55 protein-coding genes (2 of these 55 running past the window's edge) are annotated in these 56597 nt (G+C 60.0%); 37 read left to right on the forward strand and 18 right to left on the reverse strand.

Annotation, left to right across the window (positions count from 1 at the left end; translation table 11 throughout):
* From ribBA to KO536_RS18630, 7 genes are all read left to right on the forward strand, one after another.
* Positions 1-502, forward strand: partial view of a bifunctional 3,4-dihydroxy-2-butanone-4-phosphate synthase/GTP cyclohydrolase II gene (gene ribBA, locus KO536_RS18600; protein WP_133077064.1) — the end only. The gene continues 590 nt to the left of window position 1, outside the view; 502 of the gene's 1092 nt are visible here — the last part of the coding sequence; the start codon falls outside the window, past its left edge; it ends in the stop codon at positions 500-502.
* A gap of 92 nt (positions 503-594) precedes the next feature.
* Positions 595-1071 carry a 6,7-dimethyl-8-ribityllumazine synthase gene (gene ribE / locus KO536_RS18605; protein ID WP_003444275.1) on the forward strand — a complete coding sequence of 159 codons (477 nt, stop codon included), beginning with the start codon at positions 595-597 and terminating at the stop codon, positions 1069-1071.
* Entirely contained in the window at positions 1068-1568 is a 501-nt protein-coding gene (gene nusB / locus KO536_RS18610; RefSeq protein ID WP_133077063.1) for a transcription antitermination factor NusB, read from the forward strand. The genes ribE and nusB overlap by 4 nt, the downstream gene beginning before the upstream one ends.
* Positions 1569-1583: 15 nt before the next feature.
* The gene (gene thiL, locus KO536_RS18615; RefSeq protein ID WP_133077062.1) at positions 1584-2543 is read left to right on the forward strand and encodes a thiamine-phosphate kinase; all 960 of its coding nucleotides are present in this window, start codon (positions 1584-1586) and stop codon (positions 2541-2543) included.
* Between the two features lie 225 nt (positions 2544-2768).
* A complete protein-coding gene (gene ribA / locus KO536_RS18620; RefSeq protein WP_219262620.1) occupies positions 2769-3386 on the forward strand; it encodes a GTP cyclohydrolase II in 618 nt (205 codons plus the stop codon).
* The gene (locus tag KO536_RS18625; RefSeq protein ID WP_133077060.1) at positions 3383-3802 is read left to right on the forward strand and encodes an MFS transporter; all 420 of its coding nucleotides are present in this window, start codon (positions 3383-3385) and stop codon (positions 3800-3802) included. The genes ribA and KO536_RS18625 overlap by 4 nt, the downstream gene beginning before the upstream one ends.
* A complete protein-coding gene (locus tag KO536_RS18630) occupies positions 3802-4599 on the forward strand; it encodes a cobalamin-binding protein (RefSeq protein WP_219262621.1) in 798 nt (265 codons plus the stop codon). Before KO536_RS18625 ends, KO536_RS18630 begins: the two co-directional genes overlap by 1 nt.
* Before the next feature lie 15 nt (positions 4600-4614).
* Here KO536_RS18630 and KO536_RS18635 read toward each other — a convergent pair whose 3' ends face one another.
* The 6 genes from KO536_RS18635 to KO536_RS18660 form a co-directional block, all read right to left on the reverse strand.
* Complete coding sequence (locus KO536_RS18635; RefSeq protein WP_219262622.1) at positions 4615-6486, reverse strand: TonB-dependent receptor domain-containing protein; 1872 nt, start codon at positions 6484-6486, stop codon at positions 4615-4617.
* 130 nt (positions 6487-6616) lie between these two features.
* Positions 6617-8515, reverse strand: a complete 1899-nt coding sequence (dxs, locus tag KO536_RS18640; RefSeq protein WP_219262623.1) for a 1-deoxy-D-xylulose-5-phosphate synthase — start codon at positions 8513-8515, stop codon at positions 6617-6619.
* A 131-nt stretch (positions 8516-8646) separates the two neighbouring features.
* Positions 8647-9534 (reverse strand): (2E,6E)-farnesyl diphosphate synthase, encoded by an 888-nt coding sequence (gene ispA / locus KO536_RS18645; RefSeq protein WP_133077056.1) that lies wholly within the window; start codon positions 9532-9534, stop codon positions 8647-8649.
* The gene (locus tag KO536_RS18650; RefSeq protein WP_133077055.1) at positions 9531-9773 is read right to left on the reverse strand and encodes an exodeoxyribonuclease VII small subunit; all 243 of its coding nucleotides are present in this window, start codon (positions 9771-9773) and stop codon (positions 9531-9533) included. Before KO536_RS18650 ends, ispA begins: the two co-directional genes overlap by 4 nt.
* A gap of 128 nt (positions 9774-9901) precedes the next feature.
* Positions 9902-10684 (reverse strand): SDR family NAD(P)-dependent oxidoreductase, encoded by a 783-nt coding sequence (locus tag KO536_RS18655; protein ID WP_219262624.1) that lies wholly within the window; start codon positions 10682-10684, stop codon positions 9902-9904.
* 99 nt (positions 10685-10783) lie between these two features.
* Positions 10784-11854 carry a sigma-54-dependent Fis family transcriptional regulator gene (locus KO536_RS18660; protein ID WP_133077053.1) on the reverse strand — a complete coding sequence of 357 codons (1071 nt, stop codon included), beginning with the start codon at positions 11852-11854 and terminating at the stop codon, positions 10784-10786.
* Positions 11855-12006: 152 nt separating this feature from the next.
* On the opposite strand from KO536_RS18660, the gene KO536_RS18665 reads away from it, so the two are divergent.
* The 10 genes from KO536_RS18665 (at position 12007) to dld (ending at position 24158) form a co-directional block, all read left to right on the forward strand.
* Positions 12007-12915 (forward strand): LysR family transcriptional regulator, encoded by a 909-nt coding sequence (locus KO536_RS18665; RefSeq protein ID WP_133077052.1) that lies wholly within the window; start codon positions 12007-12009, stop codon positions 12913-12915.
* Between the two features lie 236 nt (positions 12916-13151).
* The gene (locus KO536_RS18670) at positions 13152-14321 is read left to right on the forward strand and encodes an acetyl-CoA acetyltransferase (protein WP_219262625.1); all 1170 of its coding nucleotides are present in this window, start codon (positions 13152-13154) and stop codon (positions 14319-14321) included.
* A complete protein-coding gene (locus KO536_RS18675; protein WP_133077050.1) occupies positions 14318-15895 on the forward strand; it encodes an acyl-CoA synthetase in 1578 nt (525 codons plus the stop codon). Before KO536_RS18670 ends, KO536_RS18675 begins: the two co-directional genes overlap by 4 nt.
* Positions 15895-16446, forward strand: a complete 552-nt coding sequence (locus KO536_RS18680) for a hypothetical protein (protein ID WP_133077049.1) — start codon at positions 15895-15897, stop codon at positions 16444-16446. The genes KO536_RS18675 and KO536_RS18680 overlap by 1 nt, the downstream gene beginning before the upstream one ends.
* Positions 16443-16838, forward strand: a complete 396-nt coding sequence (locus KO536_RS18685) for a PPC domain-containing DNA-binding protein (protein WP_133077048.1) — start codon at positions 16443-16445, stop codon at positions 16836-16838. The genes KO536_RS18680 and KO536_RS18685 overlap by 4 nt, the downstream gene beginning before the upstream one ends.
* A gap of 109 nt (positions 16839-16947) precedes the next feature.
* Complete coding sequence (locus KO536_RS18690) at positions 16948-18276, forward strand: OprD family porin (protein ID WP_133077047.1); 1329 nt, start codon at positions 16948-16950, stop codon at positions 18274-18276.
* Positions 18277-18604: 328 nt separating this feature from the next.
* Positions 18605-19636: a TRAP transporter substrate-binding protein gene (locus tag KO536_RS18695; RefSeq protein ID WP_133077046.1), complete on the forward strand. Its 1032-nt coding sequence runs from the start codon at positions 18605-18607 to the stop codon at positions 19634-19636.
* A complete protein-coding gene (locus tag KO536_RS18700; RefSeq protein WP_133077045.1) occupies positions 19633-21516 on the forward strand; it encodes a TRAP transporter large permease subunit in 1884 nt (627 codons plus the stop codon). The genes KO536_RS18695 and KO536_RS18700 overlap by 4 nt, the downstream gene beginning before the upstream one ends.
* A gap of 13 nt (positions 21517-21529) precedes the next feature.
* Entirely contained in the window at positions 21530-22324 is a 795-nt protein-coding gene (locus KO536_RS18705; protein ID WP_133077044.1) for an SDR family NAD(P)-dependent oxidoreductase, read from the forward strand.
* 109 nt (positions 22325-22433) lie between these two features.
* Positions 22434-24158: a D-lactate dehydrogenase gene (gene dld, locus KO536_RS18710; protein ID WP_219262626.1), complete on the forward strand. Its 1725-nt coding sequence runs from the start codon at positions 22434-22436 to the stop codon at positions 24156-24158.
* Positions 24159-24415: 257 nt separating this feature from the next.
* On the opposite strand, the gene KO536_RS18715 is transcribed toward dld, so the two are convergent.
* From KO536_RS18715 to KO536_RS18750, 8 genes are all read right to left on the reverse strand, one after another.
* Positions 24416-25153 carry an XRE family transcriptional regulator gene (locus KO536_RS18715; RefSeq protein ID WP_219262627.1) on the reverse strand — a complete coding sequence of 246 codons (738 nt, stop codon included), beginning with the start codon at positions 25151-25153 and terminating at the stop codon, positions 24416-24418.
* A gap of 207 nt (positions 25154-25360) precedes the next feature.
* Entirely contained in the window at positions 25361-25888 is a 528-nt protein-coding gene (gene ppa / locus KO536_RS18720) for an inorganic diphosphatase (RefSeq protein WP_016779241.1), read from the reverse strand.
* A gap of 101 nt (positions 25889-25989) precedes the next feature.
* Positions 25990-26802, reverse strand: a complete 813-nt coding sequence (locus KO536_RS18725; protein WP_133077041.1) for a zinc-dependent peptidase — start codon at positions 26800-26802, stop codon at positions 25990-25992.
* A gap of 16 nt (positions 26803-26818) precedes the next feature.
* On the reverse strand, positions 26819-27472 hold the full coding sequence (locus KO536_RS18730; protein ID WP_133077040.1) for a DedA family protein: 654 nt from the start codon (positions 27470-27472) through the stop codon (positions 26819-26821).
* 300 nt (positions 27473-27772) lie between these two features.
* Positions 27773-28582: an ethanolamine ammonia-lyase subunit EutC gene (gene eutC / locus KO536_RS18735; RefSeq protein ID WP_219262628.1), complete on the reverse strand. Its 810-nt coding sequence runs from the start codon at positions 28580-28582 to the stop codon at positions 27773-27775.
* A gap of 2 nt (positions 28583-28584) precedes the next feature.
* A complete protein-coding gene (locus KO536_RS18740; protein WP_133077038.1) occupies positions 28585-29985 on the reverse strand; it encodes an ethanolamine ammonia-lyase subunit EutB in 1401 nt (466 codons plus the stop codon).
* A gap of 52 nt (positions 29986-30037) precedes the next feature.
* Positions 30038-31483, reverse strand: coding sequence for an ethanolamine permease (gene eat, locus KO536_RS18745; RefSeq protein WP_219262629.1), 1446 nt, complete (start codon positions 31481-31483; stop codon positions 30038-30040).
* A gap of 187 nt (positions 31484-31670) precedes the next feature.
* Entirely contained in the window at positions 31671-33191 is a 1521-nt protein-coding gene (locus KO536_RS18750) for an aldehyde dehydrogenase family protein (protein WP_133077036.1), read from the reverse strand.
* A gap of 346 nt (positions 33192-33537) precedes the next feature.
* On the opposite strand from KO536_RS18750, the gene KO536_RS18755 reads away from it, so the two are divergent.
* The 4 genes from KO536_RS18755 (at position 33538) to KO536_RS18770 (ending at position 37827) form a co-directional block, all read left to right on the forward strand.
* On the forward strand, positions 33538-35424 hold the full coding sequence (locus KO536_RS18755; RefSeq protein ID WP_219262630.1) for a sigma-54-dependent Fis family transcriptional regulator: 1887 nt from the start codon (positions 33538-33540) through the stop codon (positions 35422-35424).
* A gap of 147 nt (positions 35425-35571) precedes the next feature.
* Entirely contained in the window at positions 35572-36921 is a 1350-nt protein-coding gene (gene mpl, locus KO536_RS18760; RefSeq protein WP_133077034.1) for a UDP-N-acetylmuramate:L-alanyl-gamma-D-glutamyl-meso-diaminopimelate ligase, read from the forward strand.
* Positions 36918-37547 (forward strand): flavin prenyltransferase UbiX, encoded by a 630-nt coding sequence (gene ubiX, locus KO536_RS18765; RefSeq protein WP_133077033.1) that lies wholly within the window; start codon positions 36918-36920, stop codon positions 37545-37547. The genes mpl and ubiX overlap by 4 nt, the downstream gene beginning before the upstream one ends.
* A complete protein-coding gene (locus KO536_RS18770) occupies positions 37540-37827 on the forward strand; it encodes a YceK/YidQ family lipoprotein (protein WP_133077032.1) in 288 nt (95 codons plus the stop codon). The genes ubiX and KO536_RS18770 overlap by 8 nt, the downstream gene beginning before the upstream one ends.
* Before the next feature lie 15 nt (positions 37828-37842).
* Here KO536_RS18770 and KO536_RS18775 read toward each other — a convergent pair whose 3' ends face one another.
* Together KO536_RS18775 and KO536_RS18780 are read right to left on the reverse strand one after the other, a co-directional pair.
* Positions 37843-38484, reverse strand: coding sequence for an oxidoreductase (locus KO536_RS18775; RefSeq protein WP_133077031.1), 642 nt, complete (start codon positions 38482-38484; stop codon positions 37843-37845).
* 49 nt (positions 38485-38533) lie between these two features.
* Positions 38534-40216, reverse strand: a complete 1683-nt coding sequence (locus KO536_RS18780) for a C13 family peptidase (protein WP_219262631.1) — start codon at positions 40214-40216, stop codon at positions 38534-38536.
* Positions 40217-40382: 166 nt separating this feature from the next.
* Between KO536_RS18780 and KO536_RS18785 the strand changes: the two genes are divergently transcribed.
* The 3 genes from KO536_RS18785 to KO536_RS18795 are packed head-to-tail and all read left to right on the forward strand — an operon-like array spanning position 40383 to position 42062.
* Positions 40383-40745, forward strand: coding sequence for a CidA/LrgA family protein (locus KO536_RS18785; protein WP_133077029.1), 363 nt, complete (start codon positions 40383-40385; stop codon positions 40743-40745).
* Positions 40742-41458, forward strand: coding sequence for an LrgB family protein (locus tag KO536_RS18790; protein ID WP_133077028.1), 717 nt, complete (start codon positions 40742-40744; stop codon positions 41456-41458). The genes KO536_RS18785 and KO536_RS18790 overlap by 4 nt, the downstream gene beginning before the upstream one ends.
* Before the next feature lie 10 nt (positions 41459-41468).
* Positions 41469-42062, forward strand: coding sequence for an LON peptidase substrate-binding domain-containing protein (locus KO536_RS18795; RefSeq protein WP_219262632.1), 594 nt, complete (start codon positions 41469-41471; stop codon positions 42060-42062).
* Between the two features lie 31 nt (positions 42063-42093).
* On the opposite strand, the gene KO536_RS18800 is transcribed toward KO536_RS18795, so the two are convergent.
* Positions 42094-43410, reverse strand: a complete 1317-nt coding sequence (locus KO536_RS18800; RefSeq protein WP_219262633.1) for a bifunctional DedA family/phosphatase PAP2 family protein — start codon at positions 43408-43410, stop codon at positions 42094-42096.
* Positions 43411-43535: 125 nt separating this feature from the next.
* The gene (locus tag KO536_RS18805) at positions 43536-44204 is read right to left on the reverse strand and encodes a DNA-3-methyladenine glycosylase (RefSeq protein WP_133077086.1); all 669 of its coding nucleotides are present in this window, start codon (positions 44202-44204) and stop codon (positions 43536-43538) included.
* A gap of 176 nt (positions 44205-44380) precedes the next feature.
* Here KO536_RS18805 and KO536_RS18810 point away from each other — a divergent pair, with 176 nt between their 5' ends.
* The 13 genes from KO536_RS18810 to KO536_RS18870 form a co-directional block, all read left to right on the forward strand.
* Positions 44381-45652 (forward strand): glutamate-5-semialdehyde dehydrogenase, encoded by a 1272-nt coding sequence (locus tag KO536_RS18810; protein ID WP_219262634.1) that lies wholly within the window; start codon positions 44381-44383, stop codon positions 45650-45652.
* A complete protein-coding gene (nadD, locus tag KO536_RS18815) occupies positions 45621-46343 on the forward strand; it encodes a nicotinate-nucleotide adenylyltransferase (RefSeq protein ID WP_257623002.1) in 723 nt (240 codons plus the stop codon). The genes KO536_RS18810 and nadD overlap by 32 nt, the downstream gene beginning before the upstream one ends.
* Positions 46344-46414: 71 nt before the next feature.
* Positions 46415-46909, forward strand: a complete 495-nt coding sequence (gene rsfS / locus KO536_RS18820) for a ribosome silencing factor (protein WP_219262635.1) — start codon at positions 46415-46417, stop codon at positions 46907-46909.
* A gap of 9 nt (positions 46910-46918) precedes the next feature.
* A complete protein-coding gene (gene rlmH / locus KO536_RS18825; protein WP_003444191.1) occupies positions 46919-47386 on the forward strand; it encodes a 23S rRNA (pseudouridine(1915)-N(3))-methyltransferase RlmH in 468 nt (155 codons plus the stop codon).
* 13 nt (positions 47387-47399) lie between these two features.
* Positions 47400-49295 carry a penicillin-binding protein 2 gene (gene mrdA / locus KO536_RS18830; RefSeq protein ID WP_219262636.1) on the forward strand — a complete coding sequence of 632 codons (1896 nt, stop codon included), beginning with the start codon at positions 47400-47402 and terminating at the stop codon, positions 49293-49295.
* Between the two features lie 31 nt (positions 49296-49326).
* On the forward strand, positions 49327-50430 hold the full coding sequence (gene rodA / locus KO536_RS18835) for a rod shape-determining protein RodA (RefSeq protein ID WP_219262646.1): 1104 nt from the start codon (positions 49327-49329) through the stop codon (positions 50428-50430).
* A 17-nt stretch (positions 50431-50447) separates the two neighbouring features.
* A complete protein-coding gene (mltB, locus tag KO536_RS18840; RefSeq protein ID WP_133077020.1) occupies positions 50448-51458 on the forward strand; it encodes a lytic murein transglycosylase B in 1011 nt (336 codons plus the stop codon).
* On the forward strand, positions 51458-52447 hold the full coding sequence (locus tag KO536_RS18845) for a septal ring lytic transglycosylase RlpA family protein (protein ID WP_219262637.1): 990 nt from the start codon (positions 51458-51460) through the stop codon (positions 52445-52447). Before mltB ends, KO536_RS18845 begins: the two co-directional genes overlap by 1 nt.
* Before the next feature lie 175 nt (positions 52448-52622).
* The gene (locus KO536_RS18850; protein ID WP_133077018.1) at positions 52623-53780 is read left to right on the forward strand and encodes a D-alanyl-D-alanine carboxypeptidase family protein; all 1158 of its coding nucleotides are present in this window, start codon (positions 52623-52625) and stop codon (positions 53778-53780) included.
* 79 nt (positions 53781-53859) lie between these two features.
* The gene (locus KO536_RS18855; RefSeq protein ID WP_019824211.1) at positions 53860-54135 is read left to right on the forward strand and encodes a DUF493 domain-containing protein; all 276 of its coding nucleotides are present in this window, start codon (positions 53860-53862) and stop codon (positions 54133-54135) included.
* Complete coding sequence (gene lipB / locus KO536_RS18860) at positions 54135-54788, forward strand: lipoyl(octanoyl) transferase LipB (RefSeq protein WP_133077017.1); 654 nt, start codon at positions 54135-54137, stop codon at positions 54786-54788. The genes KO536_RS18855 and lipB overlap by 1 nt, the downstream gene beginning before the upstream one ends.
* Position 54789: 1 nt before the next feature.
* Positions 54790-55830, forward strand: coding sequence for a lipoyl synthase (lipA, locus tag KO536_RS18865; RefSeq protein WP_133077016.1), 1041 nt, complete (start codon positions 54790-54792; stop codon positions 55828-55830).
* A 4-nt stretch (positions 55831-55834) separates the two neighbouring features.
* Positions 55835-56597: the 5' portion of an LD-carboxypeptidase gene (locus tag KO536_RS18870; RefSeq protein WP_133077015.1), read on the forward strand. 191 nt of this gene lie beyond the right edge of the window; 763 of the gene's 954 nt are visible here — the first part of the coding sequence; the start codon lies at positions 55835-55837; its stop codon lies beyond the right edge, outside the window.

The following is a 56597-nucleotide window of genomic DNA, read 5'->3' on the forward strand; positions in this document are numbered from 1 at the left end:
CTACCGGATGATCCATGAACGTACCGTTCAGCGGATTGCCGAGCAGCCACTGGACAGCGAACTGGGCCAATTCAATTTGGTGACCTATCGTGATTCAGTCGAAGGCGATGTGCACATGGCCCTGACTCTGGGCAAGATTTGCGCCGAAGAACCGACCCTGGTTCGGGTGCATAACATGGACCCGCTGCGTGACCTGCTGATGGTCAAACAGCCGGGCCGCTGGAGCTTGCGCGCCGCCATGACCGCGGTAGCAGAGGCGGGCAGCGGTGTGGTGCTGTTGTTGGGGCATCCGCTGGACGGCGACGTATTGCTGGCCAATATTCGCGAAACCGCGGACCACGCGCCGGTGAAAAAACAGACCACCTACAGCATCGTCGGTGCCGGTTCGCAGATCCTTCGTGACCTGGGCGTGCGCAAAATGCGCCTCATGAGTTCACCAATGAAGTTCAATGCCATATCCGGTTTCGATCTGGAAGTTGTAGAATACGTGCCCTCCGAATAAAGACCGGTCGTGTCCTGTCTGAAATTCGTGGCCCAATATCCTTAAAGAACGCACGCGAGTGCGTTCTGGCTCTTTAATACGAGACATACCGAATGACCCTGAAGACCATCGAAGGTACCTTCATCGCCCCCAAAGGGCGCTACGCTCTGGTAGTTGGCCGTTTCAACAGCTTTGTTGTCGAAAGCCTGGTGAGTGGTGCCGTTGATGCCCTGGTTCGCCACGGTGTGAACGAAAGCGACATCACCATCATTCGTGCGCCGGGTGCGTTCGAAATCCCGCTGGTTGCGCAAAAAGTTGCCCAGCGCAACGAGTTCGCCGCCATCATCGCCCTGGGCGCCGTGATTCGTGGCGGTACTCCGCACTTCGAATACGTTGCTGGCGAATGCACCAAGGGCTTGTCCCAGGTGTCCATGCAGTTCGGCGTACCGGTAGCATTCGGTGTACTGACTGTTGATTCGATCGAGCAAGCCATCGAGCGTTCCGGCACCAAAGCCGGCAACAAAGGCGCTGAAGCTGCCTTGTCCGCCCTTGAAATGGTCAGCCTGTTGGCACAGTTGGAGGCCAAGTGATTTCCGACGAAAGCGATCGTTTCAACCCGCGCGATCCAAAACCTGCGGACGCTGGCAAACCCTCCAAGAGCGCCAAGCGCCGTGAAGCGCGTCAACTCGCGACTCAGGCCCTGTACCAATGGCACATGGCCAAGCAGTCGTTGAACGAGATCGAAGCGCAGTTTCGCGTCGATAACGACTTCACCGACGTTGACGCCGCTTACTTCCGTGAAATCCTGCACGGCGTACCTGCGCACAAAGGCGAGATCGATGCTGCGCTGATTCCGTGCCTGGACATCACCATCGAAGAACTCGACCCGGTTGAGCTGTCCGTTCTGCGCCTGTCCACCTGGGAGCTGATCAAGCGTGTCGATGTGCCTTACCGCGTTGTGATCAACGAAGGTATCGAGCTGGCTAAAGTGTTCGGTTCCACCGACGGCCACAAGTTCGTCAACGGTGTGCTCGACAAACTGGCGCCACGCTTGCGTGAAGCTGAAGTAAAGGCTTACAAGCGCTAAACGGCGCTGTCGGCCATGGGCGAGTTTGAGCTGATCCGCAACTTCTTCGCTGCCGCGCCCTGTGCGCAGCGCGGCGAGGGTGTTGCCCTGGGGATTGGCGACGACTGCGCCCTGCTGGATGTTCCCTTCGGGGAACAGCTGGCAATTTCCACCGACACCCTGGTAGCCGGGGTGCACTTCGCAGATCCTTGCGACCCTTTCTTGCTCGGTCAGCGTTCGCTGGCGGTGGCGGCCAGCGATTTGGCGGCCATGGGCGCAACACCCCTCGCCTTTACCCTTGCCCTGACCTTGCCGACGGTTGAAGCCGATTGGTTAGAGGCGTATGCCCGCGGATTAAACATGATGGCCCAAGCCTGTGGCCTGCGCCTGATTGGCGGCGACACCACGCGCGGCCCGTTATGCCTGACGCTCACGGTGTTCGGCCGGGTACCCAACGGCCAGGCCCTGACCCGCAGCGGTGCCCGACCCGGCGACCTGTTGTGTGTGGGCGGTGAGCTGGGCAATGGGGCTGGCGCGTTGCCGCTGGTGTTGGGGCAGCGTACCGCCGAGCCGATCATCAGCGAACCGTTGCTGGCCCATTACTGGTCGCCGCAGCCGCAGCTGGCGCTGGGTCAGGCATTGCGCGGCAAAGCCACTTCGGCATTGGACATCTCCGATGGCCTGCTCGCCGACTGTGGCCATATTGCCTTGGCGTCACAGGCGGGTCTGGTGATTGAGCTGGACCGGGTGCCCGTGTCATTGGCGCTGGAAGAGTTCCTGGGCGATGGCGGTGCGCAGCAAGCGGCGTTGAGCGGGGGTGACGATTATGTTCTGGCGTTCACCTTGCCCGCGCTTGAACTGCCGACGTTGCTGGCCGATGGCTGGCCGATCCATGTGATTGGTCGCGTGGTCGAAGGGCAGGGCGTGACTCTGCTGGATACGGATGGCTCAGACATCACCCCTGCAGTGCGCGGATATCAGCATTTTCATGCTTGACTCTGTGGGAGCGGGCTTGCCCGCGATGACATCGCCACGTTCAGCCTGATACACCCCATCGCCTGTTTCGCGAGCAAATCCGCTCCCACAGGTACTGTGTGTGCCACAAGTCATCAAACTTTTAGATATTTATCCTCGGTAATTCAGCCTAAGCGTCTGTTGGAACCTCCTGTTACAATGCCGCCTCTGCGAATTTCCAGTCCTCAAACTGATCAGGAGCACACGGTGCCCGTCGTTTTCGTTGCCGCTTGCAAGTTGCCTACCCCCTTTGCCGAATTCACCATGCATGGCTTCCTTGAGAAAACCACGGGCCGTGAACACGTTGTGCTCAGTTTGGGCGACGTGGCCGATGGTGCTCCGGTGTTGGGGCGGGTTCATTCTGAATGCCTGACGGGTGATGCCCTGTTCAGCCAGCGCTGTGACTGCGGTTCTCAGCTCGAAGCGGCCTTGCAGGCCATTGCCCGCGAAGGGCGTGGAGTGCTGTTGTACCTGCGCCAGGAAGGCCGTGGCATTGGTTTGTTGAATAAAATCCGTGCCTACGAGCTGCAAGATGGAGGCGCCGATACCGTTGAAGCCAACGAGCGTCTTGGCTTTGCTGCCGACCAGCGCGATTACGCCATCTGCCTGCCGATGCTTGAGCATGTAGGTGTGCAGTCGTTGCGTTTGATGACCAACAATCCGCGCAAGGTCAAAGCCTTGACCGATATGGGTATCACCGTGGCAGAGCGTGTTCCGCTGCACACGGGGCACAACCCGCACAACAAACTGTACCTGGCGACCAAGGCCAACAAGCTCGGTCACATGATGGGCAACCAGCATCAAAACGAGGCTGACCCGGCGTGACCCGCGGTCAGCGCCGTCGGCGCCTGAGCTTCAGCTGGTGGCAACAGTTGATACTGACCCTGCTCCCGCTGGTGCTGGCCAACTGGTTTTTTGGCGACTCCGAGCCGCTGTTGCCTGATCTGACGATGCCGTTCTTTATTGCTGGCGTGGCATCCATGTTCGCGACCCTGCGCACGTTCGGGCCATACAAACATGGCCTGATCAACCTGCAAAAAGCCCTCGACACCCCGCAAGAACCGGCGGCCTGGGATGAGCTGGCCCGTGTGCGTCATCGTGCCTTGCTGGCAGCGGGGTTGCCCACCTGGATCGCCGCCCTGGCAGTGTTTGTCGGGCTTGAAGGTGTGCCCCTGTTGCTGCTGGCCTTGTCGACGCTGGTCCTGTTTTACCTTTACCGCATTCCCCGCCAGGTCGGCTGATGCGCGTCTTGCTGGCGGCTCTGCTGCTGAGCGCCAGCATGCTTTCTCTGGCCACCCTCCGTGTGGTCAGCCTTTCACCTTCCTTGTCTGAAATGGTTGTCGAACTGGGCGCTGCCGATGTGCTGGTGGGGCGTCTGGATGCGGGCGAGCCATTACCGGAGCTGGTCAGCGTGCCCTCGGTGGGCCGCTACGGGCAATTGGACATGGAGCGCCTGCTCAGCCTTCAACCCGACCTGCTGTTGCTCTGGCCGGGCAGTGTGGGCATCGCACAGCGCGAACAGCTGCGTAACCTGAAGATTCCGACCTACATTGCTGAGCCCGGTAGCCTCGAACAATTGGCGGATCAGCTTGAAGCCCTGGCCACTGCCCTCGGGCGCCCGGCACGGGGACACCAGTTGGCTGGCCAGTTGCGTCAACGTCTTGCCGGGTTACGGGCGCAGTATCAGAGCGACAAGCCGGTGCGAGTGTTCTATCAGGTGTGGGATCAGCCTCTGTACACCATCGGTGGTGGGCAAATCATCAGTGATGCGCTGGCCGTGTGCGGGGCGAAAAATGTGTTTGACGACCTCAAGCTGCCTGCGCCGCAAGTCAGTATTGAATCCGTTCTGCAGCGCAATCCCGAGGTGATCATTGCCAGCACCCAGGCGCAGCTGGATGCCTGGAAAGCCTGGCCGCAAATTGATGCGGTCAAGCATGGGCGTTTGCTGTTGTTGGCCGACAAAGGCCTGGAACGCCCAAGCGGGCAGATGCTGGAAGCGACCGCCAGATTGTGTGAGCAGTTGATCAAGGCTCTGTAGTCGCTGCCGCAGGTGTCATAACTCGGGGGTCCAGGTGATGGCCAACTGCAAGCTGCGCCGTTCTTCCCGATAGCCGTAGTAGTTGCCGTCATAGCTGTAGAGCGCGCGGGTGAAGCGCTTGTCCAGCAGGTTGTCGACCTTCACATCGAACCGCACTTCTGAACTGGCCTGCCAGTTGCCGCGCAGTCCCAGCACGCCATACCCGCCAATGGGTTGCTTGTTGTCTTCATCGTTGAAGCTGCTACTCACCGCTTGCCAACTGGCGCCGACACCCATCTTGTCGAATTGCCGATCCAGATCCAGGCTTAACGTCCGGCGTGCGCGACGGCCCAACGTGTGGCCGGTGCCTTTATCGCGAGGGTCGATGATCGCGATGCCCAGACTGCTCTGCCAGCCGAACCACTCCTGCTGCAAGGCACTTTCGAAACCGGTGATGTGTGCTGCGCCGATGTTCTGCTGGATGAAGTCGGCATCGGCCACAATCGCGTCACGAATCTCGGTACGGTACAGCGAGGTTTCCAGGCGGCTGGTTTCACTCAGTTGGCTGCGCCACTGCAGTTCGTAGCTCTTGGAATGTTCCGGTTTGAGATTCGGGTTGCCGAATTGTGGGTAGTACAAATCATTGAACGTAGGTGCGCGAAACCCTTCGCTGTAAGACAGCAGCACATCATTGTCGGCGTTGAGCGGTACAGTCAGGCTGGCGCTCCAGGTGTTGTGGCTGCCGAATTGCTGGTTCTGGTCGTGACGCAGGCCCAGCTCGGTCGAAAAGTAATCACCGTGGAAGCGGTGCTGGATAAAGGCGGCGCGGTTCCAGCGACTGTCCTCGTCGAAAACAGTACTGCTGCGCACGCGGTCTTCATAGGTGTCTGCGCCCAGGATCAGGGTGTTTTGATCGTCCAGCGTCAGGTTGTTTTGCCAGTTCAGCGAGTCGCGATAGGTATTGAAGCTGTAGAGGTCCGGGCTGAGCTTGTCCCGGGTTTTTTCACGGTTCTCGCTGTGGCCCAGCTCCAGGCGTGAATTCCAGCGCTCGGCGAGTTGGGCGTCGATAAAACTGGCGACGCTGCTGATATCGAAGTCGCTGTAAAGTTGCTGGCCGCTGACTGTCATGGTGCTCGGGTCCCAGCGCCCGAACGAGTTGTCGAGTTCGGTCTTGCCGATGTTCTTCATCGCCGTCAATCCGACCTCAAGGTCTTCGCTCAGGTAGTGGCTCAGATTCAGGCTGAGTGACTTGTTGCGATAAGCATCATGGTCGTTGTCGCTGGGGAAGGACTCGTGAGTACGGTTGATCCCCGCGGTCTGTTCGAGACTGGCGCTCAAGTTGTAGCGTGTTTGCGCATCACCACCGGATATCCCGACGCTGTTGTCTGAGCTGCCATAGCTGCCCATCGCGCTGCGGACTCGAAGCTGCGGGGCCTGATTGGCGCCACGGCGAGTGAAAATCTGAATCACCCCGCCGATCGCATCACTGCCGTAGATCACTGATCGCGATCCGCGCAGCACTTCCACGCGTTCGATCTGATCGATATTCAGGTACTGCAAGTTGCTGTCGGCCGAAGTGGCATTGGCCATGCGTTGGCCGTCCACCAGCACCAGGCTTTGTGCCGACTTGGTGCCGCGAATATAAATCCCCGGCAAACCGCCGCGCCCGCCGCTGCGCGCCACTTGAACACCCGGTACCCGGCCCAGCAGGTCGGTCAGGCTGGTGGGTTGCAGGCGGTCGATATCTTCACGGGTGAACACGCTGTTGGCGCTGCTGCTGTCGGAGCGCGCTTCAACCTGACGATTGCCGGTGATCAGTGTTTGCGGGAGTTTGAGCGCGTCTTCGCGCTCGGCGGCGTTGGCCAGCAACGGGCTGCTGAGGATTAAAACCAGACGAAGGTGTTTCATGGGCTCTCGGTATCAAACCTGTAGCCGCTGCCGCAGGCTGCGATAAGGTCCGCAGGACCTTCGCTATGTAAAGCGCGATCCCTTCGGGCTCGATCGCAGCCCGAAGGCAGCTGCTACAGGTACAGGTTGGTCAGAGACCCAGCAATGCCATGCGCTGGCGCACCGAGGCTTCAATGCCTGGCGCATCCAGGCCGCACTCGGCCAGCATCTGGCTCGGTTTGGCGTGCTCAACATAGATGTCCGGCAGGCCCAGGTGCAGGACTGACTTGAGCACGTTTTCACGGGCCAGGAACTCGCTGACACCCGCACCGGCGCCACCCATGATGGCGTTTTCTTCGATGGTCACCAGCAGCTCATGGCTAGCAGCCATTTCGCGTACCAGTGCTTCATCCATCGGTTTGACGAAGCGCATATCGACCACGGTGGCGTCGATTTTTTCTGCCACGAGCAAGGCTTCGGCCAGTTGCACGCCAAAAACCAGCATGGCGACCTTGGAGCCCTGGCGACGAATCACGCCTTTGCCGATTTCCAGCGGCTCAAGGTTTTTTTCGATGGGTGCGTTCGGGCCGGTCCCGCGCGGGTAGCGCACGGCCGCCGGGCCGTTGTACAGATGGCCGGTGGTGAGCATTTTGCGCAGTTCGTTCTCGTCGCTCGGGGTCATGATGACCATGCCCGGGATACAACGCAGGAACGACAGGTCGAAGCTGCCTGCGTGGGTCGGGCCGTCTTCGCCCACCAGACCTGCACGGTCGATGGCGAACAGTACGTCCAGATTCTGTACGGCGACGTCATGCACCAACTGGTCGTAACCGCGCTGCAGGAATGTCGAATAAATAGCCACGACAGGCTTGGCGCCTTCGCAGGCCATGCCGGCAGCGAACGTCACGGCGTGCTGTTCGGCAATCGCCACGTCGAAATAACGCTTGGGGAAACGTTCGCTGAAAGCGATCAGGTCCGAGCCTTCTTTCATGGCCGGAGTGATGCCCATCAAGCGTTCATCGGCGGCGGCCATGTCGCACAGCCACTCGCCAAAGACGGCCGAGTACTTCGGCCCGCTCGCCACTTTTGGCGCCGCTTTCGGGGCGTTCAGCGGTTCAAGCTTGGTGATGGCGTGATAGCCGATCGGGTCAGCTTCGGCGGGAGCAAAACCTTTGCCTTTCTTGGTGACGATATGCAGGAACTGCGGACCTTTGAGGTCGCGCATATTGCGCAGCGTCGCGATCAGGGTCGGCAGGTCGTGGCCATCGATAGGGCCGATGTAGTTCCAGCCCAGCTCTTCAAACAGCGTGCCGGGTACCAACATGCCCTTGGCATATTCTTCGGTACGGCGAGCGATTTCCCACGCGCCAGGCAGACGCGAGAGCACCTTTTTGCTGCCTTCGCGCATGCTGGCGTAAGTGCGGCTCGACAGGATCTTGGCCAGGTAGTTGGACAACCCCCCCACATTGCGCGAAATCGACATGTCGTTGTCGTTGAGGATCACCAACATGTTGGCATCCACTTCCGGCGCGTGGTTCAGGGCTTCAAAGGCCATGCCGGCGGTCAGCGCTCCGTCACCGATCACGGCGATCGCCTTGCGGTCGCTGTTCTGCAGGCGGGCGGCAATGGCCATGCCCAGCGCTGCGCTGATCGAGGTGCTGGAGTGGCCAACGCCAAAAGTGTCGTACTCGCTCTCGGAGCGACGCGGGAAAGCGGCTACGCCGTCTTTCTGGCGCAAGGACGCCATTTGCTCGCGACGGCCCGTGAGGATTTTGTGCGGATACGCCTGATGACCCACATCCCACACCAGTCGGTCGTCCGGGGTGTCGAACACGTAGTGCAACGCAATGGTCAGCTCAATGACACCCAGGCCGGCACCGAAATGCCCGCCCGTCTGGCCGACGGTATAGAGCAATTCCAGGCGCAACTCATCGGCCAGGGTTTCCAGCTCGGCTTCGGCCAGGCGGCGCAGGCCCGCAGGCGTGCCTGCCCGGTCGAGCAGGGGCGTAGTCGGACGGTTGCGGGGAATCTCTTGAAACGTCGTTGGCATCAGGCGAATCGTTATAGGTATAAGAAGAGGCGGCAGTTTACCTTAAGGAACGTAAGCTGCCCACGCAGTCTGGCACTCGTTAGTAAGACCTTGGCATTAGAGCTGTCAGAAATAATTACCGAGTGTGACGATTAATGGCGGCGCTCAACGATATATCGCGCCAGTTCACGCAGCGGTTCGGCGCCTGCATCAAAATGCCGCAGGGCGTTGAGTGCCTGGTCGCGCAGATCCAGTGCATAGCCTTTGGCCTGCTCCAGACCCATCAGCGCCGGGTAGGTCGGTTTGTCGCGTGCAATATCGGCGCCCTGGCGTTTGCCCAACGTCGCGGTATCGCTTTCAACATCCAGAATGTCGTCCTGAACCTGAAACGCCAGACCAATGGCTCGCGAGTAAATGTTCAGTGCCTGAAGATTTTCGGCAGTCGCGTTGCTGCTGGCCAGGGCGCCCAGTTGCACACTGGCTTCGATCAGGGCCCCGGTCTTGTGCCGATGCATGTTTTCCAGCGCCGCCTGATCGAGCTTCATGCCTACAGAACCGAGGTCAATGGCTTGGCCGCCGACCATGCCTGCCGGGCCTGCAGCCTGTGCGAGGGCAGTCACCATGCGCAAGCGCGTTTCAGCATCCAGGGTGTTGAGTCGGGGGTCGAGCAGGGCGCTGAACGCAAGGCTTTGCAAACCGTCGCCGGCCAGAATGGCGCAGGCTTCATCGAAGGCCTTGTGGGTGGTGGGCTGGCCGCGTCGCAGATCGTCATCATCCATTGCGGGCAAATCATCATGCACCAGCGAATAGGCGTGGATCAGTTCGACGGCACACGCCGCGCCATTGGCTTGCTCGGGGGCGCTGCCCAGGGCCTGGCAAGCGGCATAGGCCAGTAGCGGGCGAACGCGCTTGCCGCCATTCATGACGCTGTAGCGCATGGCCTCGTAAAGACGGGCCAGCTCAGGAGCCGGAGCAACAAGCAAACATTCAAGCGCCGCATTGACGCGGGCCTGGCTGCTGATCTGGTAAGCATCAATCATTCGGACTGTTCCGCATCAAAAGGCTCTTGTGCCAACTCACCATCACGCTCAAGCAGGATCTGGACTTTCTGCTCGGCCTGGGCCAATGCGCCCTGGCAGTCACGGGTCAGGCGGATGCCTTGTTCGAAGGCAGTCAGAGAATCTTCCAGCGACAGCTCGCCATTTTCCAGACGCTCGACCAGTGTTTGCAGGTCAGAGAGCGACTGTTCGAAATCCGGTGAAGCTTTTTTGCGGGCCATGGCGGCATTCTCGGTAGGCGTTAAAACCGGCCGACACTAGCAGACAGCGGGTTTTGGGGCAAATCGGGGGCGGCTTGCCCCCGGTTCAATTTGACCGATAAAACCCGGAAAACCGGCATGGCGACCCATTAGTCGCGCATGTACCCACCGTCCACGTCCATGATTTCGCCGCTCACAAAACTGGCCGCATCCGACGCCAGGAAACACACTGCTGCGGCAATGTCCCGCGGTGTTCCGGCACGCCCCAGGGGCATGTCTGCCAGCACCCTGGCCCGTGCTTCAGGGCTCAGTGCACTGGTCATGTCGGTATCGGTCAAGGCCGGGGAAACGGCATTGGCGGTGATATTGAACGGCCCGGCTTCACGTGCCAGGCCTTTGGTCAGTGCAATCACGCCTCCTTTGGCGGCGGCGTAGCAGCTGTTGCCCAGCAGCCCGCCACCACGTTTTCCGGCGACAGAGGCTATGTTGATGATTCGTCCCGACCGCCGGGCCATCATGCCTGGCAATACCGCCTTGGCGCAGTAGAAAACACTGTTCAGGTCGATAGCCATGACCCGTTTCCACTCGGCTGCACTCACCTGCAGCAGGGGCAAGGTCGAGACGATCCCGGCATTGTTGACCAGGATATCGACGCTGCCCAAGACCCGTTCAACCTGGCTGACCATTGCCTCCACCTGCTGTTCGTCGGCCACGTCGACCCCCAGCCCGATGGCATGGATGCCCAGTTCGCCCAGTTGGGCAACGGCACGCTCGGCGGCGCTGTGGTCGAGGTCGCAGATCGCGACCCTTGCTCCGCATTGGCCAAGGGCGACGGCGATGGCATACCCGATCCCGCGGGCAGACCCGGTGACCAGTGCGTTACGGCCCTCCAGCGAAAGGCTGATCGGCGCAAAATTGGCGGGAGCATTCATTATTATTATCCTTTGGTCTGGGCGCATGTCGGCCTTCCCCTTAATGGAGAATGGCCGGCTCCGGTTATGTCAGTCGGTTAAGTCAGTCGGTGAAAGCAGTCAGGAAGGGGCGTAGCGGCCCAGTGCCAACTGGTCTTTGAGCGGGGCAATGTTCAGCCGCCGAAGCACGCGATACAGCGAAGGTCGGCAGATGCCCAGCGCCCGCGCCGCAGCCGTCATGTTCCAGCGGCAGTCGACGAGTACGCCCAGTACATCTTCGCGCTCACCCAGTGGGGGCGCGGGGATTCTGCCCAGACGAATCGGTGTGACGTTGTGCGGGTGTGCACGGGACGGTTGCGCAGGCTGCTCTCCCGTTTGTGCCAGAAAATCCGCAGGCAGATCACAGCGCTGGATGCGCGCGCCTTCCATGACGGCACAGGCATAGCGAATGACGGCCCGCATCTGGCGCAGGTTGCCAGGCCAGGCATGCCCGAGGAGCAAGGTCCAGACATCGTTGGCTATCATCTGGCGCGGATCGCAGCCGGGGATCTCGGTGGCGACCATTCGGCACACCAACTCAGCACGGTCAGTGCGATCGCGCAGCGGCGGCAATTGCACCACGCCCGTGGCAATGCGATAGAACAGGTCTTCGCGAAAGCTGCCGTTCTCCACCAGTTGCGTAAGGGACTGGTGGGTCGCACAGATCAGCGCGAAATTCACCGGCACACTGCGCTCGGCACCCAAGGGGGTGATCTCGCGTTCGGCGATCACCCGTAAAAGGCGGGTCTGCTGCTCGAATGGCATGTCCCCGATTTCATCGAGGAACAAGGTGCCGCCGTCTGCCTGCGCGACCTTGCCTTTTTTGCCCCCCGGCAGGGCGCCGGAAAACGCGCCACGGGAATAACCGAACAGCTCGCTTTCGATCAGGGTTTCGGGGATGGACGCGCAATTGAGGGCAACCATCGGCGCGGCATGGCGCCGGCTGTGTTCGTGCAGCGCACGGGCCAGCACTTCTTTACCCGTCCCTGTTTCGCCCTGGATGAGCACGGCAATGCCGCGCTCCATCAGGAGCAATGCGCGGCGAAAAGCCTGACGCACTTGCGGATCAGTATCGTGGGAAATGTCGCATTCAGGGTGGACAGCAGTTGTACGGTCTTGGGTAAACGAAGGTTGTTCGTATACGGAAGGCATCAGCGTCACCTTTTATTATTGTATAGCTTGTGACTATGTCGACTCGCCGCACTTGTGATACAGCCGTCGATATGGCGTTAAATGACAGTAACGAGGCGCACCGATATTTTCCAATCCATAATAAATCATCCATTGATACCTTTGAGAGCATCATGATCGAGCTCCGTCACTTGAACTATTTCCGCACGCTCGCCGAAACACTGCATTTTGGTCGCGCCGCAGAACGCCTGCATATTTCGCAGCCGCCACTGTCGCGGCAAATTGCCATGTTGGAGGAGGAACTCGGGGTAAAGCTGTTTGATCGATCGAGTCGACGGGTAGAGCTGACGGAGGCTGGTCAGCGCTTTTACCTGGATACCGCCACGGTGCTGGCTGCGTTCGAACAGGCCAAGCGCAACGCCCTGGCTGCGGCGCGGGGCGCTGCGGGGGAGCTGTCAGTGGGCTTCATGATGTCAACGGCCTACAGCGTTACCCCGGCGATTACCCGGCGCTACGCGGCGCAGTTTCCCCAGGTCAGCCTCAAGCTCACCGAGACCTTGCCCCTGGACCTGGCCGAGGACATCAGCAGCGGCAACAAAGACGTTGCCATCATGTACCGCCCCCAGGACTGCTCCGGGCTCGAATCCGTGACCCTCTACCGGGAAGAAATGACCGTGGTGCTGCCGCCGGGTCATCGACTCCTCGAACAGGCCATCATCGACCCGAGCGAGCTTGCCGGGGAGACCTTCATCATCGTGCCTCGGCGGATTGCCCCGGCGCTGCACGACATGATCTACAGCTACTGCCTGCAGCACGGTGTTACGCCGAACATCGGACTGGAAATCAATATGCAGCAAACCATCGTCAACCTGGTGGGTGAAGGTCTGGGGATTGCGATCGTGCCGCGCTCGATGCGCAACATGCGGCTGACCACCACCACCTTCAAACCGTTGCGCGCTGCACCGGTGATTGAAGTGGTGGCGGTGTGGAAGGCCGACAATCACAACCCCTGCATCGAGACCTTCATCGAGAGCGCCCGACAATCCTGTGCGCTGGTGTCTTGTGAAGAGGTGGTGAGTTGAGCCGTGGTTGCTGACGGGCGCGCGCCTCGACCGGTCGCAAACCCCTGAGCCCGTACACGGATCTGAAGTGACAGCTGTCTCCCTGAGTGTCTCCCGCCTGCACTCAGGCGACAGTTGCCCCGGCAACGCTAATTCCTCTGCACCCCTTGCTGCATAAGGCCTGCGCCAACTTGGCCGGGCTTTGGCACCGCTCTTGCTATCGACCTTGCAAACACAATTAATGCAAGGAACACCTTATGCGATCGCCTGTTATTACTGGCTGGTATCACTCGCCATTCGGCAAGTTCGACCAACTCGACCCTGAACTCATGATGGCCGAGGCCGCGTTGGGCGCGCTGGCCCACGCTGATATCGCGCCGGAGCAGATCGACTCCGTTCACGTCGGCCATTTCAACGCAGGCTTTCTCTACCAGGATTTTCCATCTGCGCTGCTGGCCAATCACATTCCGCAATTGCGCTTCACGCCTTCAGTTCGCGTGGAAAACGCCTGCTCTACCGGCTCCGCTGCCATCCACTCGGCGCTGCAGGCCGTGCTCAGCGGCCAGAGCAAGCACGCCCTGGTGGTGGGCTTCGAAAAGATGAATACGTTGCCCACCGCCGAGGTCGGCAAGATCCTGCTCAAGTGCTGTTACGCCAAGGAAGAAGCCAACATTGAGGGCGGCTTTGCAGGCGTGTTCGGCAACATTGCACAGAGTTACTTCGACCGTTACGGCGACCAGTCCGATGCGCTGGCGATGATTGCCGCGAAGAACCATGCCAACGGTGTACTGAACCCGTACGCTCACATGCGCCGGGATTTCGGCTATGACTTCTGCCGTCATCCCTCCGAGAAAAACCCGTTTGTGGTCGGGCCACTGAAACGTACCGACTGCTCTCTGATCACCGATGGTTCGGCCGCCCTGGTGATCAGCCGCGAGGATCTGGTGGGCGGTCGCGGTCAAGCCGTGCGCTTCCGTTCTGCGGTGCAAGTCAACGACTACATGCCGCTGTCCAGGCGAGACCCGACGTTCTTCGAAGGCGCAGCCCGCGCCTGGCAGCAGGCCCTGCAAACAGCAGGCCTGAGCCTGGACGACCTGTCGCTGGTCGAGACCCACGACTGCTTCACGGTCGCTGAATTGATGGAATACGAAGCCATGGGCCTGGCCGAGCGCGGCCAGGGTGCGCGTGTCATCGCCGAAGGCATCAGTCGCAAGGACGGGCGCCTGCCGATCAACCCGTCTGGCGGCCTCAAGTCCAAGGGCCACCCGATCGGCGCCACCGGGGTGTCGATGCACGTCATGGCCGCCATGCAGCTCACGGGCCAGGCGGGGGACATGCAACTGCCCACGGCCGATCACGCCGGGGTGTTCAACATGGGGGGCGCGGCGGTGACCAACTACGTGAGCATCCTGGAGACCGTGCAATGAAAGGTATCGACAACGTCATGAACCTGGGCGAAATGCTCAACCAGATCGCACGTCGCTATCCCGATGCGCCCGGCCTTATCCGGGGTGGACGTGAATACACCTGGAAAGAAATTTCCATGCGGGTCGATAGCGTCGCCGCCGCGTTGCGCGACCGCGGTATCGGTAAGGGCGACAAACTGCTGGTGCATTCGCGCAATAACTTGCCGCTGTTCGAAAGTGCCTGGGTCGCGTTTCGTCTGGGCGCTGTGTGGGTCCCGACCAATGTGCGGATCACCCCGGTGGAGGCGGCTTACCTGGGCAGCTCCAGCGGCGCGGTGGCCATGCTTTACGACGAAGGTCTCGAACATTACGTCGACGCTGTGCGCGAAGCGTCGCCCAGCCTGCAGACGGTCATCGCCATCGGTCAGCCCCGCAGCGGTGAGCTGGGTTACGAGCAGTTGCTGGATGAGGGCCGCGCTTCGTATGCGGCTTTCCGTGCGGCCGAAGTGACGTACCACGACCCGCTGTGGTTCTTCTACACCTCAGGCACCACCGGCCACCCCAAGGCCGGGGTGCTGACCCACGGCCAGATGGCTTTTGTCATTACCAACCACATCGCCGACCTGATGCCCGGCCTGAACCAGCACTCGCGTTCGCTGGTGCTCGCTCCGCTCTCCCACGGCGCCGGTATCCATGCGCTGGTCAATGTCGCCCGAGGGGCTGCCTGCGTCCTGCCGGCCAGCGACAAGCTCGATTGCGATGAGGCCTGGCGCCTGGTGCAGGAGTACCGCGTGGATAACCTGTTCACCGTGCCGACCATCGTCAAAATGCTCACCGAAAGCGATGCCGTCGACCGCTACGACCACAGCAGCCTGCAACACCTGATCTACGCGGGCGCGCCGATGTACCGCGCTGATCAACGCCATGCCCTGAACAAACTGGGCAAGGTCCTGGTGCAGTATTACGGCCTGGGCGAAGTGACCGGCAACATCACCGTGCTGCCCGCCGACTGCCATGAAAGTGAAGACTCGCCAGACGCCAAGGTCGGCAGCTGCGGCTACCCTCGAACCGGCATGCAAGTGGCGATTCTCGACGAGGCGGGCAACGAACTGGACACGGGCATAGACGGTGAAATCTGCGTGCGCGGGCCCGCAGTGTTCAGCGGTTACTACAACAACCCGAAGGCCAACGAAAGCTGTTTCAAGTTCGGCTGGTTCCACACGGGTGACCTAGGCCATCTGGATGAACAGGGCTACCTGTTCATCACGGGCCGCGCTTCGGACATGTACATTTCCGGTGGGTCGAACGTGTATCCACGGGAGATCGAAGAGGCCCTGCTCAGCCATCCAGCGGTAACCGAGGCTGCGGTGCTGGGCATGCCCGACGCCAAGTGGGGGGAGTCCGGTTACGCCGTCATCGTCACCACTGCCGAGGTCACGGACGAACAACTGCTTGCCTACCTGGAGCCACGCATTGCGCGCTACAAATGGCCCAAGCGCTTTGTGCGCTGGGCCGAAATGCCCAAGTCCGGCTACGGCAAAATCGTCAAGAAGCAGATCCGTGCGCTGCTCGAAGAACGGCAGGAGGTCGCCTGATGAATGCTCATTTTGCCGAGCGCAGCGGCGTGCGCACGTTCATCCACGCAGGCCCGTCCCTGGCCCCGCGACTGCTTGACCTGGAAGTGCCCGGCAGCGAAGAGATACGCATCGTCCTGCCGCTGGGCAGTAATGTCGGCGCCAGCCTGCTCAAGGTGCTTGAAGGTCGATGCTTCGCCAGTGCCGTGGGTCGCATTGTGTGTGGCGGCGCCGCGCACCTGAGCTATCACCGCATGATCGTCACCGACAAGCCGGAGCGGCCCTATGACTACGGCCAGCCGGTGGTTCTTGAAGGCCATATCACCTTTATCAGCGGCGCCATCACCGTCGGGCGCGATGTCCGGGGCGCTCCATTGCTGCACGGCCATGCCGGGTTTCTGGACAGCAATGGCGAGCAGCACGGCGGGCATCTGGTACTGGACAAACTCATCGTGGGCAGCGAGCCCATGACGATCAGTCTTTGCCTGTTCAATCAGGTGGCCTATCAGGTGCAGCCTGACGCTGAAACCCACTTCAACCTGCTTCACCCCGTTCTCCAGGAGGTGTCATGAACGTCGCTGCAGTCCAGGAATCACAAGTTCAGGGCGGCCGACTGGGCCGTCTGGTCATCGCACGCCTCAAGCCCAATGAAGACATCATCGACAGTGCCGAAGCCCTGTGCAGAGAGCACGGAATCCATCTGGCCGTGGTGCGCGGCGGTCTGGGCAGCCTGATTGATGGTCAGCTCAGCTACCAGGGCCGCGAAGGCATGATGAAGATCCCTGTCGAAGGTCCGGGGGTGGAAATCCTCAGCATCAGCGGCGAAATTCTCAGCGGTGAAAGTCGTCTGCAGGCGGTGCTAGCCGATGCGGACGGCAAGCTCTACGCCGGTCGCTTGGAGCGCGGCAAAAACCTCACGTTCATCACGGTCGAGTTGACGCTGCAGGAGTGGCTGCCCGACTGAACCCTCGCAACCCATAACAAGAAAATCGAAACCGCACACACAGGGTTGTCCCGCAGTCCTGTGTTCGCGGCCTTTCGTTCGTATTGCCACGCCCATCAGGAAAACAATAATGAAAAAAACTCCTTTCGTTCGACTGTCCATGCTCGCCACTACGGGGATTGTCCTGTCGCCCTTGGCGTATGCGGACTTCGTCAAGGACAGCAAGGCCACCCTGGGTTTTCGCAACTACTACTTCAACAATGATTACCGTGATCGCACCGGTCCCGCCGGGCAAAGCAAGACGGCGGAATGGGCTCAGGGGTTCTTCCTCGATTACAAATCCGGCTTCACCGAAGGCACCGTCGGTTTTGGACTGGACGTGCTCGGTTTGCAGGGTGTGCGCCTGGATGGCGGCAAAGGCAATCACCGCGGCAGCTCGATGATCCCTGATGATAGCGATGGCGGTGCGGTGGATGACTGGAGTCGCCTGGGGCTGACCGGGAAGATGCGCTTTTCCCAGACTGAAGCCCGTTACGGAACGCTGCAGCCGAAGTTGCCGATCCTGGTGGCCAACGATGGTCGAGTGCTGCCGCAAACCTTCGAAGGCGGCATGATTACTTCCAAAGAAGTGGACAACCTGACTCTGGTTGGCGGTCGCCTGGAACACGCCACCGGCCGCGGATCAAGCAACCGCTCGGGGTTCGCGGTTGCTGGCGGCACGCAGCAGAGCAATGAGTTCCTGTTTGCCGGTGCCGACTACAAGCTGACCAAGGACCTCACGCTGCAATACTACACATCCCGGCTGGAAGACTATTACGTGCAACATTTTGGCGGGCTGGTGCATGTGCTGCCGTTGGGCGAGGGGCAGTCGCTGACGACTGATCTGCGTTACTTCAAGACTGACGCCGACGGTCGCAACGACTCCGCCTCGGGTCGCGCAGCCGGTTATCGGGTCAGTGGCCTGGGTGATACCGCTGGCAAAATCGACAACGACACCTGGAGTGCGATGTTTACCTATGCCCTTGGGGGCAATTCTTTCCTGCTCGGTTACCAGAGTGTGTCCGACAGCGGCAACTTCGTGCAGCTCAACCAGGGCAATATCAACGAGGGGGCAGCAGGCAGCAGCATTTACCTGTTCACCGATCGCCTGATCACCAGCTTCACCCGGGCAGGTGAGCGTACGGCATTCGGGCAGTACGGCTACAACTTCGCCGGGCTGGGCATGCCGGGGCTGGTGGCGTCCGTGACCTATCTCAAAGGCACTAATATCCGCATGGCGAGCGGTGGCACCGAGAAAGAGTGGGAGCGCGACCTGGCCCTGGATTACGTGGTGCAGACCGGGACCTTCAAGGGCGTCGGGTTCAGCTGGCGTAACGGAACGATGCGCAGTGGCGTGCCCAGCGAATATGCCCAGGATCAGAACCGGGTATCCATCAACTATACCCTGGCGTTGTTCTAGTTCAGAGGGGCTCGGCTGCCAGAGCCCCTTGTTGTTTACCCATCGTTGAAATTTGATCTGCTGAGGACAGGTGTCACTTGTTGCGCTGGCCAGCGAGACAGTTGAGGGAGACACCTGTCACATCACCCGTCCTACCCTGAGTGCTGTAAGAAATTGAAACACTAGTGAGTAGGATATTTTTCCTAGTGAAAACAGCCAGTTGAATACAAACCTGGTTCCCCTCCACCAGGGCTGCGTCTTTCGTGGCACCTGAATTGCTATAGCTTGCGTATCCAGTGCCTATTTCACGGTCATTGATCCATAAAAATAATAAAGTCAGGAGAACCAAATGAGCGACTTTACTCGCCGCAATTTTCTCAAAACGGCCTCCCTTGCGTCCGCTGCCGTCGCGACCGCAGGGCTTGGCCTTTACAGCGGCAAGAGTGAGGCCGCCGAGTTCAAGCTTAAATTTGCCAACAACCTGCCTATCACCCATTCGATGAATGTGCGGGCACGGGAAATGGCCAAGGCGGTACGCGAAGAAACCAACGGTGCGGTACAGATCCAGGTATTCCCCAGCAGCCAGCTGGGCAGCGACACCGACACCCTGGCGCAGGTGCGCTCTGGCGCCGTCGACATGTTCGCCCTGTCGCCGGTGATTCTCGGCACTCTGGTGCCGTCGGTGCAGATCAGCGCGGTGGGGTTCGCGTTCAAGGATTACGATCAAGTCTGGAGCGCGATGGACGGCGAGCTGGGTGCCCACGTTCGATCTGAAATTGCCAAGACCGATACCCTGTTCGCCTTCGACAAGATCTGGGACAACGGTTTTCGGGTAACCACCACCAGTACCCGGCCGATCGTGACCCCTGACGACCTGAAGGCCATGAAACTGCGCGTGCCGCCCAGCCCGATCATCATGTCGATCTTCCGCGCATTTGAGGCCGCCCCCACCAGCATCAACTTCTCGGAAGTGTATTCGGCGCTGCAGACCCGCATTGTCGAAGGCCAGGAAAACCCCCTGACCCTGGTCTCGTCGGCCAAACTCTACGAAGTGCAAAAATACTGCTCGCTGACCAACCACGTCTGGGATGGTTTCTGGATGCTGGGCAACAATGCCTCGTTCAGCCGCCTGCCTGCGGATTTGCAAGCCATTGTCAGCAAGCACATCAACACTGCCGTCATGTCCCAGCGCAATGACCTCGCCAAGCTTCAAGGCACCATCCGCGAGACTTTGAAACAGCAGGGCCTGGAGTTGGTCGAGTCGCCGCCGGAGCCGTTCCGTGAGCGCCTGCAGTCCGCCAACTACTACGCCGACTGGCACGAAAAGTTCGGCGACGCTGCCTGGGCAATCCTCGAAAAATACTCCGGGAAACTCGCATGATGGGCGCGTCGGTGGCAGTGGCCCCCACTACTTCCATGCGCCTGCCGGCCCGGGCGCTCGTGTTTCTCAATACCTGGTCCATTCATGTGGTCGGAGCGATCACCGTTGCTCTGCTGGTGATCGAGACCTGCGTGTTGCTGGCGGGTGTGATTTCCCGCTACGTGATGCACAACCCGTTGATCTGGGCGGACGAACTGGCCTCTTCGCTGTTCATCTGGCTGGCCATGTTCGGCTCGGTGCTGGCCCTGGACCGCGGCGAACACATGCGTATGTCCGCCCTGGTGAACAAGCTTCCGGTGGCCTGGCGCGGATTCTGTGAAACGCTTTCGGCGTTGGTGGTGTGCCTGTTCGTGCTGGTGATCATCGGGCCAGCCATGGAGCACTCCCATGAGCAGATGTCGATCACGACTCCGGCCCTGGGCATCCCCGACGGCTTGCGGGCTGCGGCGTTGCCGGTCGGCGCGATCCTGATGCTGCTGGCTGCGGTGTCGCGCATGGCGCGGTATTCCACGATGCGCCAGTTCATGGCCGGGGTCGGCGTGGTGGCGGTCGTTGCCGCTGCTTTGTGGCTCAGCCAGCCGCTGCTGGTGGGTATGGGTAACTACAACCTGATCATCTTCTTCCTGGTGCTGCTGGGCGCCTGCGTATTTGGTGGCATCCCGATCGCCTTCGCCTTCGGTACTGCAACCATCGCCTATCTGGCGCTGGTCACCCACGCGCCGTTGTCGATCGTGGTCGGGCGCATGGACGAAGGCATGTCGCACATGGTGCTGCTGGCGGTGCCGCTGTTCGTCATGCTGGGGGTGGTGCTGCAGCTTTCGGGCATGGCCAAGACGTTGATCGATTTCATGGCCTCACTGCTGGGGCATGTGCGGGGCGGGTTGCAGTATGTGTTGCTGGGGGCGATGTTTCTGGTATCGGGGATTTCCGGCTCCAAGGTTGCCGACATGGCAGCGGTGGCTCCGGCGCTGTTTCCTGAAATGAAGAAGCGTGGCTCCGAACCTGAAGAACTGGCGGCGTTGCTGGCAGCCACCGGAGCCATGACCGAGACGATCCCGCCGAGCCTGGTGTTGATCACCATCGGTGCGGTCTGCAGTGTGTCCATTACGGCCTTGTTCATCGGCGGCCTGATGCCGGCGGTGGTTGCCACCGTGGTCATCGCGCTGGTGTGCTGGTGGCGTTCACGCAAGGAGGCCATGCCCACCGTCAAGCGCGCACCGCTGTCGGTCATCGCCCGTACGTTCATGATCGCCTTGCCTGCTCTGGCGCTGCCATTGCTGATTCGAGTGGCCGTACTGGAAGGCGCAGCCACTGCCACCGAAGTCTCAACCATCGGTGTGGCTTATGTGGTGATGGTCGGACTGGTGATGCACCTGTTCATGCGCCACATCGAGTTCAGAAGGGTGTACCCGATGATGCTCGAGGCAGGGGCATTGTCCGGCTCGATTTTGCTGATCATCGGTATGGCATCTGCAATGGCCTGGGCACTCACGCAGTCCGGGTTCTCGGCCGCGCTGGTGGACCTGATCAGCGAGATTCCGGGGGGCACGATTGGCTTCATGGTCGTAACCATTCTTGTGTTCGTGATTCTGGGCAGCGTCCTGGAGGGGATCCCGGCGATCGTGCTGTTCGGTCCGCTGATGTTCCCGTTGGCGGAAATGCTCGGGATCCACCCGGTGCACTACGCGATGGTGGTGATCCTGGCCATGGGTATCGGTCTGTTCGCACCGCCCCTGGGCGTCGGTTTCTACGCTGCCTGCGCCATCAGCAAAGTGTCCTCGGACCATGTTATCCGCCGCGTCTGGGGTTACCTCGGCGCACTGATCGTGGCGTTGATCATCGTTGCCTGTTTCCCGTGGATCTCCATCGGTTTCCTTTAAGAGAGCATTTGTCATGAGCCAATTAGCGAACAGAAAAATCACGCCTGTTGCAGCGCTGGGCCGTGTGGCCCTGGTCACGGGAGCGGCGATGGGGATTGGTGCTGCCATTGCCGAACGGCTGGGGCACGACGGGCATACCGTGGTGGTTGCCGATATCAACCTGGCTGCGGCCGAAGAAATGGTTGCCGGTCTCAAGGCTCAAGGCATTGAAGCGCTGGCGCTGGCCATCGATGTGGGCGACGCGCAGTCTATTGCTGCGGCATTCGAGGAGCTGCACCAGCGCTTCGGTCGTTGCGATGTCCTGGTCAACAACGCCGGGATCGCCAAGACCCAGGCCTTCCTGGAGTGTGACCTGGCTGACTGGCAGCGGGTATTGAACATCAACCTCACCGGCTCCCTGTTGTGCGGCCAGCATGCGGCCCGCCTGATGGAGTCCAACGGCTGGGGGCGGATCATCAATGTCGCGTCCATCAGTGGAATGCGGGCGAGCATGGGTCGCACGGCTTACGGCACCTCCAAGGCGGCGATCATCGGCCTGACCCGGCAGATGGCCGTGGAGCTGGCCGACTTGGGTATCACCGTCAACGGCATCGCGCCTGGCCCGGTGGACACACCGTTGACCCAGAGGCTGCACTCGGCCAAAACCCGGGACTCCTACGCTCGGTCAGTGCCGATGCGTCGATACGGAACGCCTGCGGAAATGGCAGGGGCGGTTGCGTTTCTGGCGTCCGACGATTCTTCGTATATCAGCGGTCACGTGATTCCGGTGGACGGCGGCTACATGGCGTCGGGCATTCTGGAAATCTAAGGGACCGTGGCGCGTCCACTCAATCGGTGGACGCCGCACCTGCTTGTCAAACGCGTCGCTCCCTGAGCACTGCGCCTGCCTGATCGCGCCTGAATTTTCGGAAATACCCATGAACGCCATTGTTACGCCTTTGAATCAAGCTGCCATCCCCGACCTGATTGCCCACCTTAAAACCATCGTTGGTCCCAGCCATGTGCTGACGCAAGCCAGCGACACGGTGCGTTTTCGCCAGGGCTTTCGTTTTGGCCAGGGCAACGCCGTCGCTGTGGTATGCCCGGGTTCGTTGCTTGAACAATGGCAGGTGGTCAAAGCCTGTGTCGGCGCCGACCTGATCGTCATCATGCAGGCGGCCAATACCGGCTTGACCGGCGGCTCGACCCCAGATGGCGTATACGATCGCAAGGTCGTGATCATCAATACCCTGCGCATGCGCAAGGTCCAGGTGATCGAGGAGGGGCGGCAGGTGATCTGTTTTCCCGGCTCAACCCTGGATCAGCTGGAAGCAGTGCTCAAGCCCCTGGGCCGCGAACCGCACTCGGTAATCGGTTCTTCGTGCATTGGGGCCTCGGTCTTCGGTGGCGTCTGCAACAACTCCGGGGGCTCGTTGATACGCCGCGGCCCGGCCTATACCGAGATGTCGCTGTATGCCCAACTCGATGCACAGGGCCAGTTGCATCTGGTCAACCACCTGGGGGTCAATCTGGGAGATACCCCCGAGCAGATCCTGAGCAACCTGGATGCCGGTCGATACAGCGAAGCGGATATCAAGGCCGACGCCGGGCGTGGGTCCGATCATGGCTATGCGGACCATGTGCGTGATATCGACGCGTCCACACCAGCCCGGTTCAATGCGGACAAACAGCGCCTGCACGAGGCCAGCGGCAGTGCGGGCAAGTTGGCGGTGTTCGCGGTGCGCCTGGACACCTTTGCCGCCGAATGCGATACCGCGGTCTTATACATTGGCACCAACGATTCCGCCGACCTGACCGACATCCGTCGGCACATGCTCGAACATTTTTCCGAGCTGCCCATCGCCGGTGAATACATGCACCGCGATGCTTATGACGTGGCGGCTGAGTACGGGAAGGACACCTTTCTGATGATCCATCACCTGGGCACCCGGCGCCTGCCGAAAATGTTTGCCCTCAAAAGCCGGGTGGACAACTTTCTCGGGCGGTTCAGCGGGTTGCGACCGCACTTATCAGACCGCGTCCTGCAAGGCATCGCGCGATGCTTTCCCGATCACCTTCCCAAGCGCATGGCCAACTTTCGTCAGCGGTATGAGCATTACTTGATGCTCAAGGTCTCGGCGGCTTCCCTTGAACCGGCCGAGGCTTACCTGAGTCAATTGTTCGAGGGGCGCGAGGGAGATTACTTTCGCTGCACTGCAGAGGAGGGCAGCAAGGCGTTCCTGCATCGGTTCGCGGCAGCCGGTGCGGCGATTCGGTATCGGGCGATCCATGACAAAACGGTTGAAGATATCGTGGCGCTGGACATCGCCCTGGCGCGCAACGACCGCGACTGGTTCGAGACGCTACCGGCATCCATTGAGCAGCAACTGGTACTGAAGTTGTACTACGGGCATTTCTTCTGTCACGTCTTCCATCAGGATTACATCGTGCGCAAGGGCAGCGATTGCCTGGCGGTGGAGCATGCGATGTGGGCGCTTCTGGACGAGCGTGGTGCCGAATACCCGGCAGAGCATAACGTCGGCCATCTCTATCCTGCGAAACCCGATCTGAAGGCGTTCTACAAGGAGCTGGATCCGTGCAATGCCTTCAATCCGGGCGTGGGAAAAACCTCGAAGTGTCGACATTGGCAGGGGGAGAGCTGAGCGGGGCTGGTCACTTTTTTGCAGGCATTAAAAAGCCGGCTTGTGGCCGGCTTCTCGGGGGCGGGTTTGGCTTATTTTTGGTAAGCCGTACTCGCCTTCAATCGGGACATCCAGCGCGTTGCGACTGGGTGTGGGGCGTGACGGCTTTTTGCGGTCTGGCCCTGCATTCCGGCTCGCCTGAAGCGAGGAGGGATGCGCAAGTGCGGGGAATCATACTGGGATTCAGGTGCTTTTCCCACTAAAAGCCCGCCTCAATGTTATTCCTCCAGCGTGTATGGCACTTGGGGGCGGCGGCGGTTGAGCGTGGACCACCAAAATACCCATCCCAATATGCGTATCTGCTGCGCCTGAACTTCGCCGGCGCTGAACACTTCGTCCGCAGATTCCAGAGGGTTGTGGCTGCGCAAGCGCAGGCCATTGTTGGGCAGGCGGTAGACGTATTTGATTCGCAGCATGCCGTCCTGTTCGAGGGCATATAGTTCGCCGTCGACGATGTGGGTCAGGCTGCGGTCGATGGCGACAGTGGAGCCGTCCTGGATCTTGTGCGCCATGTGGTTGCCGATCATGGCAACACACAGGGCGTGGTCGGGGCTGACGTCCATGGCCTCCAGAACCGAGCAGCTCAATCGCACGGTACAGCCAGGAATGTGCATCACTCGGGTTGTGCCCGAGCCATCCGGGTGCAGGGCTTCGCTGTAGAAAGGCACTTCAACTTCGAGGCTGGCAGCAGGCTTGTGCTGCTCCGGCGCCTGGAAGGGCGCCATTTCGTCGTGGCTGTCGCCAAGCCCCGGATGCTTGTTTCCTTCGCCGGTACGCAACCAGCGGCTGTGGACGCACAGCAGCTCGGCGATTTCGTCCAGCCGAGCCATCGGGATGCCTCGCTTGAACCAGTTGTTGACGTGCTGCGGCGTAACGCGGCGATTGGCTGCGAAGTCCGAAGCGGTTAAATGGCACTCCCGCAGGAGGGCTTTCAGGCGATCACCGGATGTATTCATGAACACAGAGTCTACGGGCAAGACTCGGCTGTTTAAATAAACTAAACGTTCAAAAAAGCGCTATAAAAACAAGAAATTTCCGAGTCTTTCGGCGAAATTTCCTACAAATCTTGGGTGGGCATTTTAAATCCCGTAAACGGGTTGTTGCATTGCGTTTATACGGGCATAAAAAAACCCCGGCGAGCCGAGGTTTTTTTAACGGGTTGCTTAGCCTTTGTAGGCAGCAACCGATTTGGTGATTTCGGCGCGGGCGGCTTCAGCATCGCCCCAACCTTCGATCTTCACCCATTTGCCTTTTTCGAGATCTTTGTAGTTCTCGAAGAAGTGCTGGATTTGCTGAATCAGCAGAGGTGGCAGGTCGGTGTACTCTTTCACGTCAACGTACAGCTGGGACAGCTTGTCGTGAGGTACTGCAACAACTTTGGCATCGCCGCCGCCGTCGTCAGTCATGTGCAGGATGCCAACCGGGCGAGCACGGATAACCGAACCTGGAGCTACCGGGTAAGGGGTAACAACCAGCACGTCCAGCGGATCACCGTCGTCGGCCAGGGTGTTCGGGATAAAGCCGTAGTTGGCCGGGTAGAACATCGGGGTAGCCATGAAGCGGTCAACGAACAGGCAATCGCTGTCTTTGTCGATTTCATATTTGATCGGCGCGTGGTTAGCCGGAATCTCGATAGCGACGTAGATGTCATTCGGCAGGTCTTTGCCAGCCGGAATCTTGCTGTAGCTCATTGGGCGGTGCCCCCGTTAGTAGGCCAGTTTGGTTGGCCGATTTGGCCAAAAAGTGGCGGCGATTATAGGCGTATTCCTATAAGGACGTCACCCTTGGGCGATCAGTGCTGTGCGCGGTATTCGGGGTGTTCGCTTTGCAGCTGTTTGAGGCGTGCAAGCGTGTCCTGGCGATAAAACAGGCTCAGTTGTTGATAGACCAGCGGGTAAGCATGGTTCAACAGGTCTGGCGCGCTGAAAAAGTATTCGCTGGTGACCGCAAAGAACTCCGCCGGGTTTTCGGCTGCATACGGGTCGATCGGTGCGTGATCGGGGTTGTGGTGATCAAGATAGTGATTGAGGTGGTCGTAGGCCTGTTGCATGGCCTTGGTCCAGTCGCTGACGTGCATGCTGCTGTGCAATGGCGGCATGCCATTTGCGGCGCCGTTGAGCATGTCCAGTTTGTGGGCCAGTTCGTGGATGACCAGGTTGTAACCTTCCCAGCCGCCGCTCGACAGAACCCCGGGCCAGGCCAGAACCACCGGGCCATGTTCCCAGGCTTCACCGCTGTGATGGCCTTCCCATTCATGCTCTACGCCGCTGGAGTCACGATGGCGCTGGGGGCTGATGAAGTCGTCGGGGTACAGCACGATTTCGTGAAACCCCTGATACCAGTCCAGGTCGCCCAAGTTGAGCAGGGGCAATTGAGCCTGAGCGGCCAGCAGCAGCCGGCCTTCTTCAGTCAGTTCAACACCGGGCATCGGCGTCAGGTGCTTGTCTTTCAGAAACAGCACGCTGTTGTCGCGCAGCCATTTGTCCTGCTCGTCATCCAGGCCGTCGAGAATGCTCAACCGCTGGCGCACGCTGTGCCAGACATCGGATGCCACCGGGTGCTGCGCCAGAATCCGCTGGCGCCGCCATTCAGTTAGAGACCACATGGTAGGCGAGTCCCGATCAGGCTTTGGCTTTTGCCGGAGTGCGGCCCATGCGGCTGCGGATCACGCCGATAATCATCGGTACCAGCGACAGCAAGATGATGCCTACTACCAGCAGGGACAGGTTTTTCTTGATGAAAGGTACGTTGCCGAAGAAGTAACCCAGGGTCACGAGGCCGCCGACCCACAAGATGGTGCCAAACACGCTGAACATGAAGAAACGCGGGTAGAACATGCGTGCCACACCGGCAACAAACGGGGCGAAGGTACGGAAAATCGGCAGGAAGCGCGCCATCGTCACGGTTTTACCGCCATGACGTTCGTAGAAGTCGTGGGTTTTTTCCAGGTAGTCGCGACGGAAGATTTTCGAGTCCGGGTTACTGAACAAGCGTTCCCCTGCCGTTCGTCCGATCACGTAGTTGGTGCTGTCGCCCAGGATCGCAGCCAGCATCAGCAAGCCCCCGAGCAATACAGGGTCCATGCCGCCGCCTGCAGCTACAGCGCCTGCGATAAAGAGCAGCGAATCACCCGGCAGGAACGGCATGACCACCAGGCCGGTTTCGCAAAAAATCACCAGAAACAGGATGGCGTAGATCCATGGCCCGTAATTGTTCACCAGCATGTCGAGGTACACATCGAGGTGCAGGATAATGTCGATCGGGTTGAAATCCATGTAAAGCACCTGTGTTGATGACCCGGCTCTGCAGGTCTGTGCGGGTAGGGAGGCGTAGTTAACTACAACGAATGTAGTTTTTTCGTACTTTTTTAAAGAATTGGATTATACGGATTGAGATGAATTCTGCAGATTGAGTTTGTAGCGAGGCGTGTATTGATGTTCAAAACCCTGTAGTCGCTGCCGAGGAACGAAGGCTGCGAGCTGTTGTGGGCATAGGCATTCAAGGCTCGCGGCCTTCGTTCCTCGGCAGCGACTACACAGCCAAGCACAGCCAAGCACAGCCAGGCAGAGCGAGTTTCAATCGCCCTTGAGCAGGAAATTTTCGCTGGGGGCGTCCACGGCCAGGGTCTGTACCTGTGCCTCATCCTTCAAGTTGACCCCCGACAATTGCCGACGGCAGGCTTCGCGCATCAAGTAGGCCAGCCGATGAGCGGCCATGCCATAGCTCAAGCCTTCGAGCCGTACATTGGATATGCAGTTGCGATACGCATCGGTCAGGCCGATCTTGGGCCCGTAGGTGAAGTACAGCCCCAGGCTGTCGGGTGAGCTCAGGCCGGGGCGTTCGCCGATCAGCATCACCACCATTCGTGCCCCCAGCAGTTCGCCAATTTCGTCGGCCACGGCCACACGGCCTTGCTCCACCAAAATGACGGGGGACAATGACCAGCCTTCGGTCGCCGTGTGCTCTTCCATGCGCGCCAAAAACGGCAGGGTGTGGCGATGAACGGCCAGTGCCGACAAACCATCGGCGACCACCACTGCCACATCGATCCCCCCCGGGTTGGCCTGGGCGTAGTCGCGCAATTGCTGTGCGGAGCCGTCGTTAAGCTTGCGCCCCAGGTCCGGTCGCTGCAGGTAGCTGTGGCGGTCAATGGCGGCGCTGTGCAGCAACAGGCTTTCGCGGCCGCGCTCGCTCAACTGCGCGCTCAAGCCCGGGTGATCAAACGGCAAATGGACCGCATCGCGGGCCTGGGCGTGAGCAAACTGAAAATCGAGCTGGGCCTGGGTCGGCATGCTGGTACCGGTGCGGCCCAGGGCAATCCGCGCCGGGGTCAGTCGGCGCAGTTCCAGCCACGGGTTTGGGCTGTCGGTCGGGGTGTTGGCCATGTCTAGCGTCCTCCCAGGTGAGCCAGCGCCTGGCGAAATGCGGGGGGCAATTGATGACCGAACTCAATCCGGCCGTCAGCCTGAGTGAAAATTCCGACCTTGCTCAGCCACTGTTCAAACTCGGGTGCAGGCTTGAGTCCCAGGGTTTTGCGCGCATACAACGCATCATGGAAGGAAGTGGTCTGATAGTTGAGCATGATGTCGTCCGACCCTGGAATGCCCATGATGAAGTTGATCCCGGCCACGCCCAGCAGCGTCAGCAGGTTGTCCATATCATCCTGATCCGCTTCGGCGTGGTTGGTGTAGCAGATGTCGCAGCCCATGGGCACACCCAGCAGCTTGCCGCAGAAGTGGTCCTCAAGACCGGCCCGGATAATCTGCTTGCCGTTGTACAGGTACTCGGGGCCGATAAAACCGACCACGGTATTGACCAGAAACGGCTTGAAATGCCGCGCAACCGCGTAGGCCCGCGTCTCGCAGGTCTGTTGATCCACGCCGAAATGGGCGTTGGCTGACAGCGCGCTGCCCTGGCCGGTTTCGAAATACATCAAGTTGTTGCCCAACGTGCCGCGATTGAGGCTTAAACCCGCTTCATAGCCTTCCTGCAGAACATTCAGGTTGATGCCGAAACTGGCGTTGGCCGCTTCGGTGCCTGCAATGGACTGAAACACCAGATCCAGCGGCACTCCGCGGTTGATCGCCTCGATTGACGTGGTGACGTGAGTCAGCACGCAAGACTGGGTGGGGATCTCATAGCGCTGGATGATCGCGTCGAGCATGTTCAGCAAGTCGCAGATCGAGGCGATGCTGTCGGTGGCCGGGTTGATGCCGATCATGGCGTCGCCGTTGCCGTACAGCAGCCCGTCAAGAATGCTGGCGGCAATTCCCGCCGGGTCGTCGGTGGGATGGTTGGGCTGCAGGCGGGTCGAAAGCCGGCCGCGCAGGCCCATGGTGCCGCGAAACCGGGTAACGACCCGGATCTTTTGGGCCACCAGGATCAGGTCCTGCACGCGCATGATCTTCGATACGGCAGCGGCCATCTCGGGCGTCAGGCCCGGTGCCAGGGCACGCAGGCTGTGTTCATCGGCCGCGTCGCTGAGCAGCCAGTCGCGAAAACCGCCCACGGTCAGATGGCTCACTGCAGAGAAGGCTTGCAGGTCATGGCTGTCGATAATCAGCCGGGTGACTTCGTCGGACTCGTAAGGGATCAGCACTTCTTGCAGGAAATACGCGAGCGGGATATCAGCCAGCGCCATTTGTGCGGCGACGCGTTCGCCGTCGTTGAGTGCGGCCACGCCTGCCAGAAAATCCCCGGAACGTGCCGGACTGGCTTTGGCCATTACGTCTTTGAGGCTGTCGAAACGGTAGGTCTGGGTGCCAACCGCATGGGAGAAAGTTGCCATTCAGGGTGCTCCATGACGCCAGGCGCAGTGCGCCTGGCGGATTTCTCAGCGGTTAGTGCAGGGCTTTTTCAGCCTGTTGAATAGCCGCGAATTCCTCTTCCGGCGTACCGGCCACCAAGTGATGTCGGCTATAGAACGCGAAGTAGGCAATTAATACTCCATAGATCACCGCAGCGCCAATCACCACCCGTGGGTCTACCAGGAAACCGGCAACGACCGCGACGCAGGCGAGCACCAAAGCGATGCCTGAAGTGAAAATACCGCCCGGCGTACGATACGGGCGCTCCATTTTGGGGCGACGAATGCGCAGGGTGATGTGCGCGGCCATCATCAGCACGTAAGAAATCGTTGCACCAAACACCGCCACCAGAATCAGCAAGTCGCCCTGACCGGTCAGCGACAGGCCAAAACCGATAATGCCGGGAATGATCAAGGCCAGTACCGGGGCTTTGCTCTTGTTGGTTTCGGACAGTTTGCGCGGCAAGTAGCCTGCGCGGGACAAGGCGAAGATCTGACGCGAGTAGGCGTAAATGATCGAGAAGAAGCTGGCGATCAAACCGGCCAGGCCCACCAGGTTCACAAAGCCGCCCATCCAGGTGGAGCCGCCATACGCCTTGCTCAGTGCCTCAACCAGCGGGTTGCCCGAGGCCATCAAGCTGTTCGCGCCCGCGCCACCCGGGCCGATCACCAGGATTAGCAGGGCGAAGGTAGCCAGTACCAGCATGGCGCCGATCAGGCCGCGAGGCAGGTCACGCTTGGGGTTTTTGGTTTCTTCAGCAGCCAGCGGTACGCCTTCGACCGCGAGGAAAAACCAGATCGCGTAAGGAATGGCAGCCCAGACGCCGACATAACCGAACGGCAGGAAGGGACTGGCGCCCTTGGCTTCGGTGACCGGGATATCCAGCAGGTTGGCGACGCTGAAGTGCGGCACCATCGCGACCAGAAATACCCCCAGGGCAATGGCGGCCACGGCAGTGATGATAAACATCAGCTTGAGCGCTTCACCGACCCCGAAAATGTGGATGCCGATAAAGATGATGTAGAACGCCAGATAGATCATCCAGCCGCCAATCCCGAAGAGCGACTCGCAATAGGCGCCAATAAACACGGCAATGGCTGCGGGGGCGATGGCGTATTCGATCAGGATCGCGGTACCGGTCAGAAACCCGCCCCAAGGTCCGAAGGCGCTGCGTGCGAAGCCGTAGCCGCCGCCAGCGGTGGGGATCATCGAAGACAGTTCAGCCAGCGAAAAGCACATGCACAAGTACATGGTGGCCATCAGCAATGTGGCGATAAACATCCCGCCCCAGCCGCCTTGGGCCAGACCAAAGTTCCAGCCGGCATAGTCGCCGGAAATCACATAAGCCACGCCCAGGCCCACCAGCAGGACCCAGCCGGCAGCGCCTTTTTTCAGTTCTCGTTGTTGGAAATATTCGCTGCCGACCTTTTCAAAGTCGACAGAGGATGCCGCCGAAGCGGGAGTAGGTTCGCTAGGCATGGGGTTCACCTGTTCTTTTATAGTTTGAGAAAATATGACAGGGAGCAAAGCAAGAGCTGGGCCACAGGAGCTGACACATCCCTTGTAGTCGCTGCCGAAGGCTGCGATTGGACTGCGCAGGCTCCGGATAACGGGTTGCTGTGCAACCCTTCGCAGCCTGCGGCAGCGACTACAGGAATTGGGGGGGTTAGAAGAAGCCCAGCGGGTTGATGTCGTAGCTCACCAGCAGGTTTTTGGTCTGCTGATAGTGGTCGAGCATCATTTTGTGGGTCTCACGGCCAACGCCGGATTTTTTGTAACCACCGAACGCGGCGTGTGCCGGGTACAGGTGATAGCAGTTGGTCCACACACGACCGGCCTTGATTGCGCGGCCCATGCGGTAGGCGCGGTTGATGTCGCGGGTCCACAGGCCTGCACCCAGGCCGAACTCGGTGTCGTTGGCAATCGCCAGTGCTTCGGCTTCGTCTTTGAAGGTGGTGATGCTGACCACCGGGCCAAAGATTTCTTCCTGGAAAACACGCATTTTGTTGGTGCCCTTGAGCAGGGTCGGCTGGATGTAATAGCCGGTAGCCAGGTCGCCTTCGAGCTTGGCCACGGCACCGCCGGTCAGCAGTTGCGCGCCTTCTTTCTTGGCGATTTCAAGGTAGGAGAGGATTTTATCGAATTGCTGTTCGGACGCCTGGGCGCCGACCATGGTGTCCGTGTCCAGCGGGTCGCCACGCTTGATCGATTCGACCTTTTTCATCACCACTTTCATGAAGTCGTCGTAGATCGACTCTTGAATCAGTGCCCGGGATGGACACGTGCAGACTTCCCCCTGGTTGAAAAACGCCAGCACCAAGCCTTCAGCGGCTTTCTCAATGAAGGTTGGCTCTGCCTGCATGATGTCTTCGAAGAAGATGTTCGGCGATTTGCCGCCCAGCTCAACGGTCGACGGAATGATGTTCTCGGCAGCACATTTCATGATGTGCGAGCCCACTGGCGTAGAGCCGGTGAAGGCGATCTTGGCAATGCGCTTGCTGGTGGCCAGTGCTTCGCCCGCTTCCTTGCCGAACCCTTGCACCACGTTGAGCACGCCCGGTGGCAGCAGGTCGCCGATCAGTTCCATCAGCACGGTGATGCTCAGCGGAGTTTGTTCGGCGGGTTTGAGCACCACGCAGTTACCGGCAGCCAGTGCTGGCGCAAGCTTCCAGGCGGCCATCAGCAGCGGGAAGTTCCACGGGATGATCTGCCCGACCACACCCAGCGGCTCGTGGATGTGGTAGGCCACGGTATTGCCGTCAATTTCGGCGGCACTGCCTTCCTGGGCGCGGATGCAACCGGCGTAGTAACGGAAGTGGTCGGCGGCCAGGGGCACGTCGGCGTTCAGGGTTTCGCGCACGGCTTTGCCGTTGTCCCAGGTTTCGGTAACGGCCAGCAGTTCGAGGTTCTGTTCGATACGGTCAGCGATTTTCAGCAGTACCAGAGAGCGCGCCTGCACGGAGGTCGCGCCCCAAGCATCGGCAGCGGCATGGGCGGCGTCGAGGGCTTTGTCGATGTCTTCTGCGGTCGAGCGCGGGAATTCGGCGATGGCTTTGCCGTTCACAGGCGAGGTGTTAGTGAAGTACTGGCCTTTGACGGGCGCCACGAATTCGCCGCCGATGTAGTTACCGTAGCGGCTCTTGAACGAGACGATCGAGCCTTCTGTACCGGGTTGTGCGTAACGCATGGGGTGTGTCTCCTGGCTTTATTGTGCTTATGGGAGGACGCGCTGTGGCGCTGGCAGAAGCAGGAGCAAGGGCTGGGCCATATTTGTGAAAGCCTTGCAGGCCGGGGCTTTACAGGTTTTAGTCGGTGGTTGGGGGAGGGCTGCTGTGACAGCTGTGACACAGCGGCTGTGACAATATGTACCGTTCTTGGCGCAACCGATGACCGGCGGGTCAGTTCGTGATTGCAAAGGGCTGCAGGCGAGAGGATGCTGGATGTTCGGTTTGGACTGGATCTCTGTAGTCGCTGAGGGCGAGTTGCCTCCGTCGAGCGGGAGACCACCGAGACAGAGCGGAGAACAATAAGAAATGCACAGTACCGATTTGAGCCGTCACGCACGGCAAGTGATTGATGTCACCCAGGGCCGCCCTCAAGGGTGTGACCCGTCTATCGTACGCTCCTGGCAACGTTGCCTGGAGGACTACCATCTCGATCCCGCGCAGACCATTGCCCCGACCGTGCTTGAACAAGGGTGCATTCTCGAAGGCCGCGAGCGGTTGCAGCAGGTGCTGAAAATTGCCGGTCACGAAATGAACAGCCTGCATCAGCAGCTTTCCGGTGCCGGGCACGCAGTGTTGCTGACCGATGCCCGTGGCGTGATTCTCAACTGTGTCACCGCGCCTTCCGAACGCAAGGTGTTCGAGCAGGCCGGGTTGTGGCTGGGAGCTGACTGGAGCGAGGCGCGGGAGGGCACCAATGGTATCGGCACTTGCCTGGTGGAACGTCAGGCGCTGACGATCCACCAGGACGAACACTTTCGCGGTCGGCACACCGGGCTGACCTGCTCGGCCAGTCCTGTGTTTGATCCGCAGGGCGAGTTGCTGGCGGTGCTGGATGTGTCTTCGGCACGGCATGAGGCTTCGCGTCAGAGCCAGTTTCATACAATGGCGCTGGTCAACCTGTCGGCCAAGATCATCGAGAACAGCTACTTCCTGGGGCATTTCGAAAACCAGTGGCTGTTGCGCTTTCACCTGCAGGCAGAGTCCGTCGGGCTGTTCAGTGAGGGCATGCTGGCGTTTGATGGTGACGGGATTATTTGCGCGGTTAACCAAAGTGCCTTGAACTTGCTGGGCCACGTACGTGGGGGGCTGCTTGGGCACGTGGTCGAAAGTGTTTTCGATTGCCAGCGTGATGAGCTTTTTTCTCGGGCCACTGCCCATGCGAGCACCAGTTGGCCGCTGCGCACCCGCGATGGTCGCCGACTGTTTGCGGCGCTGCGCGGCCAGCCGCGACAAGGGACTGCCCCGGTCGCCGTGCACGTTGAACCCGTTCGCGCGCGCCCAAGCGGGATTTGTCTGGGGGATGAGGCCCTGCAGGTCGATTTTCGCCGGGCGCTGCGGGTGTTTGAGCGGGATGTGCCGCTGCTGATCAACGGCGAAACCGGTTCCGGCAAGGAAGCCTTTGCCAAGGCCGTGCACCAGGCCAGTTTGCGCAGCAGCCAGCCTTTCGTGGCACTCAATTGCGCGTCGATTCCGGAGAGCCTGATCGAGAGCGAGCTGTTCGGTTATCGCGGCGGCAGCTTCACCGGGGCCCGCAAGGAAGGCATGCAAGGCAAATTGCAGCAGGCCGATGGCGGCACCTTGTTCCTCGACGAAATTGGCGATATGCCACTAGCGCTGCAAACCCGTCTATTAAGAGTGCTGGAGGACCGTCAGGTGGTGCCGATCGGGGGCGAACCGCTGGAGGTCAACGTGCGCATCATCAGCGCGACTCACCGTAACTTGCAGGAGCGGGTGGCCGACGGCAGTTTTCGCGAGGACTTGTACTACCGTCTCAACGGGCTGGAAGTCGGCCTGCCAGCGTTGCGCGATCGCACTGACAAGTCGCAGTTGCTGGACTTCTTGCTGGCAGAAGAGGCGGGCGGGCAACCGTTGCGGATCAGCCTGGGCGCGCGCGAGGCGCTGCTGGCGTTTGCCTGGCCGGGCAACGTGCGCCAATTGCGAAATGTCCTGCGCACCCTGGCGGCTTTGTGTGACGACGATGTGATCCAGTTCGGCGACTTGCCTGCCACTATTCGCCTGGCTCCGTCCAGGGTCCCCGAACCTTGTGAACACCCGCTTGAGGATGCCGAAAAGCAGGCCTTGTTGCTGGCGCTCGAACTGCACCGCTGGCACATGACCCATACGGCGCTGCAACTGGGGGTTAGCCGCAATACCCTTTATAGAAAGCTGCGCAAGCATGGGATTGAGCGCTGAACAGAGCGACTTCACGTGTGTGGGAGCTGTGGTCTGCCTGGCAAACCGCGGTGATGTCATCGCGAGCAAGCCCGCTCCCACATGAATCATCAGGTGCGAAAAGAACCCCCCTGCGCTACCCTTCGCCGATGATTTACGAGGTCGACTATGCACATTCATATTCTTGGTATTTGCGGCACTTTCATGGGTTCGCTGGCGGTTCTGGCCAAAGAACTGGGCCATCACGTTACCGGCTCTGACGCTAACGTCTATCCGCCAATGAGCACCCAGCTGCAGGCTCAAGGTATCGAATTGACTCAGGGCTATGACCCGTCTCAGCTCGATCCGGCTCCGGATGTGGTGGTGATCGGCAACGCGCTGTCGCGGGGCAACCCGGCAGTGGAGTATGTGCTGAACAAAGGCCTGCCCTATGTCTCGGGCCCGCAATGGCTGGCCGACCATGTGCTGCAGGGTCGCTGGGTGTTGGCCGTGGCCGGCACCCACGGCAAAACCACCACCAGCAGCATGCTGGCCTGGGTCCTGGAACACGCGGGTATGGCGCCGGGGTTCCTGATTGGTGGCGTGCCGCAAAACTTTGCCGTGTCGGCCCGTTTGGGTGACACCCCGTTCTTTGTGGTGGAAGCCGACGAATATGACAGCGCGTTTTTCGACAAGCGTTCGAAATTCGTTCACTACCGTCCGCGCACGGCGATCCTGAACAATCTTGAGTTCGATCATGCCGACATCTTCCCGGACTTGCCGGCCATTGAGCGTCAATTCCATCATTTGGTGCGCACCATTCCGAGTGAAGGGCTGGTGATCCATCCGACCACAGAGCCTGCCTTGCAGCGTGTGATCGAGATGGGTTGCTGGACGCCGGTGCAAACCACGGGCGAGGGCGGCCAATGGCAAGCTCGCCTGCTCAGTGACGATGGTTCGCGTTTTGAGGTGCTGTTTGACGGCGTCCTGCAGGGCACCGTCGACTGGGACATGACCGGCCAGCACAACGTGGCCAATGCCTTGGCGACCTTGGCTGCTGCACGCCATGTGGGCGTTGTGCCGAGCCTGGCAATTGATGGCTTGAGTGCCTTCAAAAGCGTGAAACGCCGTATGGAAAAAGTCGCTGAAGTTAACGGTATTACCATCTACGACGACTTTGCCCACCACCCGACCGCGATTGCGACCACCCTCGACGGCCTGCGCAAGCGCATCGGTGATGCACCGCTGATTGCCGTGATTGAGCCGCGCTCCAATTCCATGAAGCTTGGTGCCCACCGTGATGGTCTGCCGCAAAGTGTGGTGCAGGCCGATCACGTGGTCTGGTACGCACCGGCCAATCTGGGATGGGATCTGGCGGCGACGGTTGCGTCGAGTCCTGTGCCGACCAAGGTGTGCGATTCGCTGGAAGCCATCATTGCCGAGGTCAAGGCTCAGGTTAAGCCGGGCGCCCATGTGGTGATCATGAGCAACGGTGGCTTCGGCGGCCTGCATGGCAAGCTGGCGGACGCGCTGCAATGAGCGGCCCGGAGCGTATAACCCTGGCCGTCACCGGCGCATCGGGCATGCAGTACGCCTTGCGCTTGCTCGACTGCCTGGTGCGAGAGGATCGCGAAGTGCACTTCCTGATCTCAAAGGCGGCGCAGTTGGTGATGGCCACTGAAACCGACGTCAGCCTGCCGGCCAAACCGCAGGCGATGCAGGCGTTCCTGACTGAATACACCGGGGCTGCTGCCGGACAGATTCGGGTGTACGGCAAGGAAGACTGGATGTCGCCGGTGGCTTCGGGGTCGGGAGCTCCGGCAGCGATGGTGGTGGTGCCCTGTTCGACCGGCACGCTGTCGGCGATTGCCACTGGCGCCTGCAATAACTTGGTGGAGCGGGCGGCCGATGTGACCCTCAAGGAGCGCCGCCAGTTGATTCTGGTGCCCCGTGAAGCGCCGTACTCCAGCATCCATCTGGAGAACATGCTCAAGCTGTCCAATATGGGCGCGGTGATCATGCCAGCGTCCCCCGGCTTTTATCATCAGCCACAGACCATCGATGATCTGGTGGATTTTGTGGTGGCGCGCATTCTCAACCTGCTCAATATCCCCCAGGACATGCTCCCGCGTTGGGGTGAACACCATGTGGGCGGCGATGAATAAGGCGCTGCTGGCCTTGCTGGTGGCGGCTCTGGTGTGTGGTTGCGCCAGCGTACGTACGCTGAACGCAGCCAAGCCGGGTGCTCCGATTGTCTATTCGGGCACCCGGCTTGACCTGTATGCGTTGCAGGGAGGGTGTTGCGCCAAGGATCGCTTTGGCGCCGATGCTCCGCGATATCCCGGGCTGGACCTGCCCGCCAGTGCGTTGCTCGACACGGTGGTGTTGCCGTTGTCAGTGCTGACCGTGCTGGGTGTCGGGTTTCAGGCCAGCGGCGGTTTGTAGCGAACGGGTTGCTGGCTATTTGCCCAGCTTGCGCAGTTCATCGGACTCAATCACCCGTATGCCGTCCTGCTCTTCCAGCGCCAGGCGCCAAAGGGCCCGGGCCAGTTGGCATGCTTCGATGCCGTGGTACTTGCCCGGAATCAGTTTGGATAATGGCCCCGCGATCTGCTCCGCCAGTCGCGGTTCAACGCGGTCGCCGAGCAACAGCGAAGGGCGTGCGATGGTCAGTTGCGGCCAGTTCTGGGCGCGTAGCGATTGCTCCATCTCGCCTTTGACCCGGTTATAGAACACCGAAGATTTGGGATCGGCGCCAATGGCACTGATCACAATCAGGTGCCGGGCGCCCATTTCCCGTGCCCGTTTGGCGAAAGCCACCACCATGTCATGGTCGACTGCGCGGAATGCCGCTTCCGAGCCAGCCTGTTTGATGGTGGTGCCCAGGCAGCAGAAGGCCACATCGACCCGCCCACTCAGCTGGGGCAGGAATACGGCTGGATCCCCTACCGGGTTTTCCAGGTGCGGATGCGCTGCCAGAGGCTTGCGCGAAGGGGCAAGCACTCGGGTGATGGTCGGTTCATTGAGCAGGCGGTCGAGCAACAGCTCACCCGTAAGGCCGGTGGCTCCTGCGAGCAGAATATGTGAAGGCGTCAAGTGCATAGTGTTTCTCCCTTGATACAACCAGCGTAGCCATTCCAGGGTTATTTGCTTACTGCAAAGCCTGTTTTGCTTGTTGCTGACGCAAGCGTTGCCAGTGGTTCAGAACGCCTTTTGGCGCCCAGATCTGCGGTTCAGAAGGTTCGTAGCCATCAGCCACCTCGCGCTCGGCGACATAGCTTTTGGCCAGTTTGAAGGCTTTTTGCAAATCGTCTGTCTGGTTCAGCGCCTGGGCAAACAAGGCATTGCCGAAGTAAGTGAAGTCGGCTTCTTCCGAGCAGCCGAAGGACACGCGATCAGACTTGGATGCGGTCATGATCAGGGTCTTTTCATCCTTGAGTGCGGGGATAAAGCCGCCCGAATAGCAGGATGAAATCACGATCACCTTGTCGCGGTTTTTCAGTGGGGCCAGTGCCGCCGCGAGGTCGGCGGCGGGCAGGTCTGCCAGCTCCAGACGGGGCTGATCCAGTACCAGTTCGTGTTCCTGGGTGCCGTGGCTGGTCAGATAAATAAAGATCAGGTCTTCCGGTCCGGTACGTTCGGCCAGGGTAAGGGCTGCGCGGTGCAGGTTCTCGCGGGTGGCCATGGGGCGATCGAGCAGGTGATCGCGGTGGTTCACCAGCGTGATCTGGCCACGGCTGCCAAAGCGGCTGGCGAGCATGTCGTTGACGTAGTCGGCTTCGCGCTTGAACACGCTTTGTTTGCCGTCGCCTGCCAGCACCAGGCTGTACAGCTCAATGGCCGGTGTTGAGGGTGCAATGCCTGCCAGTGCCTCGTTGAGCAGCGTGCCCTGGTTGAGTAGCCCCAGCTCCAGCGGATCGGGCAAGACCTTGCCATTGGCATCGCGTACCCGCTGGCCGTTGAGCCAGAAACCGCTTTGCACCGTGCCATCGGCCAGGGTCAGGGTGCCCTGGCCCTGATAGGTGTCTGCGGCAAACTCACCCACATAGCTGCTGGCGTCGGGCAGGCTCAAATGGCCGGGGCCGTTGAAGCGCCATTCGTTGAACATGCCGCGGTAATGGCTGCCGTCGATGCCGATCAGTTCGCCCTTGCCGGTCAGTGCACCATCCTTGAACTCCCCGACCCAGACATCACCGTCGGCATTTTCATAGCGGCCTTTGCCGTTCAGCTGGTTGTGCTTGAACGCGCCTTCGTACTGGTCGCCGTCTGCGCTGTTGAACACGCCGTTGCCTTCCAGCTCGCCATTGACGAACTGACCGGTAAATTCATTGCCGCTGGCATCGCTGCGCATCCCTTCGCCGTGGGGCTTGCCGTGGGCAAACTGGCCTTTGTACTGGCTGCCGTCTTCCAGTTCAAGCTGGCCGTTGCCGGAGAACTGGTCATCCTTGAACTCGCCGCGATAGCTCAAGCCTGCTTCTTTGCGAGTGCCTTCACCCTCGCGCCGCCCCTGCTTGAACCCGCCTACATAGGTGCTGTCGTGAGCGGTCAGACTGCCCTGGCCGCTAAACAGCCCTTGTTCAAAGCCGCCGCGATACACATCGCCATTGCTGGCGTGCCATTCGCCCTGGCCTTGCCACAAGCCATTTTTGAAATCCCCTGCGTACCAACTGCCGTTCGGGTAGTCGATGCGGCCCTGGCCTTGCAGCAACCCGTTGACCACTTCGCCACGATAACGCCCGCCATCGGGCAGGCGTGCGTCTGGCGGTAACAGTGATTCACCGTCACCGCAGGCCGTCAGCAGCAGGGTCAAAGCAAGGGGGGCAAATGGGCGCATAGCGGGATCCGGATAATTAAGCCACCGAGTATGCCGTAGCAATGGGGACTGTCTATAGGCCCGGATGAAACATCGACAGTTATTGCATGCCAGGGTGCAAGCCAGGGCCGTTGGTCGGCGGGACGTGCTTATAATGCGGCACAAAAAAAATCGCTGGAGAGGTGAGATGTTGTTACGCGGCTTGACTTGGCTGGTGCTGTTTCAATTGCTGGGCACTGCGCTCAATCACTTGTTCGTCCCTGTGTTGCCCGGTCCCATTATTGGGCTTGTGCTGTTGCTGGGCTTTTTGATGGTGCGGGGTCAGGTCGGCGAGCCATTGAGCGAGGCGGCCAGCAGTCTGTTGCGTTATCTACCCTTGTTGCTGGTGCCACCCGCGGTGGGCGTCATGGTGTACGCCGCCGATATTGCCGCTGACTTTTGGGCCATCGTCGGTGCGCTGGTGCTGTCGCTGTTGATCTCGATGGGGTTTGTGGGGGTGCTGATGCAGCGCCTGCTCAAGCGTCACAGCCACCCTGAGGAGCGGCCATGAGTGTTCAATGGCAAGGCGCCTGGGAGTCAGTCATCCACCATCCACTGTTTGGCATTGGCATCACCTTGGGTGCCTATCAACTGGTACTTGCCGCCTACGAAAAAACCCGCTGGCTCTTCCTGCAGCCCGTACTGGCGTCGATGCTGCTGGTGATCGGTGTATTGCTCAGTTGCGGCTTGAGCTATGCCGAGTACCGCAAAAGCACGGACATCCTGAGTATCTTGCTGGGGCCTGCGACGGTGGCGCTGGCGGTGCCGTTGTATTTGAACCTGCGGCGAATTCGTCAATTGTTCTGGCCCATTTTTACTACGCTGATGATTGGCGGTGTGTTCGCCACCGGGCTGGTGGTGGGGCTGGCCTGGTGGTTCGGGGCCGAACACATGATGCTGATGACCCTTGCGCCCAAATCGGTCACCTCGCCGATTGCCATGCTGGTGGCTGAACAGATTGGCGGTGTCGCCGCGCTGGCAGCAGTGTTTGTATTGATTACAGGGGTGATAGGCGCAATTTGCGGGCCGGCCCTGCTACAGCTTTTGGGGGTTCATAGCCCGGAGGCCCGTGGCATGGCGCTGGGCATGACGGCGCATGCAGTCGGCACGTCGGTGGCGTTGCAGGAGAGTGAAGAATGCGGCGCTTTTGCGGCGTTGGCGATGAGTCTGATGGGCGTTGCCACGGCAGTCTTCTTGCCGTTGGCCGTGACCCTCGTGGTGTAAGGGTGAGTGTATGACGTTGCCGCTGTTTCCTTTGAAGACGGTGCTGTTTCCGGGTTGTGTACTGGATTTGCAGATTTTTGAAGCGCGCTATCTGGACATGATTGCCCGCTGCATGAAGCAGGGCACGGGCTTTGGCGTGGTGTGCATCCTTGAGGGGCGAGAAGTCGGTGATGCGCCCCAGGACATCGCCGGGATCGGCTGCGAAGCGCTGATCCGCGACTTTCAGCAGCAGGACAATGGGCTGCTGGGGATTCGGGTTGAAGGCGGGCGTCGCTTTGAGGTGCTGAGCACTGAGTTGCAGCGCGACCAGTTGCTGGTAGCACAGGTCGAGTGGCTGAGCGAGATCCCCGAGCAACCGCTTCAGGACGAGGATCTGGATCTGCTGGCCTTGCTCAAGGCGCTGGCCGAGCACCCGATGGTCGCCGCCTTGAACATGAATACCGAAGTGGCCGGGCAGCAGTCATTGGCCAATCAACTGGCGTACCTGTTGCCTTTTGCTGAAGCGGACAAGATCGAACTGCTACAGGTCGATGACCCGCAGCAGCGTCTGGACGGGATCCAGGTGTTGCTCGATGAGATCCAGGGCGAGGCGTTCAATTTATAGAGCACCTCGCGGGCGTCATGCCGTGCTCGGTTCAATAGGCGTAGCGCAGCAGCTCTTTGGACAGGTGGGCCAGCATGAAAAAGCCGTAGAGCGCAGTCACCGATGGCAAGATCAGCCACCAGATTTTCTGAGGCACGGGCTCAAGCGGCATGAATCGCTGACTCAACGCCAGGGCAAGTGCGTTGACGGTGATGGCGAGCAGGGCGCCTGCGGTGATATCGGTTGGCCAGTGAGCCCCCAGGTACACCCGCGACATCGCCACGGTAATTGCCAGCAAACACCCCAGTAGTACCCAGGTGACGCGCATGCGCTGGGGCTGATTGCGTCCGGCCAGAATCGCCAGGGCTACAAAAAACGCAAATGCCCCCGAACTGTGGCCGCTGGGCATGCTGTAGCTGGTCAACGGGTCGACCAGTACTTCGGGGCGCACTCGGGCGAAAAAGTGTTTGGTCGCCGTATTGGCCAAGGCCGTAAACAGCGTGACCCCGCCAAAGAACCACATCGCCCGCCATTGCCTTGCAAACAGCAGAATGACGCACACCAGCGCCGCCGCTAAAAACTGCGTGCGGAAGTTGCCGATTTGCGTCACCAGTACCGCCGCGGTGTCCATGGCGCTGCTGCGGTGCTCTTGTACCAGCGCAGTGATGCCTTGGTCGAAAGCGGTCATGTGCGGGTAGCCAATGAAAACGGCCAGCAGCAGGGTCAGGCTTAACGCACCGATCAGGAGTGTGGCTCTGGGTTGGCGGCGGATGCTGGCATTGATGCTCAGACCCAGCAGGGCAACCAGCCCCACGGCAACGATGGCTGCCTGAGGCCAAAAGCCCTCGGGCAGCGGCAGGCGAATGGCTGCGCCGGTTGCCCAGCCTGGCAGCAGATACGCAACCGCCCAGCCTGCACCCGCCAGCAGGCTGACGCCGATGAATCGAGGCAGCGGCATGTCGCACATCCCGGCCACCATCGGCAACATGGGGCGCAATGGGCCGATAAAACGACCAATCAACAGACTGACAATGCCATAGCGATGGAAATAGCTCTCGGCACCGTTCATCCACTCAGGGTGGGTGCGCAAGAGTGGCAAGCGTCGAATGTTCTGGTGGAAGCGTCTGCCCAAGGCGTAAGACACCGCGTCACCCAGTAGCCCGCCGATAAATCCCAACAGCAACGTTTGGCCCAGTGACAGGGCGCCGCTGCCAGCCATCACGGCAATGGCGAACAACAGCACGGTGCCGGGAACGATGATCCCGGCAATCGCCAGGCACTCCACGCACGCCACAATAAACACCGCAAGGCCCAGCCACTGCGGGTTGGCTGTCAGCCAGCCGGTTACGCTATCGAGCCACGGGCCCATGTTTCAATTTCCTTATTCGCTTTCAGGTTTCTTGTGGGAGCAGCAGTCTTGAAGCGGGCTCGGGTCAATGTGTGAGCCAGTGTAGAGCCCGTGGGAGCCGGGCTTGCCCGCTCCCGCAACAGGGGTTACGGGTTTTGCACAATCACATAATCCTGTCCTTCGACCTGACCGCGGCGCAGGGGGTTTCGGGTGCAATGCCCGGCGTAGTCAGCGTCAACAAAGCGGTACATCAAATGCTCGTCCCGTCCGTGGGGTATGCCCAGGCGAGTGGTCTGGATGATCCGCGAAGGTTTTTCTCTGACGTCATCGACCCATAAACGTTCGGGGTCGAAACATTTTGCATCCCATACGGGGACTTTGAGGCCCAGTGCTTTGCACAGCAGGGTTTGCCCGGCGCAGAGTTTCTGCTCGGGGCGCGGGTTGCCTTGGGCATCGGGGTTGTTGAGTTGCATCTGCGCCAGGCTGTCCGGGCCCGACAGTTCATCCAGCCACGGGAAAGCCGATTTGATCAGTACCGCGTTGCCGGGGCCGTGGGCGCTAAAGTTCAGAGAATCGCCGCCACGGGCGTAATACATATAGATGTGCCCGCCATCCAGAAACAGCGCCTTGCGTTTTTCGGTGTACCCCAGCGAAGCGTGGCTGCCCTTGTCGGCCATGTAATAGGCTTCGGTTTCGATAATCCGTGCACTGAGCCACAGGCCGTTGACCCGATGGCGGATGACTTTGCCCAGCAGTTCACGAGCCAGAAGCTGGGCGTCGCGGTCGAAAAAGGCATCAGGCAGCATCATGGGCATTTTCAGGGCGGTCAGTGGATAGCTGAAAAGGGGCAGATAATAGCAAGTCATGCTTAATCGGGGCTGAACGCCGTGTATTTGTAGTCCATTTCGACCATCCGCCTGCCACCGCTGTGCGTAAGGCGGTTGGACCGCTATAATCGGCCGCTTTCCTCCCTGCCAAGACCCTTGAGACCATGACTGAGTCCGTTCTTGACTACATGACCCGCCTGGGTCGCGCTGCTCGCGAAGCTTCCCGCGTGATTGGCCGTGCCAGCACTGCGCAGAAAAACCGTGCCTTGCACGGCGCTGCCGCTGCACTGGATGCCGCTCGCCTGGAACTTGTTGCCGCCAACGAACTGGACCTGGCCGCTGGCCGGGCCAACGGCCTTGAGCCGGCCATGCTGGAGCGCCTGGCGCTGACCCCTGCACGCATCGACAGCATGATTGTCGGCTTGCGTCAGGTGGCCAGCCTGCCAGACCCCATTGGCGCGATCCGCGACATGAGCTACCGCCCCTCGGGTATTCAGGTAGGCAAGATGCGCGTGCCGCTGGGTGTAGTCGGAATCATCTATGAGTCGCGTCCGAACGTGACCATTGATGCCGCCAGTCTGTGCCTGAAGTCAGGCAATGCGACGATCTTGCGCGGTGGTTCCGAAGCCATTCACTCCAACCGTGCCATTGCGGTCTGTATTCAGCGAGGGCTGGCCGAGGCCGGTCTGCCGCCAGCCGTGGTGCAAGTGGTTGAAGTGACCGACCGCGCCGCAGTGGGCGCATTGATCACCATGCCCGAGTACGTTGACGTGATCGTGCCACGGGGTGGCAAAGGCCTGATCGAGCGTGTCAGCCGTGACGCCAGGGTGCCGGTGATCAAGCATCTGGACGGGATTTGCCATGTGTACGTCAGTGCCCATGCTGATCTGGAGAAGGCCCGACGCATTGCGTTCAACGCCAAAACCTACCGTTATGGCATTTGCGGGGCGATGGAAACCCTGCTGGTGGATCAGGCGGTGGCTGCTGAGTTTCTGCCGGCAATGGCTGAACAATTTCGCGCCAAGGGCGTCGAACTGCGCGGTTGCGAACGCACCCAGGCGCTGATCGACGTGGTGGCGGCGACTGAAGATGACTGGAACACCGAGTACCTGGACGCGATTTTGTCGATTCGTGTTGTCGACGGGCTTGATCAGGCGATTGAACACATCAATCACTACGGCTCCCACCACACCGACTCGATCGTGACCGAACATCAGGGCGAAGCCCGGCGTTTTATGGCCGAAGTGGACTCCAGTTCCGTGATGCTCAACACACCAACCTGCTTTGCCGATGGATTTGAATACGGATTGGGTGCGGAGATTGGCATTTCTACTGATAAGCTGCACGCCCGCGGACCGGTCGGTCTCGAAGGTCTGACCTGCGAGAAGTACATTGTGGTCGGTGATGGCCAGTTGCGCGGTCAGGAGCCGGTCTGACTTGGTCGCTCTTAAAGCGTCAGGGCCGGCACCGAAAATCGAAGCGTTACCCCTGCGCATAGGCGTGCTGGGTGGAACCTTCGATCCGGTGCATATCGGGCATTTGCGTGGCGGACTTGAAGTGGCTGAAATGATGGAGCTCGACGAGCTTCGTCTGACACCCAATGCCAGGCCTCCCCATCGCGATACGCCCCAGGTGTCGGCTCATGACCGTTTGGCGATGGTCGAGTGTGCTGTCGCAGGAGTGGCTACGCTGGTAGTGGACGCCCGGGAGCTGCAGCGGGACAAACCGTCCTACACGATCGATACGCTGGAACTGATGCGGGCCGAGTTGGCCGCGCACGACCAGTTGTTTTTACTGTTGGGTTGGGACGCTTTTTGCGGCCTGCCCACGTGGCATCGCTGGGAAGAGTTGCTCCAGCATTGCCATATCCTGGTGCTACAGCGCCCGGATGCCGACAGCGAACCGCCGGATGCCTTGCGCAACCTGCTGGCAGCGCGCTCGGTAAGCGACCCGCTGGCCCTGAAGGGGGCAAGCGGACAGATTGCATTCGTTTGGCAGACGCCGCTCGCGGTATCCGCCACCCAGATCCGTCAACTGCTGGCCAGCGGTAAGTCGGTACGTTACCTGGTGCCCGACGCGGTCCTGGCCTACATCGATGCGCACGGGCTTTACCGTGCGTCGAACTAAAAAGGGCGTGTTTCAAGGCGCGAATTGACGTGTATTGAAACACCCGAACATACGAGCAAAACGAGTTTTATATGACTGACAAAGATGTAAGCAAAGTAAAGCGCAAAGGCACGTTCAAAAGCGCCCCTCTGCCAGAAAAAACCTTCACCAACGAGCCGCTCAAGGGCGAAGAGCTGGTCAAGGTAGCGGTTAGCGCTCTGGAAGACGTCAAGGCCCAGGACATTCAGGTCATCGACGTTCGTGACAAGCACAGCATCACTGACTTCATGATCATCGCTACCGGTACTTCGAACCGTCAGATCGGCGCGATGCTCGACAAGATTCGTGAAGCGGTCAAGGCTCTGGGCGTCAAGCCTTTGGGCGAAGAAGGCAAGGGCGACAGCGACTGGGTTCTGCTGGACATGGACGACGTGATCGTTCACATGATGACCGCCAGTGCCCGTCAGTTCTACGACCTGGAGCGTCTGTGGGCCGGTGCTGAACAAAGCCGTGCTGGCAGTGCTGCTCACCACAGCCCGGAAAACACCCATGAGCACTTCCTGAAGCTCAACAAAGACCAAGAGTAAGGGTTCGCTGTGCGCCTGCGTTTGATCGCTGTCGGTTCACGTATGCCTAAATGGGTGGAAGAAGGCTGGCATGAATATGCCAAGCGTCTGCCATCCGAGCTGGCCCTTGAACTGGTGGAAATACCGCTCAATACCCGTGGCAAGAATGCCGACGTGGCTCGATTCATCCGTCAGGAAGGCGAGGCCATGCTGGCCAAAGTCGGCCCCGGTGAGCGGATCGTAACCCTGGAAGTGCACGGCAAACCGTGGAGTACCGAGCAGCTGGCGGTTGAACTCGACCGCTGGCGCCTGGATTCGCGCACGGTGAACTTTATGGTCGGTGGCCCGGAAGGGCTGGCGCCGGAAGTCTGCGCCCGCGCTGACCAGCGCTGGTCGCTGTCGCCATTGACGTTGCCGCACCCGTTGGTAAGGATTCTGATCGGTGAGCAGTTGTATCGCGCCTGGACAGTGTTGTCCGGGCACCCGTATCACAAATAGCTCAGCGCCCTGAATGTCTCAGCCGATTCGCCTTAAAGACCACGAGAAAGACTCACGCCTTGTGCGCGGACGCGTCGTGGTCGGCGCATTTGTCGTGGTGGGATTGATCTGCGTATTGCTCGCGCGACTTTATTATCTGCAGGTGGTGCAGTACGAGTACCACTCCACCTTGTCAGAAAACAACCGGGTGCATGTGCAGCCGATCCCGCCTACACGGGGTTTGATCTTTGACCGTAATGGCGTGGTTATTGCGGACAACCGTCCCAGCTTCAGCCTGAGCATGACCCGCGAGCGCTCCGGCGACTGGCAGCAAGTGCTCGACGTCATTGTTGAAGTGCTGCAGCTTGCGCCTGAAGATCGCGCCCTGTTTGAAAAGCGCATGAAGCAGGGGCGGCGGCCATTTGAGCCGGTGCCCATTCTGTTTGAGCTTAACGAAGAGCAGATCGCCCGGATTGCTGTAAACCAGTTCCGCCTGCCCGGGGTGGAGGTGGTTGCGCAGTTGGTGCGCCATTACCCGCAAGGCGCGCACTTTGCGCACTCGGTGGGTTACATGGGGCGGATCAACGAGAAAGAGCTTAAAACCCTCGATCCGGTCAACTACAGCGGCACGCACCATATCGGCAAAACCGGCATCGAGCGTTTCTACGAAGCCGAGCTGCACGGCCAGGTGGGTTACGAAGAAGTCGAAACCAATGCCCGGGGCCGGGTATTGCGGGTGCTTAAGCGTACCGACCCGATCCCCGGCAAAGACATCGTGCTCAGCCTCGATATCAAGCTGCAAGAGGCGGCCGAAGAGGCCCTGGCAGGGCGTCGTGGCGCGGTGGTTGCACTTAACCCGATGACGGGGGAAGTGCTGGCCATGGTCAGCCAGCCGAGTTTCGACCCCAACCTGTTCGTGACCGGCATCAGCTTCAAGGCTTATGCCGAGCTGCGCGATTCGATTGATCGCCCATTGTTCAACCGCATCCTGCGCGGCCTGTATCCACCTGGTTCGACCATCAAGCCCGCCGTCGCAATTGCGGGGCTGGACAGTGGCGTGATCAGTGGTACTTCACGCGTGTATGACCCCGGCTATTACCAGTTGCCCAATTACGATCACAAATATCGTAACTGGAACCGCACCGGTGACGGCTACGTCGATCTGGACACCGCGATCATGCGCTCCAACGACACCTATTTTTATGATCTGGCCCACAAGCTGGGGATTGATCGTCTGTCGACCTACATGAATCAGTTCGGTATCGGGCGAAAGGTCTCCCTGGACATGTTCGAGGAATCCGCCGGGCTGATGCCGTCCCGCGAGTGGAAACGGGCCACCCGGCGTCAGGCCTGGTTCCCCGGCGAGACGTTGATTCTGGGGATCGGTCAGGGCTACATGCAGTCCACGCCCCTGCAGCTGGCCCAGGCCACGGCGCTGATTGCCAGTAAAGGCAAGTGGATTCGTCCGCACCTGGCCAAGACCATCGAAGGCGTGCCGCCGGTGGATCCGGATCCGGTACCGGACATCGTCCTGCGTGACCCGTCCAACTGGGCCAAGGTCAACCACGGCATGCAGCAAGTGGTGCATGGCGCACGTGGCACGGCGCGGGTTGCGGGTGTTGGCGCGCAATACCTGATTGCCGGCAAAAGCGGTACGGCACAGGTGGTGGCGATCAAGCAGGGCGAAAAATACGACCGCTCCAAGGTTCAGGAGCGTCACCGTGACCACGCCTTGTTCGTCGGCTTTGCCCCGGCCAACAACCCGCAGATCACGGTCTCGGTCATGATTGAAAACGGCGAAGCCGGCAGCCGCGTAGCCTCGCCTGTGGTGCGCAAGGTCATGGACGCCTGGTTGCTGGGTGAAGACGGCAAACTCAAACCCGAGTACGGCGGTCCCGTAAAGGCAGAGGTTACGGCCAATGATCAGTAATTTTGACCGCATCCTCTCCAGCGAGGATGTGATGCGTCGGCGTGCCACGCTGCTTCAGCGTCTGCACCTGGATGGCCCGCTGCTGATTTTGCTGCTGACCCTGGCGGCCGGCAGCCTGTTTGTCCTGTATTCGGCCAGTGGCAAGAACTGGGACTTGCTCAGCAAGCAGGCGACTTCATTCGGGATCGGGCTGGTGTCGATGTTCATCATCGCTCAGCTTGAACCGCGTTTTATGGCCCGCTGGGTACCGATCGGTTATCTGGCTGGCGTGTTGCTTCTGGTGGTGGTGGACGTCATGGGCCACAACGCCATGGGCGCCACACGCTGGATCAATATTCCGGGTGTGATTCGCTTCCAGCCCTCGGAGTTCCTGAAAATCCTCATGCCGGCGACCATCGCCTGGTATCTGTCCAAGCGGACCTTGCCACCGCAACTCAAGCATGTGGCGGTCAGCCTGATGCTGATCGGGGTGCCTTTTGCCCTGATTGTGCGCCAGCCCGACCTGGGTACGGCCTTGCTGGTACTGGCGGGCGGTGCGTTCGTGCTGTTTATGGGCGGGCTGCGCTGGCGCTGGATCCTCAGCGTGCTGGCAGCGACGGTGCCCGTGGCGATTGCCATGTGGATGTTCGTGATGCACGACTATCAGAAACAGCGGGTTCTGACCTTCCTCGATCCTGAGAGCGATCCGCTGGGCACCGGATGGAACATTATCCAGTCCAAGGCCGCCATCGGCTCGGGCGGGGTGTTCGGCAAGGGCTGGCTGCTGGGCACCCAGTCGCACCTGGACTTTCTTCCCGAAAGCCACACCGACTTCATTATTGCGGTGATGGGCGAAGAGTTCGGCCTGGTCGGCATCTGCGCGTTACTGCTGATTTACTTGCTGTTGATTGGTCGCGGCCTGGTGATCACGGCCCAGGCGCAGACCCTGTTCGGCAAATTGCTGGCGGGCAGCCTGACCATGACGTTTTTTGTTTATGTTTTCGTCAACATCGGTATGGTCAGTGGCTTGCTACCGGTGGTGGGCGTGCCATTGCCATTTATCAGTTACGGCGGCACTTCGCTCGTGACGCTGTTGTCAGCGTTTGGGGTTTTGATGTCGATTCACACACATCGCAAGTGGATCGCACAAGTTTGATTAAGGTGAATTATTCAATGCAAGCAATGCGTGGCTGGGCCGCTCGATACGCGTCATGGGTGGGCCTGCTGGGTCTGTTCGGGGCAGCGCAGGGCGCGGTAGCCGGTGACTACGAAGGCTCGCCCCAGGTGGCTGAGTTCGTCGGTGAGATGACCCGCGACTACGGATTTGCCGGCGAGCAACTGATGGGCGTATTCCGTGAGGCAGAGCGTAAACAGAGCATCCTCGATGCCATTTCTCGCCCGGCCGAACGCGTTAAACAGTGGAAAGAGTACGGCCCGATGTTCCTGACCGACGCCCGGGTTGCCCGTGGTGTGGATTTTTGGCGTGAACACGAAGCCGTACTGGCCCGCGCCGAGCAGGAGTACGGGGTTCCGGCCCAGGTGATTGTGTCGATCATCGGCGTCGAAACCTTTTATGGCCGCAACACCGGCAACTACCGGGTGATCGATGCGCTGTCGACCCTGGGGTTCGATTACCCGCCGCGCGCCGAGTTTTTTCGCAAGGAGCTGCGTGAGTTCCTGCTGCTGACCCGCGAAGAGCAAGTTGACCCGCTCACCCTTAAAGGCTCTTATGCCGGGGCGATGGGCTTGCCGCAGTTTATGCCAAGCAGCTTTCGCGCCTATGCCGTGGACTTCGACGGTGATGGTCATATCAATATCTGGAGCAATCCGGACGATGCCATCGGCAGTGTTGCCAGCTACTTCAAGCGTCACGGCTGGGTGGCCGGTGAGCCGGTGGTGATTCGCGCCGATGTGACCGGTGATCGGGCCGATGAAGGCCTGACCCAGGGCATTGAGCCGGTCAAGACCGTCGGGGAGTTGCGAGCGCTGGGCTGGTCGAGTCATGATGCGCTGCCCGACGATATGCCGGTCACGGCGTTCCGTCTTGAAGGCGCCAATGGCCCTGAATACTGGATGGGCCTGAAGAATTTTTATGCGATCACGCGCTATAACCGAAGCGTGATGTACGCCATGGCAGTGCATCAACTGTCCGACCTGCTGGTTCAAGCACGGGGCAACAAGTAATGCCGTTTCTAGCGATCCGCACACCTTTGAAGCTCGCTGCCTGCGCCGCCCTGGCGTTGCTGGTGGTGAGCTGCTCCAGCAGCCGTTCGACGACCCCGCAAACCTCTGGCGGTGTCAGTTCCAAGCCGGGCCTGGACATCAACCGCGCCCATAAAGATGGTGCGCCGTGGTGGGATGTCGACGTATCCCGTATCCCGGATGCCACGCCGACCTTGCACAGCGGTCCTTACAAGGCCGCGCCGTATTCGGTGCTGGGCAAGACCTACTTTCCGATGCAAGAGTCCAAGACCTATGTGGCTTCTGGCACTGCGTCCTGGTACGGCACCAAGTTTCACGGTCAGAACACGGCCAATGGCGAAGTGTATGACCTGTACGGCATGAGCGCGGCGCACAAAACCCTGCCGTTGCCCAGCTACGTCAAAGTGACCAACCTCGATAACGGCAAGGCCGTGGTCCTGCGGGTCAACGACCGTGGCCCGTTTTATTCGGATCGCATCATCGACCTCTCCTACGCTGCCGCCAAGAAACTGGGCTATGCCGAAACCGGTACGGCACGGGTCAAGGTTGAAGGGATTGACCCGCAAGCCTGGTGGGCCCAGCGTGGTCGTCCGGCTCCCTTGATGCTCAATGAGCCGAAAATGGCCCAGAACACCGGGCCGACCGTCTCTACCGGCAAGATTGAGCAATGGACGCCGCCGGCCCAGCAGCACGCCGCCGATGTGGTACCGGTCAGCACACTGCCCAAGGGCCAGGGTACGTATTTGCAGGTAGGCGCCTTTGCCAATCCGGACGCCGCCGAGTTGCTTCGTTCCAAGCTCAGTGGCATGGTCAGCACCCCAGTATTCATCAGCTCGATTGTGCGCAATCAGCAAACCTTGCATCGAGTGCGCCTGGGGCCCATTGCCTCGGCGGGTGAAGTACAGCAAACGCAAAACAGCGTGCGCCAGGCCAATTTGGGTCAGCCAAGCGTTGTGACGTCGGATCAGTAACACCGATCAAAGCGTTGGGCCGGAGCATCAAGGGCCCAAACGCAGTTGCAGAGGTCAAGAATAAAAGCCCTTCCAGGGGCCGGGACTGCAACTGAATACGCGGCAGTCAGTCATACGACTGCCTGTACAGTTTTGCCCGTGAGGGTAAGTTTCAATTAACAACTTCGAGAGACGGATGAACATCACCACTTTAGCCAAACGCCTGTGCCTGCTTGTACCGCTGATCGTCACTCCTGCCGCCTGGGCAGTCGAGATGATGCCGTCGCCGCCACAACTTGCAGCCAAGTCCTATGTTCTGATGGATGCCAGCAGCGGTAACGTGCTGGTTGAGAACAACGGCGACCAGCGTCTGCCGCCAGCCAGCCTCACCAAGCTGATGACTGCTTACATCGCGACCCTGGAAATCCGTCGCGGCCAGATCGGCGAAAATGATCCTGTCACCGTCAGCGAAAACGCCTGGCGTACCGGTGGTTCGCGGATGTTCATCAAGGTCGGCACTCAAGTGTCGGTCAGTGACCTGCTGCACGGCATCATCATTCAGTCGGGTAACGACGCAAGCGTGGCCTTGTCCGAGCACATCGCCGGCAGCGAAGACGCCTTTGCCGACATGATGAACAAGACCGCCGGCGAGTTGGGCATGTCCAACAGCCACTTCATGAACCCGACTGGCCTGCCAAACCCTGAGCATTACTCGTCGGCCCACGACATGGCGTTGCTGGCCCGTGCCATCATTCACGAAGACCCGACTCACTACGCGATCTACTCGCAGAAAGAGTTCTTCTGGAACGGCATCAAGCAGCCTAACCGCAACCTGTTGCTGTGGCGTGACAAGACCGTTGACGGTCTGAAAACCGGTCACACCGACGAAGCAGGCTATTGCATGGTGTCGTCGGCTGTTCGTGATGGTCAGCGACTGATTGCCGTGGTGTTTGGTACCAACAGCGAAGTCGCCCGTGCTGCCGAAACACAGAAGCTGCTGACCTACGGTTTCCGCTTCTTCGAAACCCAGACGTTCTATCAGAAGGGTGTAGAGCTGGCTCAGGCCCCGGTCTGGAAAGGCACCACCAATCAAGTCAAGGCCGGCCTGGCCGAAGACTTGACCATGACTCTGCCTAAAGGCCAATTGAAAAAGCTGGCTGCAAGCATGACCATGAACCCGCAACTGATGGCCCCTATCGCCCAAGGCGATGTGATCGGCAAGGTTGAGGTCAAGCTGGACGACAAGGTTGTGCACAGTGCCGACCTGATCGCACTGGAGCCCGTTGAGGAAGGCGGTATTTTCCGACGCGTTTGGGACAGCATCCGTCTATTCTTCTACGGTCTGTTCAACTGATAGCACCCACCTGCATGGCCCCGCGCTTACACGGCGCGGGGTTATCTCTGTAGCTCAAGGCTTACGAGGCCAATACGCCATGACCGATACTGAAGTAAAGGCGCCAAAGATCGAATTCCCCAACGTTGATTACCCGGTTAAGGTGATCAGCGACACGGGTGTGGGCAACAAGGACAGGATCATCGACATCGTCAAGAAACACGCGACGGTCAACGATGATCGTGTCGACGAGCGCCAGAGCACCAACGGCAAGTACACGACCATCCAGTTGCACATCGTGGCAACAGATCAGGATCAGCTCTACAACATCAACAGCGAACTGCGAGCCACCGGCTTCGTACACATGGTGCTGTGATGTCGCAGGTCTTGGGTATTCGCGAACTGGGTCAGCTTGATTACGAGCGCACCTGGCTGGCGATGCAGCGCTTCACCGATGAGCGCAAGCTTGAGCCGGACACGCAAGATGAAGTCTGGCTGGTGCAGCATCCGCCGGTGTTTACCCAAGGCCAGGCAGGCAAGGCCGAGCATCTGCTGTTACCGGGTGATATCCCGGTGGTGAAGTCGGATCGCGGTGGTCAGGTGACCTATCATGGCCCTGGCCAGCTGGTTGCTTACCTGATGCTTGACGTGCGTCGGCTGGGTTATGGCGTGCGTGAGCTGGTCTCGCGGATGGAGCAGTGCCTGATCGACCTTCTCGCCAGCTATGGCGTGAGCGCGGCGGCCAAGCCCGATGCGCCCGGCGTGTATGTTGACGGCGCGAAAATCGCTTCTCTGGGGCTGCGGATCCGCAATGGCTGCTCCTTCCATGGTCTGGCCCTGAATGTGGACATGGACCTGGAACCGTTTCGACGGATTAACCCCTGTGGTTATGCGGGGCTGGCGATGACCCAGCTGCGTGACCATGCAGGGCCGATTGAATTTGCCGAGGTAGGTGCCCGGCTGCGTGTGCAGCTCGTCAAACACCTCGACTATGCTGAGCAGACGACCCTGACGGGCGGAATCGACTGATATGACTACTGCGCAAGACGCTGTTCAAACCCTGATCCCAACGCTGGATATCTCAGAACGTGCAGCCCGCGCCAGCGAGGCCCGTTCCAAGGTTGAGACCGGCGTTAAGTTGCGCGGTGCCGAAAAGGTTGCGCGTATCCCGGTAAAGATCATTCCGACCACCGAGCTGCCGAAGAAGCCTGACTGGATTCGTGTACGCATTCCGGTTTCGCCTGAAGTCGACCGTATCAAGTCATTGCTGCGCAAGCACAAGCTGCACAGCGTGTGCGAAGAAGCTTCCTGCCCGAACCTGGGCGAGTGCTTCTCGGGTGGCACCGCGACCTTCATGATCATGGGCGACATCTGCACCCGCCGCTGCCCGTTCTGCGATGTGGGTCACGGTCGACCGAAGCCACTGGACGTCAACGAGCCTGAAAGCCTGGCCATCGCCATTGCTGACCTGCGCCTGAAGTACGTGGTGATCACCTCGGTAGACCGCGACGACCTGCGTGACGGCGGTGCCCAGCACTTTGCCGATTGCATCCGCGAGATCCGCAAGCTGTCGCCGGGCGTTCTGCTTGAAACCCTCGTGCCGGATTACCGTGGTCGCATGGACGTTGCGCTGGAAATCACCGCAGCCGAGCCGCCTGACGTGTTCAACCACAACCTCGAAACCGTGCCGCGCCTGTATAAGGCCGCCCGCCCTGGTTCCGACTACCAGTGGTCGCTGACCTTGCTCCAGCGCTTCAAGCAGATGATGCCGCACATCCCGACCAAGTCCGGCCTGATGCTGGGTCTGGGCGAGACGGATGAAGAAGTCATCGAAGTCATGAAGCGCATGCGCGAACACGACATCGACATGCTGACCCTGGGTCAGTACTTGCAGCCATCGCGCAACCACTTGCCGGTACAGCGTTTCGTGCACCCGGACGTTTTCGCCTGGTTCGCCGAAGAAGGCTACAAAATGGGCTTCAAAAACGTGGCATCCGGCCCGTTGGTACGTTCTTCGTATCACGCGGATGAACAAGCCAAGCTGGTCAAATCCATGCTGGTGAGTGCCTGATTCCATGACAAACCGGAGCACCGCGCCCGTGTCTTTCAAGACCCACAGCGCGGTGCCCGCGTTGCCCGCTGGTGGGGTGATCGCCCTGATCGCCCCGGCCGGTCCCGCCGAACTTGATCTGAAACTCGCCACCCAATGGATGCATGACCGCGGCTATCAGTTGCGCGTATTTCCGGGCGTGTGGGAAAAGGACGGCTACCTCGCAGGCTCTGATGCCGTGCGTTTACGCGACCTGCACGACGCCTTTGCCGATGACAGCATTGATGGGATTTTTTGCCTGCGCGGTGGCTACGGATCCCCGCGCTTGCTTGATGGCATCGATTTCGAGCTTCTGCGCAACCATCCCAAGCCTTTTGTGGGGTATAGCGATATCACCGCGCTGCATCTGGCGATTACACGTTACGCAGGCTTTGTGACTTTCCACGGGCCGATGCTGAACGCCGACCTGCTGGGTAACAAGCAACCGCCGACAGAATCCTCACTGCTACGCATGCTTGGCGGGCAGCAACTGCCTGTGCTGGAGCATCCTGCAGCTTACCCGCTGACAACCCTTGCGTCAGGTTGCGCCAGTGGCCGTTTGCTGGGCGGCAATCTATCCATGATCTGCGCCACCCTCGGGACGGCGTTTGAGCTGGATGGCGAAGGCATCATCCTGTTTATCGAGGACGTGAACGAGCCGTTGTACCGGGTCGACCGTCTGCTCACGCATTTGCGTCTGGCAGGCAAGCTCGACAAGGTGCGTGGCGTCCTTGTAGGGGATGTGGCTG

Source organism: Pseudomonas sp. NKUCC02_KPG (genome assembly GCF_019345465.1).
Classification (GTDB): Bacteria; Pseudomonadota; Gammaproteobacteria; order Pseudomonadales; family Pseudomonadaceae; genus Aquipseudomonas.

Bases quoted from the DNA above. Each gene is read 5' to 3' on its own strand.
- ribE (WP_003444275.1), top strand. From the start codon at position 595: ATGACCCTGAAGACCATCGAAGGTACCTTCATCGCCCCCAAAGGGCGC.
- thiL (WP_133077062.1), top strand. From the start codon at position 1,584: ATGGGCGAGTTTGAGCTGATCCGCAACTTCTTCGCTGCCGCGCCCTGT.
- KO536_RS18630 (WP_219262621.1), top strand. From the start codon at position 3,802: ATGCGCGTCTTGCTGGCGGCTCTGCTGCTGAGCGCCAGCATGCTTTCT.
- KO536_RS18635 (WP_219262622.1), bottom strand. From the start codon at position 6,486: ATGAAACACCTTCGTCTGGTTTTAATCCTCAGCAGCCCGTTGCTGGCC.
- dxs (WP_219262623.1), bottom strand. From the start codon at position 8,515: ATGCCAACGACGTTTCAAGAGATTCCCCGCAACCGTCCGACTACGCCC.
- ispA (WP_133077056.1), bottom strand. From the start codon at position 9,534: ATGATTGATGCTTACCAGATCAGCAGCCAGGCCCGCGTCAATGCGGCG.
- KO536_RS18650 (WP_133077055.1), bottom strand. From the start codon at position 9,773: ATGGCCCGCAAAAAAGCTTCACCGGATTTCGAACAGTCGCTCTCTGAC.
- KO536_RS18655 (WP_219262624.1), bottom strand. From the start codon at position 10,684: ATGAATGCTCCCGCCAATTTTGCGCCGATCAGCCTTTCGCTGGAGGGC.
- KO536_RS18660 (WP_133077053.1), bottom strand. From the start codon at position 11,854: ATGCCTTCCGTATACGAACAACCTTCGTTTACCCAAGACCGTACAACT.
- KO536_RS18665 (WP_133077052.1), top strand. From the start codon at position 12,007: ATGATCGAGCTCCGTCACTTGAACTATTTCCGCACGCTCGCCGAAACA.
- KO536_RS18670 (WP_219262625.1), top strand. From the start codon at position 13,152: ATGCGATCGCCTGTTATTACTGGCTGGTATCACTCGCCATTCGGCAAG.
- KO536_RS18675 (WP_133077050.1), top strand. From the start codon at position 14,318: ATGAAAGGTATCGACAACGTCATGAACCTGGGCGAAATGCTCAACCAG.
- KO536_RS18680 (WP_133077049.1), top strand. From the start codon at position 15,895: ATGAATGCTCATTTTGCCGAGCGCAGCGGCGTGCGCACGTTCATCCAC.
- KO536_RS18685 (WP_133077048.1), top strand. From the start codon at position 16,443: ATGAACGTCGCTGCAGTCCAGGAATCACAAGTTCAGGGCGGCCGACTG.
- KO536_RS18690 (WP_133077047.1), top strand. From the start codon at position 16,948: ATGAAAAAAACTCCTTTCGTTCGACTGTCCATGCTCGCCACTACGGGG.
- KO536_RS18695 (WP_133077046.1), top strand. From the start codon at position 18,605: ATGAGCGACTTTACTCGCCGCAATTTTCTCAAAACGGCCTCCCTTGCG.
- KO536_RS18700 (WP_133077045.1), top strand. From the start codon at position 19,633: ATGATGGGCGCGTCGGTGGCAGTGGCCCCCACTACTTCCATGCGCCTG.
- KO536_RS18705 (WP_133077044.1), top strand. From the start codon at position 21,530: ATGAGCCAATTAGCGAACAGAAAAATCACGCCTGTTGCAGCGCTGGGC.
- dld (WP_219262626.1), top strand. From the start codon at position 22,434: ATGAACGCCATTGTTACGCCTTTGAATCAAGCTGCCATCCCCGACCTG.
- KO536_RS18715 (WP_219262627.1), bottom strand. From the start codon at position 25,153: ATGAATACATCCGGTGATCGCCTGAAAGCCCTCCTGCGGGAGTGCCAT.
- ppa (WP_016779241.1), bottom strand. From the start codon at position 25,888: ATGAGCTACAGCAAGATTCCGGCTGGCAAAGACCTGCCGAATGACATC.
- KO536_RS18725 (WP_133077041.1), bottom strand. From the start codon at position 26,802: ATGTGGTCTCTAACTGAATGGCGGCGCCAGCGGATTCTGGCGCAGCAC.
- KO536_RS18730 (WP_133077040.1), bottom strand. From the start codon at position 27,472: ATGGATTTCAACCCGATCGACATTATCCTGCACCTCGATGTGTACCTC.
- eutC (WP_219262628.1), bottom strand. From the start codon at position 28,582: ATGGCCAACACCCCGACCGACAGCCCAAACCCGTGGCTGGAACTGCGC.
- KO536_RS18740 (WP_133077038.1), bottom strand. From the start codon at position 29,985: ATGGCAACTTTCTCCCATGCGGTTGGCACCCAGACCTACCGTTTCGAC.
- eat (WP_219262629.1), bottom strand. From the start codon at position 31,483: ATGCCTAGCGAACCTACTCCCGCTTCGGCGGCATCCTCTGTCGACTTT.
- KO536_RS18750 (WP_133077036.1), bottom strand. From the start codon at position 33,191: ATGCGTTACGCACAACCCGGTACAGAAGGCTCGATCGTCTCGTTCAAG.
- KO536_RS18755 (WP_219262630.1), top strand. From the start codon at position 33,538: ATGCACAGTACCGATTTGAGCCGTCACGCACGGCAAGTGATTGATGTC.
- mpl (WP_133077034.1), top strand. From the start codon at position 35,572: ATGCACATTCATATTCTTGGTATTTGCGGCACTTTCATGGGTTCGCTG.
- ubiX (WP_133077033.1), top strand. From the start codon at position 36,918: ATGAGCGGCCCGGAGCGTATAACCCTGGCCGTCACCGGCGCATCGGGC.
- KO536_RS18770 (WP_133077032.1), top strand. From the start codon at position 37,540: ATGAATAAGGCGCTGCTGGCCTTGCTGGTGGCGGCTCTGGTGTGTGGT.
- KO536_RS18775 (WP_133077031.1), bottom strand. From the start codon at position 38,484: ATGCACTTGACGCCTTCACATATTCTGCTCGCAGGAGCCACCGGCCTT.
- KO536_RS18780 (WP_219262631.1), bottom strand. From the start codon at position 40,216: ATGCGCCCATTTGCCCCCCTTGCTTTGACCCTGCTGCTGACGGCCTGC.
- KO536_RS18785 (WP_133077029.1), top strand. From the start codon at position 40,383: ATGTTGTTACGCGGCTTGACTTGGCTGGTGCTGTTTCAATTGCTGGGC.
- KO536_RS18790 (WP_133077028.1), top strand. From the start codon at position 40,742: ATGAGTGTTCAATGGCAAGGCGCCTGGGAGTCAGTCATCCACCATCCA.
- KO536_RS18795 (WP_219262632.1), top strand. From the start codon at position 41,469: ATGACGTTGCCGCTGTTTCCTTTGAAGACGGTGCTGTTTCCGGGTTGT.
- KO536_RS18800 (WP_219262633.1), bottom strand. From the start codon at position 43,410: ATGGGCCCGTGGCTCGATAGCGTAACCGGCTGGCTGACAGCCAACCCG.
- KO536_RS18805 (WP_133077086.1), bottom strand. From the start codon at position 44,204: ATGCCCATGATGCTGCCTGATGCCTTTTTCGACCGCGACGCCCAGCTT.
- KO536_RS18810 (WP_219262634.1), top strand. From the start codon at position 44,381: ATGACTGAGTCCGTTCTTGACTACATGACCCGCCTGGGTCGCGCTGCT.
- nadD (WP_257623002.1), top strand. From the start codon at position 45,621: ATGGCCAGTTGCGCGGTCAGGAGCCGGTCTGACTTGGTCGCTCTTAAA.
- rsfS (WP_219262635.1), top strand. From the start codon at position 46,415: ATGACTGACAAAGATGTAAGCAAAGTAAAGCGCAAAGGCACGTTCAAA.
- mrdA (WP_219262636.1), top strand. From the start codon at position 47,400: ATGTCTCAGCCGATTCGCCTTAAAGACCACGAGAAAGACTCACGCCTT.
- rodA (WP_219262646.1), top strand. From the start codon at position 49,327: ATGCGTCGGCGTGCCACGCTGCTTCAGCGTCTGCACCTGGATGGCCCG.
- mltB (WP_133077020.1), top strand. From the start codon at position 50,448: ATGCAAGCAATGCGTGGCTGGGCCGCTCGATACGCGTCATGGGTGGGC.
- KO536_RS18845 (WP_219262637.1), top strand. From the start codon at position 51,458: ATGCCGTTTCTAGCGATCCGCACACCTTTGAAGCTCGCTGCCTGCGCC.
- KO536_RS18850 (WP_133077018.1), top strand. From the start codon at position 52,623: ATGAACATCACCACTTTAGCCAAACGCCTGTGCCTGCTTGTACCGCTG.
- KO536_RS18855 (WP_019824211.1), top strand. From the start codon at position 53,860: ATGACCGATACTGAAGTAAAGGCGCCAAAGATCGAATTCCCCAACGTT.
- lipB (WP_133077017.1), top strand. From the start codon at position 54,135: ATGTCGCAGGTCTTGGGTATTCGCGAACTGGGTCAGCTTGATTACGAG.
- lipA (WP_133077016.1), top strand. From the start codon at position 54,790: ATGACTACTGCGCAAGACGCTGTTCAAACCCTGATCCCAACGCTGGAT.